The organism is Hydrocarboniphaga effusa AP103, assembly GCF_000271305.1.
In the GTDB taxonomy this organism is placed as follows: Bacteria; Pseudomonadota; Gammaproteobacteria; order Nevskiales; family Nevskiaceae; genus Hydrocarboniphaga; species Hydrocarboniphaga effusa.
On sequence record NZ_AKGD01000003.1, the window covers coordinates 115,344 to 173,014 of the forward strand.

Consider the following 57,671-nt stretch of genomic DNA (forward strand, 5'->3'; position numbering starts at 1 on the left):
AGTCGACCAAAAGGCCGTCTCGGGCGGTCAGCAAGTCCGGAGCGACTCCCTGCGTGGTCGGATTTGGATCCGATGGGTGCGGATTGAGCGTCCTGTCTGGTACGTCATCCATGTTTTCAGGGTAACCCGAAAACGCCGGCCGATGACTGAATCGACGACGGCGCGCGCGGAGCCGGGCCGGATTTGCCGGAAACGCTTGAGCTTTGAAGAAGCGCTGCCTAAGATACGCGGCTCTAAGAATGGCATGGGCCTCGTTGTCGAAGTCCCGGCCGTTCGCGGAGAATGGGCTCTCGACATGAACGCGGAGCCCGGCTTGCCCGCCCGGAAGTAGTCCGGGTCAACTGGAGATAGCAGCATCGCCTTAGAACGTGAAGACCGGCGCAACGAGCAGATCACGGCGCCGCGTGTGCGAGTCATCGGGGACGACGGTTCTCAGGCCGGCATCATGCTGACGCGTGACGCTATCGCCAGGGCCGAAGAATTGGGCATGGACTTGGTGGAAGTCTCTCCTAATGCCGATCCGCCGGTCTGCAAGATCATGGACTACGGCAAGTACATCTATCAGAAGGACAAGGCCCAGCACGCTGCCAAGAAGAAGCAGAAGCAGATCCAGGTCAAGGAAATCAAGTTCCGTCCCACCACGGAAACCGCTGACTACGAGACCAAGATGCGTGCAGCTCAGCGCTTCATCGAGGAGGGCGACAAGGTGAAGGTCACGGTTCGCTATCGCGGTCGTGAAATGGCCCACCAGGAAATCGGCATGCAGTTGATGGATCGCGTCAAGGGCGACCTCGATGCGATCGCGGTGGTAGAGCAGTACCCCAAGATGGAAGGTCGTCAGGCTGTGATGGTCCTGTCGGCCAAGAAGCGCTGAGCAGTTTCCAAAAACTGCTTGGACGCTGCGATGGTGAGCTTCTCTCGCCGTCGCCCATAAGAAGCCCCACCTGCGGTTAGGTGGGCCCGGTCAGCTCGGCAGGCATGCCGATGTGAAGCCGGCAACACAAACTGGAGTTATTCGATGCCCAAGATGAAAACCAACAAGGGCGCGGCGAAGCGCTTTTCCAAGACTGGAAAAGGCGGTTTCAAGCGCAGCCACGCGTTCAAGCGCCACATCCTGACCAAGAAGAATGGCAAGACGGTTCGCCAGCTTCGCGGCGAGGCTCAGGTGCACGCCTCCGACGTCAAAGAAGTGAAGCAGCTGCTTCCCTACGCCTAAAGGAGACGAACGATGGCACGTGTCAAACGCGGCGTGACGGCTCACGCCAAGCACAAGAAGCTCCTCAAGAAGGCCAAGGGTTATTACGGCGCACGCTCACGCGTGTTCCGTGCGGCCAAGCAGCAGGTCATCAAGTCCGGCCAGTACGCCTATCGCGATCGTCGCGTGAAGAAGCGCGAGTTCCGCGCTCTGTGGATTCAGCGCATCGGCGCTGCGACCAAGGAACTGGGCCTGTCGTACAGCCTGTTCATCAATGGCCTGTCGAAGGCCGGCATCGAGCTGGACCGCAAGGTTCTGGCCGATCTCGCCGTCAACGACAAGCCGGGTTTTGCGGCGCTCGTGGCTCAGGCCAAGGCGCAGCTGGCCTGATTCGCCGAAGGCGCGGGCTGTCGGTTTCAAGCCTGGCTTGAGCCTCGACCGCCTGACGTAACGCCGAAGGGGAGCGCCGCAAGGTGGCTCCCCTTCTTCATTTTGTTCGGACGATTCGATGACGCCGTCGCGAAGCGCTTGCACGGCAGTCGGATGATCCAGGGAGTTTCAATGAGTGATTCGCTAGAGCAGCTGCAACAGCAGGCGCTCGCAGATATCGCCGCCACCACCGAATCGCGCGTGCTCGAACAGCTGCGCATCGACTATCTCGGCAAAAAGGGACAGGTGACCGAACTGCTCAAGCAGCTCGGCAAGATGGCGCCCGAGGAGCGCAAGGTCTTCGGCGACCGCGTCAACAAGGCCAAGGACGCGATCTGGCAGGCCGTCGAGGCGCGCTCGGCGCATCTGGCCGAAGTGGCGCTCGAAGCGCAGCTCGCCAGCGAGACGCTCGACGTGACGCTCCCAGGCCGCGGCGAAACCGCCGGCGGCATCCACCCGCTCACGCGCACGATCGCGCGCATCGAGAGCCTGTTCAACGAGCTTGGTTTCGAGACCGTCGAAGGCCCCGAGATCGAGGACGATTTCCACAACTTCGGGGCGCTGAACATTCCCGAAGCGCATCCGGCCCGCGCCATGCAGGACACCTTCTACGTGCGCGACGGCGCCCAGGTGCTGCGCACGCATACGAGCCCGGTGCAGATCCGCACGATGGAGCGCTACGTGCGCGCCGGCATCAAGCCGCCGATCCGCATCATCTGCCCGGGACGCGTCTACCGGAAGGATTCCGATCGCACGCATAGCCCGATGTTCCATCAGGTCGAAGGCCTCTACGTGGCCGAGAACGTGGCGTTCTCCGACCTCAAGTACGACCTCATGACCTTTTTGTCGCGCTTCTTCGAGCGCGACGCCGAAGTGCTGTTCCGCCCGAGCTATTTCCCGTTCGTCGAGCCCGGCGCCGACGTCCACATGAAGCTCGAAGGCCGCTGGCTCGAGCTGCTCGGCTGCGGCATGGTCCACCCGAAGGTGTTCGAAGCCGTCGGCCTCGATCCCGAGCGCTACACCGGTTACGCCTTCGGCATGGGCGTCGAGCGCCTGGCGATGCTGCGCTATGGCGTGACCGACTTGCGCCAATTCTTCGAAAACGATCTGCGCTTCCTCGAAGCCTTCAAATAAGGGATCGCGAGACCATGAAAATTTCCGAAAACTGGCTGCGCGAGTGGGTGAACCCGCAGGCAAGCACGCAGCAGATCGCCGAGCGCCTGGTGATGGGCGGCCTGGAGCTTGAAGTCGAGCCGGCCGTCGCCGAACTCGCGAGCAAGGTCGTCGTCGGCCGCATCGTGTCGATCGCGCCGCATCCGAACGCCGACAAGCTGCGCGTCTGCCAGGTCGATGCGGGCCACGCCGGCATGCCGACCATCGTCTGCGGCGCCGCCAACGCACGTGCGGGCCTGCTCGCGCCGGTCGCATTGCCGGGCGCGAAGCTGCCGGGCGGCATCGAGATCAAGGTCGGTGAACTGCGCGGCGTCGAGTCTCAGGGCATGTTGTGCTCGGCCAAGGAACTCGGCCTGGCCGAAAAGTCCGAAGGCCTCATGGAGCTCGACAACGACGCCCGACCCGGCATGCCGATCGAGCAGTATCTCGACCTCAAGGATCAGATTCTCCACCTCGAACTGACGCCGAACCGCGGCGATTGCCTGTCGGTGCAAGGTCTTGCGCGCGAGATCGCGGCGCTCTACGGCCTGCAGCTGACGCGCCCGCGCATCAAGCCGGCGGTGGTCGTGCGCGAAAGTCGTTTCGCGGTCGAAATCGAAAACCTCGGCGACACCGCCAACTTCGCGGGCCGCGTCATCGAAGGCCTGAACCCCAAGGCGCGCACGCCGGACTGGATGCGCGAGCGCCTGCGTCGCAGCGGCATCCGCGCGATTCATCCGCTCGTCGACATCACCAACTACGTGATGATCGAGCTCGGCCAGCCGATGCACGCCTACGACGCCGACAAGCTCAAGGGCACGGTGAGGGCGCGCCGGGCCAAGGCCGGCGAGCGCGTGACCCTGCTCAACGACGCCGAAATCGAGCTCACGCCGACCGATCTCGTCATCGCCGACGACAACGGGCCGCTGGGCCTGGCGGGCGCGATGGGCGGCGCGGCCTCGGCCGTCTCCGGCACGACGACGCGGGTGTTCTTCGAATCGGCCTGCTTCAACGCGCTCGCGGTCGCCGGTGTCGGCCGCCGGCACAGGCTCAGTTCGGATGCGCTGTATCGCTTCGAGCGCGGCGTCGATCCGGAGCTGCAACGCGCCGCGCTCGAGCGTGCGAGCGAGCTGGCGATCCAGATCTGCGGCGGCGAAGCCGGGCCGATCACGCATTCCGGCCGTACCCAGCCCGAGCTGATCCAGGTCGGGCTGCGCCAGGCGCGCCTGAACCAGTTGCTCGGCCATGACATTCCAGCGCGCGAAGTCGAAGCCCTGCTCGCAAGGCTCGGCATCGGCGTCGTGCAGACCGAAGTCGGCGCCTGGCGCGCCAAGGTGCCGAGCTGGCGCCCGGACCTGCGCATCGAGCCCGACTTGATCGAAGAAGTGGCCCGCCTGTACGGCTACGACCGCATTCCGGCCAAGGCTTACGCGGCCCGCCTGCCGGTTTCGCGTCCGTCCGAAACCCAGCGCAGCGTCACGCGCGTGAAGGACCTGCTGGTTGCCCGCGGCTGGCAGGAGATCGTCACGCTGGCGTTCGCCGAGCAGAAGCTGCAGCAGGCGCTCGCGCCCGAGGTGCAGCCGATCCCGCTCGATAACCCATTGGCCGATACCCACGCCTACATGCGCGGCACGCTCTGGAGCGGGCTCGTAAGCGCCTGGCTGCACAACCGGGCGCGCCAGATTCCGCGCGTGCGCCTGTTCGAATCGGGCGTCGTTTTCAGCGAAGAGAACGGCCAGGTCGTCGAGCGCTCGCGTCTGGCGGGTCTCGCCGCCGGTCCGGTCGCTTCGCGCCAGTGGGGGCAGGCGGCGCGGCCGGTCGATTTCTACGACATCAAGTCCGACGTCGAGGCGCTGCTCGCATCGAGTGCGGGCGAATGCCGTTTCGAAGCGGCGACGCATCCGGCCTTGCATCCGGGTCAGACGGCGAAGGTCCTGCTCGACGGCGCCGCCGCCGGCTGGATCGGCCGCGTGCATCCGCGCGTCGCCAAGACGCTCGATCTGCCCGAGCAGCCGATCGTGTTCGACCTCGACTGGAGCTTGCTCGGCAGGGCGCCGATGCCGCGTCTGCAGGCGCTCAGCGAGTTCCCGTCCTCGCGCCGCGACCTCTCTCTCAAGGTGCCCGTCGCGGTATCCGCGCAGGCGCTTTGCGATGCCGTCCGGGACAGTGCCGGAGCCGAGCTCCAGCGCGTCAATGTCTTTGATGTATATCGGGGAACCGAACTTGGCGTGCACGACAAGAGCGTTTCCCTGGAGTTGATTTTTCAGGACGCGTCACGCACCCTTACCGTAGAAGAGGTCGACTCTTTCGTGGCGGAAATCTCAAAGCAGCTGCAAGAAAAATTGGGCGCCGCGATCAGGGTTTGATGGGGCTTTAATGGGCAATGTCGTGCGTGCAGGGAGTGGATCGTGGCGTTGACCAAAGCAGAGCTCGCTGAGGCGCTCTTCGACGAGTTGGGCCTCAACAAGCGGGAAGCCAAAGAGTTCGTCGATCTCTTCTTCGAAGAGATTCGCGGCCGACTGGAAGAAGGCAAGGAAGTCAAACTGTCCGGTTTCGGGAATTTCGAGTTGCGCAACAAGAACCAGCGTCCAGGACGCAACCCCAAGACCGGTGAGGAGATTCCGATCTCGGCACGCCGCGTCGTCACTTTCCGTCCGGGTCAGAAGCTGCGCCTGAGAGTCGAGCTCGATGCGTCCAGCTGAACTCAAAGCCGAGGCCGAGCTTCCGGAGATTCCACGCAAGCGCTATTTCGCCATCGGCGAGGTCAGCGATCTGTGCGACGTGAAGCCGCACGTGCTGCGCTATTGGGAGCAGGAGTTCCCGCAGCTCAAGCCCGTCAAGCGCCGTGGCAACCGCCGCTACTACCAGCATGACGACGTCATGATGGTTCGGCGCATCCGCAGCCTGCTCTACGAACAGGGCTTCACGATCGGCGGCGCGCGCCTGCGTCTCAAGGAAGTGAGCAAGGCAGCGGCTATCGAAGCGGTGCGCCGTCCGGCGCCCGCAGTCGAAACGAGCACGCGTGCGGCCAACGAGCCGGCGAGTCGCAACAACAAGATCAAGGCCTTGCGCGACGAGCTCGAAGATCTGCTGCGCCTGTTGCCGGAATAGCGGTTCCGGGTTCCTAGCAGCCGCGCTTTCCGTTAACATGCGCGGCCTTATCCGACGGTTCCCACTCGCGTGAGCCGTCAAAACGTTTTCATCGGTCGGGGCGTAGCGCAGCCTGGTAGCGCATCTGCCTGGGGGGCAGGGGGTCGCAGGTTCAAATCCTGTCGCCCCGACCAACTAATCGAGCACTGAGGTCGCAGGTAACTCCGCCGCGTCCTTATGTCATCCCTGATGCGCGCGAAGACTTGCGCATCTGCCGTGGTCGTCGGCGTTTTCAGCCGTCCGGGTAAGTTCGGGGCTCGCTCAGAGCTCAACACCACGGCCGCGTGATTCGCCTGCTCGCCGGTCAGCGGGGCGTACTCAAAGGCGCGGCACTCGACTCGGCTCCGCGGACCAGGCAGCAGCGGTCTGTCTGCAGTGAACCGGATCCTCATCGGTCCGCCGAGACTCGCCGTTGGTGAAGAAAAATACCCGCCAGGCTGGGGTGAACTTGGCGGGTTGAAGACTCTGCTTAGAGTGTGCCCGCACGGTTGAAGCGAGCAGGCTGATGATCGGGCCGGATCGCTGTCAGAAAGCTGAGCCCCAGCTTGCAGAATTGTTCGTTCGGGCGGTTGCCGGCACCGGCTTCTCTTCAGAAATTGGTGAATCAGCGATCCGCTCTATTCGCTGGTTTCTCGCGATGATCCTTTGCTTGCGGATCCCCCGAGCGCGACGCGCCGATCGGGAGGACCGGGAAGAGCCCTGTTGGTCAGCCGACCCTGGTTGGAGAGGACGGCGTGCGTGAACCGGGGTGCTGACGCGCATGTGACCCGTCTGCATCCGTAGGGGGCGCTGGCGGCTTTCCGGCCGGATTCTTCGTGCTTTTTTTCAGGCTTCCAGCGTTCGGCGGTGAGCACGTTGATGATTCTGCCGCCGCTTGCGAGGCGACCGCAGCATCGGCGTCGTCACCCAGCCAGATTCCGAGCCCTCTGGCCGCAGCGAGCAACGGGCTGTTCTTCTCAAGCTTGCGTGGTCCCGTGATGACGGCTTTGAGTGGCACATCGAGCACGGCGCCTTTCGTCCAGCACACCATCCGGTTCGTGTTTCCATTGGCGAGTAGTTCGACAGCGCGCAACCCGAAGATTGCAGCGAGACGACGATCCTCCGCGCACGGAGAGCCACCGCGCTGCAGGTAGCCGAGGCTGGTGCAGCGAGCTTCGATTCCGGAGCGCTTCTCCAACTCCTGCGCAAGCCATGTTCCGACACTTTCATACGGACCGAGTCCCGCAACCTGGGCGCGAACGCCTTCCGCCACGACGATCAAGGCATGGCGTCGTCCGGATGAAAACACGCGGCGGATGTGCGCGATGAGACTTTCGACGTCCATCCGCAGTTCGGGGACCAAGATGGCATCCGCCCCTCCGCAGAGACCGCCGTGCAACGCGATATGACCCGAACTCCGGCCCATCGTCTCGACGACGATCACCCGATGATGGCTCGCGGCCGTGGGTTGCAAGCGGTCGAGCGCGTCGCTGACGACCTGCACGGCGCTCGCAAAACCGACCGCACTTTCCGTTTCCGGCACATCGTTGTCGATCGTTTTGGGAATTCCGATCATGGGCAGGCGCGCGTGGCTGCACAGCTCGTGCAGAATTCTCATCGAACCATCGCCTCCAATGGCGACGAGCGCATCGAGGCCCAACTTTCGCGCACCGTCGGCGAACGCTTCCTTGCGATCAACGAGTTGCTGGCCGCTGCCGGGCTCGCCGTGGCTGATCGAGCCGAGGAAGCTGCCCCCACTGTGCAGCAGCGGAGCACTGAGGCGCTCGGGGCGCAGTTCGCAGTACTGGCGTGGCACGGCCGTCAGGCCCAGCGTGCCATCGGTGATTCCGAGCACGCGCCACCCATATGAATCCACTGCGTGACGAGTGACCGCACCGATGACGGCATTGAGTCCTGCGCAGTCGCCACCGCTCGTGAGAACACCGACGGTTTTCGTTGGATTGATCACATGATATCCATCATTGAGGGTTGATCGTCCGGCTCTGATCTTCCGAGGCCATCTGCCGTCCGGCGATGCAGCGCCTCCACTGCTTGCATGCGTCGGCTCAAGCTGAACCGGGTTTGGTAACGAGCACGTCGCAAGGTGCTGCGTCGATGATGGATTCGGCCACGCTGCCCATGAGGGCTCGATGTACGCCTCTACGGGCATGGGTGCCGACGACGATCACATCGGCGCTCACCGAGTCGACGAAATTGGCGAGCGCGTGAGGCGTCCAGCCAGAAAGCGCTCGCACGCGATCCTCGGGAATGTGGTGGGCCTGCGCGTATGACCGCAACGCTGTGGCATGATCCTGATGCAGATTCTCGTAGAGATCCGGAGCCCAGCTGTCCATCATGCCCTGAGCATCGGCCCGCAAGAACTGGTAATCCACCGAGGAGACGAGATACAGGTCTGCCTTGCACTGGATCGAGAACGCCAATGCCTGCTGCACGATCTGATCGTTGAAGTCTTCGTCATCGCCGGTGACCGGGCTGGCATCGATCGCGACGACCACTCGGCGAGGCAGCACGTGTGTCGGTTTGCCGACCAGCAGGGTCGGTGCTTCGACGTGAGTCAGCAGGTGCCAATCCGATGGTGTCAGCCAGGGTCTTCTGATGAAGGCTTCGTGCCGGACATCCTTGACGATCAGGTCGGGCTTGAACTCGTTCGCATACTCGACCATTTCCTCCCGCGGACTGAGTGTCCATACCGCGTTGGAGCTGACCTCGATTCCTCTTGGCTTCAGTGTCTCGGATTGCGCGATCAGCCATTGCTGCTGGATTTGCAGCCAGCCCTCTTTCGCCTTCGTCGAATCGTGAAGACTCGATCTCGATGCGTACTCCAGCAAGTGGTTGCAGCCAATGGTCACGATATGCAGCTTGCTATCGGTGGCTTGTGCCAATGCGACCGCACGATCGTAAGCCGGCGTTCGCAGCATCGAGGGATCGGCGAACAGCAAGATGTTCCGATAGGGGCCCATGGCGTGTTTCCTTGAGTGACGCCGGCAAAGAGTCTCGTGTCGGCCGCGGAGCGTCATGACCCGCGTCAACGATCGCGTTGGCGCCAGGTCCGGCTCCGCGTCGGCGAATTGATGCGCGTCAATACCGGCGGGAGCTTCAAGGTGGACCATGTAACGGTCAGCTGGAGACACCGATGAAGAAGCCGCACTTGCTTTCCTTGGAAGATTTCAATTCACTGGCGCAGGCGCGCGACGAGCTTCTTTTGCAGGCGCATCTGTTCAAGGCGGAGGCCGGAGACCGATGGCAGCAGGCAGAGCAGAGCTGGGCGACCTTGCGTGAAGAGCTCCGCGTAGCGCGGGAGTCGATCGACCGCTCGAGCCTCGAAGTGGCCTACGCAACGCAGTTGCTGTACGAGAGCTTGAGAGATGGCTACGCCGATCTGCGAAAGGTTCTGAAGCAGAATGTGAAGAGGTAGGCGCAGCCCAAGGATGAAAGCACCGGGCTTTCGCTTGACGTGCTGCTTGACCCTGTTCGCGGGCACCGCGACGGCGATTCCATCAAAGGGCGCGAGCAACGAAGAAGTCGTCACTTACAGCGACGGTGCATCGAACGTTTCGATCACATGCCCAACTCCTGGTGGTGCAGGTCTTCTGCGCCTGCGATTCTGGGTGATGATTGCTGCGTATCGATCCGGGACCGATGTCGTTGCAGCTACATGCTGGGGCGACCGCCCTCGCGGCGCGTTGACGAACGTCAAGGCGTCGCACATTGCGCTGTACGAAAGTGGAATTCCCGTGGGGCGCAATGCGGAGAACCGAGATGGCAATGAAGATGAAGGCGGCGATATTCGTCGAGCCCAATCGCATCGTGCTGGGCGAAAAGCCCATTCCGGATGTCGGTCCGCTCGATGCGCTGATCCGTATCACCACCACGACGATATGCGGCACCGATGTCCACATTCTCAAAGGTGAGTATCCGGTGAAGTCCGGGCTGACCGTGGGTCATGAGCCGGTCGGCATCATCGAGAAGCTCGGCTCGGCGGTTCGCGGCTATCGGGAAGGCCAGCGGGTGATCGCCGGCGCCATTACGCCGAGCGGGCACAGCATGGCCTGCCTGTGCGGTCGGCATTCGCAGGACGGCGCCGATACGCCGCACGGATTCAAGGCGATGGGAGGCTGGCGGTTCGGAAATACGCTCGATGGAGCGCAGGCCGAGTTTCTGCTGGTTCCCGATGCGATGGCGAATCTCGCCGCCGTGCCCCAGGGGCTCACGGATGAGCAGGTTCTGATGTGTCCCGACATTCTGTCCACCGGCTTCGCCGGTGCCGAAAGCGGCGGTATCCGCATTGGCGATACGGTGGCGGTATTCGCACAGGGGCCGATCGGCCTCTGCGCCACCGGTGGGGCGAGACTCATGGGCGCCACCACCATCATCGGCGTGGACCGTGTGCCGGCGCGCCTCGAAGTGGCGCGCCGCATGGGAGCCGATTACGTCATCGATGCCCGAAGCCAGGATCCTGTGCAGGAAATCCTCCGCCTCACGGAGGGCCGCGGCGTCGATGTGGCTATCGAAGCGCTCGGGAGTCAGAGCACTTTCGAAGCCGCTCTGCGCTCGTTGCGCCCGGGCGGGACCTTGTCATCGCTGGGCGTCTATTCCGAAGATCTTCGCATTCCGGTCGACGCGTTCGCGGCGGGACTGGGGGATCATCGAATCTGCACGACGCTTTGCCCTGGAGGCAAGGAGCGCATGCACAGGCTCATGTCCGTGATTCGATCGGGCAGGCTCGATACAAGACCGCTGGTCACGCACCGCTTCACGCTCGATCGCATCGAGGAAGCCTACGACTTGTTCTCGCACCAGCGCGACGGTGTGCTCAAGGTCGCGATTACGCCCTGAGGCGCGAGGTGGTTCGGGCGGGTATCGGGACGCCGATGCCCGCCACGGCCAGGGATGCATTTGCCGATCGATCGCTAGGCCTTGCGCGGTCTGGTGTGCCGCGATGCCCTGGTCTTCGGCAGCCGGTCGATGACGCCGGCGGCGAGCCCCCCGAGCAGGGCCAGCGCCGAATCTTTCTGGGAATCCCAGGGATCGCCCTGCGTGCCCAGATACGCCTGACCGAGTTCGCCCCCGAACGTCTCGGCCGCAAGCCATTCCATCAGCTCGTAGCTCAGGGAGATGGACGCGATCATCGTCAGGGGTGCCCAGCGTGATGCGGGTGACCTGGCGACCAGCTGAGGCGTCAGCATCTCGCGAAGTGGCCGGTGACAAAGCAGGCCGAAAAGAAAGTGCACCAGACGATCGTAGTGGTTGCGCTGCAAGCCGATCGTCTCGCCGAGCGAGCGGCCCAGCAGTGCCTCCGACCAGGCGGCATAGGGAACTTCCGCATACGTGTAGTGCGAGCCGATCTCGTGGGCGATCCCGAACACCGTCAACAGGGCGTACGAAGCGGTGCTCAAGGGCATTCGTCGGTGCCTGCGCAGGAGCCACCATGCCGACAGCAGTGGAAGAACGTTTTCGAGCGCCCAGTCTTGCGGGAACCAGGGCTTCCATGCGCAGACCAGCCAGGCTCCCATGAACGCGGCGACCATCAGCGCAGGCGCCGACGCGAGCGACGGGCTCCTGCCCGGTGCGGGAGGCGAGGCCGTCATCGCAGGCTCAGCGTCGCCGCGTGCGGGTAGGAAACCGGCGTCGCCGATGGGAGGGTATGCGACGCAGGCGATGCGGCGAAGGAGCACCGTGTGCCGGCTCGATGCGTTCCCACTGCCTCACGGATCAGGCTTCGGCCAGGCGACTATCGACGCCTGCGGCGATCATGCTGTCATGGATCCGCGAAATGGCGCGGTTCTGTATTTGTCTCATGCGCTCCATCGAGATGTCGTACTGCTCGGACAGTTCGCGCAGCCCTGCTTTGTCGTTCTGGATCCAGCGTCGCCGGACGATGTCCTTCGAGCGTTCGTCGAGTTGGGACCAGGCGGCATACAGTGCTTTCTTCTGCAGCTCGCTCCACTGTGCCGCCGCCGCCGCAGTGGCTACCACGTCGTCGTCACCGGGCAGATCGAGCCTGTCATGCATTTCATTCATTGCATGGTCCAGGGACAGATCGGCGCTGCCCAGTCGAAGCTCCATGGTGTAGACGTCGGCGCAATCGACATGAAGTTCGTCGGCGATGGCGCTGGCCTCCAGGTCTCGCAGGGATCCGGCTTCTGCCCGCCGGCTTCGCAAGCCGAAGAACAGTCTGCGTTGTGCCTTGGTGGTCGCGATTTTGACGATGCGCCAGTTTCGTACGATGAAGTCGTGGATCTCGCTGCGGATGTGATAAGTAGCGAAGGTCATGAGGCGCACGTCCATGCCTGGATCGAAACGCGACATCGCGCGCAGCAGGCCGAGGTTGCCCTGTTGAATCAGATCGGCAAGAGGCAATCCATAGCCCGCATAGCCACGGGCGATGTGCACCACGTAGCGCAGATTGGCGTGTACGAGCTCGTCTCTGGCGGCTGCGTCGTGTCCGTCTCGCACGCGCGACGCGAGTTCGAGTTCCCGGCATTTTTCCAGGCGCGGAACCCGGTTGACCGATCGAACATAGGAGTCGAGGTTGTCGGCGCGTAATGGCGGGATCGAACGCCGTCTCGAACTTTGAAGATTCAGGGTCATGGCGCGTCGTCACCTGGTCGGCGATATCAGCGTACGCCGACGAAGTTGTCGAAATGATGTTCGGCGTTGCGGACGTTCCGCTTGACAGCCGCGAAGCTCGAAGGGCTCACCGAGATCGAATCGATGCCGGCTCGGACCAGCAAGCCGGCGAAATCGGGCTGGCTGCTGGGGGCTTCGCCACACAGCCCGACCGGGATTTTCAGCTCGTGAGCGCGACGGATGACATCCTTGATCAAGCTGATGACGGCCGGACTGCGTTCCGAAAACAGCGGCGCGAGCTCGTCCGAGTCGCGGTCCACCCCCAGCGTGAGCTGGGTCAGGTCGTTGCTGCCGATCGAGAAGCCATCGAAGCGCTTGGCGAACTCTTCCGCGAGGATCACATTGGAAGGTATCTCGCACATGACATAGACCTTGAGCCCGCCCTGGCCGCGCTGCAGCCCGTTGAGAGCCATGACCGTCAGTACCTGATCCGCTTCTTCTGGCGTGCGGCAGAAGGGCACCATGACGATGACGTTGGAGAATCCGAGCTTCTCGCGCAGTTGCTTGATCGCACGGCATTCGAGAGCGAAGCCGTCGCGGTACCGCGGCGAGTAATAGCGTGAGGCACCGCGCAGGCCGATCATCGGATTCTCCTCGTGCGGCTCGAAGTCGCGACCTCCGAGCAGATCGGCGTATTCGTTGGTCTTGAAATCCGAGAATCGCAGGATCATCGGCTTGGGGTAGCAGCTCGCGGCGATACGCCCCAGGGCTGCCGACAGACGCTCGACGAAGTACTCGGTCCTGTCGGCGTAGCCACGTGTGAGCTGTTCGATCTGTCGCCGCTGCTCTTTGTCGGTGACGCGATCCAGATGGACCAAGGCCATCGGGTGGACTTTGATGGTGTTGCTGATGACGAATTCCATGCGTGCCAGGCCGATGCCATCGGCGGGCAGGCGCCAGGAGCGAAGCGCCGAAGCGGGATTGGCGATATTGAGCATCACCTTGGTTCGGGTGATCGGAATCTCGTCGAGCGCGAGATGATCGATCTGGATTTTCGACTGCCCTTCGTAGATGTGGCCGATATCGCCTTCGGCGCAACTGACGGTGACATCCTGGCCGTCATGAAGCAGGCGCGTGGCTTCGCCGGTACCGATGAGCGCGGGCACTCCCAGCTCGCGACTCACGATGGCCGCATGCGAGGTTCGCCCGCCATGATCGGTGACGATCGCGGCCGCCTTGCGCATGAGGGGAACCCAGTCCGGATCGGTGTTCTCCGCGACCAGGATCGAGCCGGAAGGAAAATCCTCCACTGCGCGGGGGTCGGTGACGAGACGAACCCTTCCGGCTGCGGCGGCCTCGCCGACGGCGAGCCCCGACAGCAAGAGGCGGCCCGGCAGGACCACGCGGTGCGTTTCGAGTGCGAATCCCTGCTTGCGTTGAGACTGAGCGGTCTCGGGGCGTGCTTGCACGATGTAGAGCTGCGCCGTGTCGCCATCCTTGGCCCACTCCATGTCCATGGCAACGCCGTAGTGCTTCTCGATGATGCAGGCCCAGCGCGCGAGTTGAAGGATTTCACTGTCGCTGAGCACGCTGCTTTCGCGCTCTGCCACCGATGTCGTCACCGTACGCGTGGTCGCACCGGTCTCGGCGGAATAGATCATCTTCAAGGCCTTGCCGCCGATCTTGCGCTCGATGATCGGAACCAGTGCCGGTTCCGTGAGCAGGGGCTTGAAGATCACGTATTCGTCCGGGTCGACGCGTCCTTGCACGATGGTTTCGCCCAGGCCCCATGACGCATTGATGATCACCACGCGATCACAGCCGGTTTCGGTGTCGACGGAGAACATGACGCCCGAGCCGCCGCTATCCGCGCGTACCATCAGCTGGACTCCGACGGACAGCGCGACCGACTGGTGATCGAAGCCGCGGGCCTGTCGATAGCTGATCGCCCGGTCGGTATAAAGCGATGCGAAGCAGTTGCGGCAGGCGTTCAGGAGTGCGGTTTCGCCGACGACGTTGAGATAGGTCTCCTGCTGGCCGGCAAAACTTGCGTCGGGCAGATCTTCTGCGGTTGCACTCGAGCGCACCGCCACCGCGACGCGAGTGCCGTTGTGCTGCTGGCAAAGCCGCTGATACGCACTGCGGATGGTCGCCGCCAGATCGTCCGACCAGATTGATCTCGAAAATGCGGTGCGGATGCGCTCGCCGGCTTGTGCGAGCGTGAGCGCTCCGGACGAGAGTGCAGACAAAGCCTCGCTGATCTCCGGAGCCAGCCGATTGGTCTCGACGAATCGTCTATAGGCATGGGCGGTGAGCGCGAAGCCGCCTGGTACGCGCACCCCCTGATCCGCGAGCTTGCGGATCATTTCACCGAGCGAGGCATTTTTTCCGCCCACCAAAGGCACGTCTTCGCGGCCCACCGATTCGAGAGGAACAACTTCAGGCAGAGACTGGCTCATGTTGATTACCTGTGCGCTTCAGTGAATAAAATTGCGAATGGATTTTTTAAACCGTGCGCTAGAGATAGTGCGTGAGCGAAGCTGCTGCCATGACCCGCGTCAATGGCGATATCGCGCAGCCGCGGGGTGAGGTCGATGCAGTCGAAAGCGAGAGGTCGGAAGCGGAGTGCGGGGCTGCTCGCCTATCGCAGGCGAGCCGGCCTCGTCGAAGTCTTCCTGGTTCATCCCGGCGGGCCGTTCTGGCGGGGGAAGGACGAGGGAGCGTGGAGCATTCCGAAAGGGGAGTGCTCCGACGACGAAACGGGAATGGATGCCGCAGCGCGCGAGTTCCGCGAGGAAACAGGCTTTGATGTTGGCGCCGGCCCTTTCATCCCCTTGGGAACGGTGCGCCAGCCCGGAGGAAAGCTCGTCGAGGCCTGGGCGGTGGAGTTCGATCTCGACGAGAGGGAACTGGTCAGCAACAGCTTAATGATCGAGTGGCCTCCAGGATCGGGAATGCAGCGCAGATTCCCGGAGGTGGATCGCGGTGCCTGGTTCAGCCTCAAGGACGCGAATGCGAAGCTGCTCAAGGGACAGCTCCGTTTGCTCGATCACTTCGGGAAAGCAGTGCCCGCCTGAGGAACGACAGGACGCGCTATCGCGAAGCTTCGATGCGCGTCGGGCCGATGAAGCCGATCAGGACAAAGAAGCGCGCGTTGAATCGGTCCGGTCGCTAACGGCGCGGGACATCGCTGCCGGCCGTGACTGTCTGCTTCGTCAGCAAGGATCTGGAACACAGCAGCCCAGGGATCATGGGCAGCCAGAAGCTCAGCCCTCTGAAGAGCAGCGTGGCCGATAGTGCGGCGGCTGCGGAGACGCCGGTCCATTGCAGGGTTGCGAATGAGGCTGCTTCGAAGGCGCCGATTCCCCCAGGCATGAAGCTGAGGCTGCGAACGATGGAGGAGATCATGAAGCTGGCGAAGACTTGAGCGGGCGATGCTTCCACGCCGAGCGATCGGAGCAGCGCCCACAAGGTCAATGCATCGAGTGCGACGATCGACAACTGCAGGACCGTCGCCCTCAGCAGCACCGACGGCTTCCGGAGTAGCCCCGGGTCTGCTTCTCTCAAGCTCTTGAGGCTTCTATTGAGCCAATCGAGCCTGTGCAGGGCCGGCGGCAACCGGACGGCTCTGCCGACGAGCAGCCATGTCGACGCGATCAATCCGATGCTGGCGATGGTGAACAATCCCGAGAGCATCAGGACCGGCGTGACGATCTGGCCGGTCCCCAGCGCGATCAGCATTGCGGCAGCCAGAGCAAGCAGATACGCGGTGAAGTACGACACGATGCTGACTCCGACGCCGCCCATGACGATGGAGGCTGACAGTCCTCGGTTTTTGAGTACGGAGGCCATCATCGTGGTTCCGCCGATGCCCATCAGCGGAATCGTTTGATCGACGAATAGCTTCGCCAGGCTCACCTGGAGCGCAAGGCCCAGTGAGAGCCGATGTCCGGCATGGCGGGCCAGATCGCGCCAGATCTGTCCTTGCGAGCAATAGGTGGCCGCCTGTAGCAGCACCGTTAGCGTCAGCCACTCGGGCCGGACCTCTTGCATGAGCCGTATGAACGCCTTCTCCTCGGATTGATGGAGCGCGACGCCGATCAACGCCGCCAGAATGCCGAGGCCCAGTAACCACGAGAGGAGCGCCAGCTTCTGATGTCGGCCCGTCTGCAGGGGCTGTTCGGCTGCTTGCGGGGTGCCTTCCGTGGTCTGCGCTTGATCAGCGCGATCTTTGCGCTGTTCCATCTCGAAATACTCCGCATTGCTGGAGCAGGGGAATGACGCTGAAGCTCTGCCGGTACCTGGAGTATCCCGGCGAGTGCCGGCTTCGGGTCAGCGGGAGCGACGTGCTGGCGCCGATGAGTCGTCGCTTCGCCACAGAGCGGCGACAGCGAGTGCCACTATCAGCACATAGAGGATCAATCCAAACGTATACAGCGGGTATCCCAGGAAAACTTCCGCTGTGCGACGGATGCGCAGGCTTTCGATGCTTCCGACGTCAGCCCGCGCCAAGTCCAGTATCCGGAAAGTGCGACTCCGGACAACGCGAAAAGCAAAATGAGCTGAAGCACCGTGTTCATTGATTTCTCTCCGTCGGCATGACGAAAAGACTCATGAACTTCGAAGGTGGCTGCAATGACCTGGGTCATCGCCGCGCGCGTGATCGCTACGCCGGCAATGCGAAGCATCTGGCGCATCGGGTGCCAGTCCGCGAGGCGATTGAGCGGCCTCCGCGACAGACTGAAGCGGCCTCTCTCCGGAGGCGAAGGTTCACCAGCGGGTGTCCCGTAGTCCGAGCCGGTAAGCGAGCCGGTTGACGACGAGGTCGGCGACGAAGCTCATCGATACCACCATGAGAACATCGGCAAAGCTCAGCCGTATCCAGAAAGAAAGCGCAAGCAAGCCGCCGATCACGAAGTCCAGCTGATCTGCAGGCACCCATCGGCTACCCGGCTTCTTTCCGAGGCGCCGCTTCACAAAGCTTTTGAGACAGTCTCCCCCCCAAGGCGCCGGCACCGGAGCAGACGCCCAATGTCAGCCATGCGTCGTAATCGAGGAGGCTCGCCTTCCAATTCAGCCAGTGCTGCGTTGCAGTGGTCGCCACGGCTGCGATCAATCCGAAGACGAAACCGATCACGGTCTTGTGATCTCCCAATGCCCGGCGGTGGATCGGCGGGTTCCACCATGGCCAGAACCTCACGAGCGGAGGCGCCATGTTGGCGAAATAGACGGGAGCCATCAGATAGGCCAGTTCGACCAGGCGTTGCATGCGCCGAAGGATCGCGGATCCGCACGCGGACTGCGCTGACCTGCGTCATTCGGCCGCTGGTTTCCGTCTTGTTTTCTCCATGGCCGATCCTGCTCTGCAGGAGCAGGGAATGGGCCGCCCGTCCGCCTGCAGAGGGTCTCGGCCCGGGTTCGAGGAACGGGGAGGCGGGCCCGAAAAAAGTTCTCGCATATCCCGAGATGCGTCTATATAATCGCCGCCCCGGCCGCTGCAGACGCGGACGGGGGATCGGAGTTTCATCAGTTCCATCAAGGATGTAGGCAGCATTTCCTTGAAGTGGTGGCCTCAGGTCCTATATACTGATCGTCTGTCTGGTGCGGGGTGGAGCACTCATAAGCCGAACTTTGTAGTTGGCGGTAACTGGGTTGAAACGGTGTAAATTGACCTAAGTAGCCGTCCCAGAAGGCAGAAAAATTCGAACGCGCTGGTTTCGGCCAGCGCGTTTTTTGTTGTTTAACGCCGATTAACCACGATCGTGTGAGACACTGAAAGTCTACTCATCATGACCGTCGGTGTGCCTTGGCTGAAGCCCTGCGCCGCGATCTCCTGGACGCCCTGGCTGCCGATCTGACGGCAGAGAGAAAGCTGCTTCCGTGTGGCGTACTTCGGAGGCTGATCGAGGGCGCTCCCTTGCCGAGAGTGGCGCCGGAGCAGCGGGAGCGCGCGCTACTGTTGGCGGCCGTATATCGAGGGTTGGTCAACAGCTTCTCGTCCGATTTTCCGGAGCAGGTTTTGCGCGAGCCACCACCCATGCGGTGGAGGCGGGACCGCCACTCGGCCCCTCAGATCCCGGCGTTTCGCCTGGAACTGGCAACCTTCAAAGTGGAAGGGCCAGTCCGTGTGCCCCTTGCGACTTACAAGTTCCTCTCGGCGCTACCTGCTGACTTTGTCGCGCGCCTTGTCAGCTGGGCACCTCCGGTGGTGGGGAGGATCGAGGTGGAGGATGCGCCTGTGAGCGTCCTGGAGAATGTCTTGTCCGGGTTCCTGGCCGCCCAGGTGCTTCCGCATCGGCAGGTGACCGTCAGGACGCTTATTGCCAAGAGCGAGTCCCGATTCGGCGTCGCAGACTTGGCTCAGTTCGCCCAGGGTGCGCTGGCCCCTCTGTTTGAAGCGCACCGTGATCGCATCGTCTGCGCGGCTCCGAATTACGAGGTGGCTCAGACCCTGACCGGTTTGGGGCGGGCCATGGTCGCGAGGATTCGCCAGAAGGGGAGCGCGTGAACCCCCGGTTCGAACAGCTGAGCGCGCTGCTGTCGGATCGATTGGGCGTCGGCCAGCAGGAAGTCCTCGATGTGCTGTTCATGTTGCGGGCGCACCAAAATCTTGCGGCGATCGTCTACTGCTGCCGCCGTCTGGTAGAGCTTCTGGAGGCTGTGCCCGAGTTTGATGAGGCTGAACCGGCGTTTCCTGACCAAGCACAACGACTTCGGCTGATACGTCAGATTGCGTTGCTCGATGAAAAGGATGTCGATCCGCACTTCCTGAATGCGCATATCGATCGCAACCGCGCTCGGAAAACCCCACTGCGTCCCCACACGGGGGACAGCGGGCTGTGCGATCTCCTACTGATTCAACCTAAAGAACGCGCGTCCGAGGAGCAGAAACGCGCCTTCGAGTGGTTGCAGGCCTGGTTCGCTTGGCAGATGTTCCAGCACCAGCGCCGGGTGCACGCTCCAAAGAAGTACGAGCGGTACCTAAACGGCGAGGTGCTCGACCTGAAAGACGGTTTGGCCACGCGGGTGTACGGCGCCCTGCGGGTCCTGCGTGAGCTGGCGGATATTCGACACGCCAGCAGGGCTGTCGAAACCGCCAGCCAACTGCAGGGGCTGACTGCGAAGGCGTCGACCCAACTCAGCCAGATTCTGAAGCTTGCCCATACGGAGTCCGGCCTTCCGTCAGTTCGAAAAGCCTTGAGCGATTCTGGAATGGGCGAAACCGATCTCGATGCCCGTATCGAGGGGGCGCGAAAGGTGAGTGCGGAGATCGGCCGGCTGCTCCAGCTGATCTGGATGCGGAGCTCGGCGGTGGAGCGCGACCAGACCGCACTGCGCAAAGACATTGCCAGGCAGGTCCGTAAAGTCGAGGTTGACCTGTATGGCCACGTGACCATCATCGGCCATGAACTGGATGTGGGTTCGGTTCACGCGGGGTTTGCGATCGAAATCGTCGAGCACGAACCGCTGCGGCCCGAAGATGAGGTGAAAGACCAGGGCAAAGGTGCCCCCGTGGATAAGGGGAAAGATCGGGGCAAAGGCGCCCTCGTGGATGAGGAGGAAGACCAGAGCAAAGACGACCTTGGGAATGAAGGCAAAGCTAAGCGGTCGAAGAAGCTGATCGTCGATCCTGGTGATGGGGAAGGGGTCGAGCCCTCCACCGTGCTTTTCCTGGCCAAGGGCGAGCCGATGGCGGGCTGGTACGCGGCTAAATCCGCCCTGCATCACATCGAGCGCGCCAACGCGCTCCTGCCCTGGCCAGATTGGCGTCTATCGGTCGCAGCAATAGAAGCGGTTGTGGGCTGCGTGGTCTTGAAGCCGGCAGACAGCTCGATCGAACAGCGGGCGCGCCTGTCCATTGGACTCAGCCTGCTGACGGGCCGGTCTCTCGACTTCGTGTCTGGCTTGGCCATCGGTCGGTCCTCTCCATCAGCGGGGGAACTGAAACAATCTGTGGTCATCAGCAAGCCCGACTATATGGTCCATGTCCTTGCAGGTCTGCCGGAACTGGCGGACTGTCCTGACTTGCCGGAATTTTGTGCGCCAGCCGTCAAGACCTTGCGTTTGCCGTTGCCGGTCGCTTGGCGTCCCTTGGTCGACGTACTTGATGAAAAGCCGCACCGGCGCCACTCAACGATCCTCGAACAAGCGCGATCCCTGATCGCCACACTGCCCAAAAGTCTGGGTATCACCCCGCGGGCCATCGCCGGTGCTCTGAAGCTGGCCTTGCTGGAGCGTGGACGCGACGACCTGGCGTTGGTCAAGGTCTTGATCGACGCGAACGACGCCAATCTCAACAACCTCATTCACTACGCGTCCTATGAGCGCAAACAGGTCGAGCAGTTGTGGCGGGAGATCGTTGCGCCGTGGGCAGGGCCGTTAGGCGAACCGCCTTCAGTCGAGGTCGCTGGCGAGAGGGTCGGTTGTCCGCAAGGGTTCGAAGTCGCCAAGGTCGCCGCGCAGATCGCCAAGCTCAAAGCGCGTTTCAAATCGGCCGTTAGAGAACAGCGTTGGCCGGCGGTCTACAACAATCTTTCCATGTACCTATCGATCTGGCTGGGGTTGGCGACAGCCGGCCGGCGAAGCCGGGAACCCGTCCCCGGAATTATCACGGCCGATGGCTGGGCGCTGGTGCGCGATAAAAGCCGGCCGGATGGCTCGACCGATCGCTATGTCCCGCTGGGCCGGGGTGTTCTGGAGCAGCTCGACGTGCTGCGCTCCCTGGCCTCGGCACTGTCCATCATCGATCCGGGTTTTGCCGGATTGAGCCGAAATCCGGACCACATTCTGAGCCTTCGTATATTCGATACAGTACGAAACAGCGTGCCGTTTCAACCCCGGTTCATGGACTTGTCCAGCACCTTGAAGAAGCTGCCCGGCAATTGGGGTCGCAAGCTGGTGCGTTCTTGTGTGAACGAGTTGTCGGGCCGAATGAAAGACGCCGGTCTGGGCCACTGGGTGCGAGGACGGCATCCGTGGACGTGGACCTCGACCTTTCCGTCGGCGGAGTTTCGCGCGCAGTGGCTGGCGATGCAGGAATCTTTGGAGCGGGATCTGGGCTTCGAAGTCCTTCGGATCGAAGATTTTCCGGATCCCAGGCCGTGGCCGAATCTTTTACCGGCGCCACCCCGACTAAGCTCGGCACCTATACCGCCGCCGGTGCTTAGCGATGAAGCGGTCGTCTCCCTGCTCAGAGAGGGGCCGGAGGACCTGTTCGAGGCCGCGTTCGAGTGGGAGCCGCCGTCGCCAGAGGCGGCACTCGGGCTGGTGCGAGATGTTCTGCGCACGGTGGCAGATCGGCCGGGCGTCGATCTACCCGCGTATGCCGAGCGCATTTGCGAATACATTCGAATTAGAACCAACATCCCGTTGTTCGCCAGCCGTCCTCGCTCGCGATTCCAGCGCAACTGGCTGGTCAGCAGTCACGAATTCGGGTGCTTGGCCTATCTTCAGCAGTCCCTGCTGCCCGCCATTGCCCATGATTTGGCGCATCTGCCGGCGGTGGCCGACGGGGAGCAGGCGCTGCAGATCGACACGGGCCGGCTGATCGTTGCCGCAGCATTGCGCGGCGGTCTTCTTTGCGTTCCGCATCTGGATGCTTTTCTGACATTCATTGCTGGCGATGAACCTGTCCAGGCGGTCGGCGATGTGCGCCTGATTGAATTGAAGGTTCGGGCCGTGCGCACCGGCGACTTGATGCGCCGGACGGTGCTGTTGGATCCCTATCTGTCAGCGCTCATCGCGGTTGAGCGCGTGAGGGTGGCGGATGCCTTGAGGCCTTTGTTGAAGTCTTTGTCCTCGAAGCGACAGGAGCATTGGAACAACGCATTTCGTGCTTACCTGCGATCGCTGGGCCTTCCTGATGAGATGCGACTGCCGGATTTTCTGCTGGGGCTGCGTCAGCAGATGCAGCTTGCTGCATCGCCCGTATTGGCGGCCTATGCGAGCGGTGAGATTCTGACGGAGGACTTGGCGGTCCGTGAGTTTCGTCGGCTTGCCGGCCTTGGTCCGGTAGCGAGCAAAGACGAAGAGGAGACGCAGGCCGAGGCTGACCCGGACTCCGAGTTGGGCGAGCCTCTCCCGTCAGATCTGAAGCAGCGCGACTACGCGCGGACAATCGGTGACCGCACCGACGTTCTGACCAGCGAGTGGCTTGGCTTGCTGAGCAAAGACATCGAGGCCAGCCAGTCTTTATCGCAGAAGCTGCTGTGCCGGTTTGCTTACTTCATGGTTGAGGAATACGAGCGAGAGCACGGTCCCAACCTCAGCAAGCGCGCCAGAAAGATGAACGCACGAATCCTGCGCGTGGTCTGGCATGGCTTAGTGGGCTTTGCCGACACGCGGGAATCGTGGACCCAGATTGATGAGGCGATCCTGCAAACGCTGTGGGATCTGACGTCGCCGCATTTCCCTGCCCGGACGCATCACGGGGCTTGGACTCGCTTCCGAACTTTCCTGACGAACCGTCAGGATGCCTTGGAGAAAGACGGCTTCATCATTTCGAAAATCGCTGATTCGGCCCGGCGGGTCGTCAGTGCAAAGATCCTGTCGGCGGTGGAGATTCGCCGAATCGAGGAGCGACTGAAATCGGTGAGCTCCAGGATCGGTACGGCAAAAAATCGCGTGTCGGCCAGCCGCCACTTCAGGTTGACGGAAGCAACCGGCGCGCGCAGGGCCGAAACCGAGAAGCTGCGCTGGGCCGACTTGGATGGAGACATGATCCGAATCCGGGAATACGAAGGAAGGACGCTCAAGACGGCCTCGTCAGAACGTGTCGTCCCAGTGGCCCTGGCGGGGGACGCGCTCCTCGAATTGCTTGAGGCCGCGCGTGCCATTGGCGCCGCGAAGCCACTGGATGCCGGGCCGGACCATGATGCAAGCGGCGACAACTTTTTCGATCGCGTAGCCAAGTCAATGAAGTCGGCCACTGGGGATCCCGACATCGGGCCTCATCACTTGCGGCACACCAAGGCCAGCGTGCTGCTGCTATTGATGCTTGCCAACATCGTCGATTTCGATCTCCTGAAAGACTTGCCGTGGGTGGCGGAGCTGATGCCGACGCCTGCGCAGCGGGAAATATTGTTGGCGTCGGCGGGACAGTGCGGGCAGGGGCTCAAAGCGATCTGCGCACTGCTCGGGCACCTGCACGAGACCACCACGCTGCGCCATTACATCCATACCCTTTGCGTGGCGTTGTACGCCTATCAGGTCGGTCTGCCAGAAATTTCTTTGAAGGCGTTTGCACTTCGTAGCAGTAGTCGTGCGACCTGGTATCGACTCGCCAAACAATGCGAAGAAGAGGGTGTCGATGCTGCAACGACTCAGCGTCGCTTGCGCGACCGTATCGAGCTGGATCAGCAGAAAGAGTGTGCGCGGGGAGATTCCAGCTCAGCAACGAGGCTGCTTGTGTTTCGTGACGAAACGCCGCTGCAGTTGATCGAAACTGCATCTGAGCATGAGCCAAAAACATTGGCCGACGCAGAAGGCTTGAAGCTGTACTTCGAACACGCCCATCAGTACTTGATGGGTGAGCGGGGCGATGCGCCTGATGGCGTCGATGCGCTTCGGGGATCCCTTCAAAAGATCGCTGAAATTCCGTCGGGGAAGCGGGGTTCCAATCTGATGCGTCATCCGATGGAGCTTCGCACTCCGGAGGGCTCGCCGATGCCGGACATGATTGGGACGGGCGCTCGGTTGGAGCGTGCGACTGACTTGCTGTGCTGGCTGTTGAATCTCAAAAAGCAGCAGGATGCTGACTACCGTTGGTTGCTCGACAAATGGCTGTATGCGAGCGAGGCACTAGAAGGGTCGATGCGCCTGGATGGTTCTGACGAGGTACGCATCCAATCCTTACCGGCGGATGAGCGCATTCACCTCGAGATTCGAAATCACCGGTTGCGGATTCGATTCCCGGGCGACCCGCTCGAAACTGGGAGAAAGAGCGTTTTCAAGGGGCAGGCATCTAGCGTGATTCGGTGGGTGATGACCTGGATGGCGGCCAGTGAGAATGCGCCGAAGTGATCTACGCCTGCATGGGGGGCACAGTGACGTAAGCCCTGCATCTATATGCACACCCACCCTAAGCCTTCCAGCCGCCGATGTCGTCCCACGCAAATTCGACGAACCGTCCCCAGTTCGATGCGTCTGCTGTGCCTAGCTCCTCGCTGAGGACGCGTAGCGCACGGCGCATCTGCTGACGCCCGCCGATTTCGAAGAAGAATCGCCCAATTGTCCGAAGCTGCGAGTAGTGGGGGTATTCGCGTGCAGCCGGAAAGTCGTGAGACTTCCCCCACTTCCTGCATTCGCGTACCAGATAGATGAGTGCATCCAGCTCTTTGTTCTGCTGCGCAAGCTGGGGGGCGGTTTTCGCGATGGGTAGGTCGGTGTCGCAGATGCTGCAGCGTCCATCTACGCAAACCTCGTTGTAGTGCATGTCGCAGTTCGGGCAGTACTCTTGTTTTATGCTTTTCATTTCGGACCCTATCGGCGGCGAAAAAACAAAAAAGGCCCTACCCGTTGCCGGGTAGAGCCTCCTTGGTTGACGCCATATCGTAACTCAGCGCACGGCGAATGGGAGAGGGGTATCGGATGTCGGCCACCCATCCGGTGATGAATAATGAAAGTCACTTTCCTTGAGCCCGATCCGTGAAAATTACCCGCATTCAAGAGATCAAGGGGTATCGCATTTTTCGCGATTTCACATGGCCTACCGAGGGCCTATTGGACTTCGCACGCTACAACGTTATCTATGGGTGGAATGGCGCTGGAAAAACCTCGCTCTCGAATCTCTTTCACCACCTGCAGACGGCAACTCCACTCGATCCGGGGATTGCCAAGGTGCTAGTTGGTGACACTTCCATCTCATCTAACGAATTCAAGGACGCGACGCTCCCACAGGTTCGGACATTTAATCGGGACACGGTCATCAGGAACGTGTTCGAGTCAGCCACCCAGCAGTTCCCGCCCGTTTTTTTTCTCGGAGAGGACAGCGTCGAGAAGCAGAAGCAGATCGAAGTGCTGAAAGCGGAGTTGGCCGTGGCAGAAGAGGAAGAAGGTCGATGGAGTCGAAAGCTGGTAAGAGCTAACGCCGCGCTGGAAGCCTTTTGCGCCGAAGAAGCCAAGAGCATTAAGAATCTGCTGACAGTGGCGGGGGGCGGGCCTTACAACAACTACAACGCCGGAGATTTCAGGCAATCCATGCGCACGCTTGCGGGCGTGGCGCCTCCGCCGGAACCCTTGTCTGCCGACGCACGTAATCGGCTGTTAGAGATCAAGGACAGCAAGCGGATGGACAAGTTGTCGTATCCGCCGATCAGCTTTCCGGACGTCAAGTCACTCACGGAGCGGTCAGCCGCCATGCTCCAGCGCTCTGTCGTATCGACCGTCGTCAACGCCCTGGCCGAGAACCCTGATCTAGCGGCCTGGGTATCCACGGGGCTCAAACTGCACGCTGGTTCGCCGCCATTCACGACATGTCAGTTCTGCTCTAACCCCCTACAGCAGCAACGGCTTGCAGAACTCGAAGCTCATTTTAACGACGAGTTTGAGCAATTTCATAGTGAACTGGACGGGCTCATCTCCGAGATACATGCCGCTAAGTCCTTTGGACGCGAGTTCAACCCGCCGGCCAAAGAGACTTTGTACGGCCATCTGAGATCTCAATACGAAGAAGCGGTCAAATCCTTGAGGTCAAAGGCAGTAACAGTTTCGATATCGTTGGATATGTTGATTCGTGGTCTTGAAGCAAAAAAGAAAGCTCCCTTTAAGCCATTGAGCCTTGACGAATACACGACCGCTCTCGGGACACCTGAAAAGCCAGCTCCGACTCTTGTCACCTTCTTCAAGATGCTGATGAGTGGTATCGCTGCGATTGAGGCGGCTACAGGAGTTACGGCTTTCGGGCGGCTCAAGGCTTTGATTGACCAACACAACCAACATACCGATTCATTCGACAAGGCGTTGCCTGCGGCACGACAGAGCCTAGCCGAGCATGAGCGGATTAATGTCTTGGCGCAGTGGAACAAGATATCTGTAGAGATCGACGAAGCACGGGCAAAAGCGAGCGAACAGAGAGCCCTGGTGGTACGGGTAAAGGCGAACATCGCCGAGATCGAGATGCAGATACGCCAGCACTTGCGGCCAGCGGAGGAGCTCAATAGGGAGGTTGCGAGTTACTTGGGCAGAGATGAACTTCGCTTTGACGTAGATAAGACGGGATATCGGATATCAAGAGGAGGTCAGCCCGCTCTTCATCTCAGCGATGGCGAACGTACCGCGATCGCGTTTCTATATTTCCTCAAGTCGCTGGAGGACGCTGACTTCGATCTCAAGACCGGGATCGTCGTGATCGATGATCCCGTCTCCAGCCTTGACGCGAATTCACTGTTCAATGCGTTCGCCTTCATGAAGCAACGGACAGCGGATGTTGGGCAACTGTTCGTGTTGACTCACAACTTTGCTTTCTTCCGGCAGGTTCGTAACTGGTTTAACCACATGCCCGGACAACAAAAAAAGAACAAGCCGGATCAGCAGCCCGCGCGGTTCTACATGCTGTCCTCATCGTTTGTCGAAGGTCAACGGCGCTCCACAATTGGCGCCCTCGATCCCTTTCTGCATCAGTACGAGTCGGAATACCACTACCTATTCAAGCGGATCTACGAAGAGTCTACGAAAGACGCTCAAGTCAGTATCGAGGCTTATTACGTTCTGCCTAACATCGCCCGACGTCTTCTCGAGAGCTTCTTGGCATTTCGACTACCGGATCGGGCTGGAGAGCTGTTCAAGAAATTCGAGGGAATCGATTTCGACACAGCCAAGAAGACGCGCATCCTGCGCTTTCTGCATACCTATTCGCACTTCGATTCCATTGCAGAGCCTGATCACGACGTTTCTGTGCTCAGCGAATCGCCCGCTATCTTGAAAGATGTAATTGCGTTGATTCGGCACTGCGATGAAGCGCATTGCAAAAGCATGATCGATCTGGCCGCGGCAGCTTGATTCTCATCTGCTTCAGATCAAGATGCGAAGGGATTGCTTGTTCAGCATGGTGAAGGGGAGGGTAGATGGAGTTGCCGAGCAAAGACACTGCAGAGACGATTCAAAGTCTCGTCACTTCATTGGGGATTTTTGTTGCTGGTGTATGGGCATTCTGGCGCTGGTCTCTCTCAGAGTTTTTGCGCAGGCGGGGAGAGATTCCGTCGTTTGACGGAACTATTTCGGCTGAAAGCGTCGCTGTGAATGAACAGCAAGAGGTAATTACCGTCATATGCCACTGGCGAAATGTGGGAACGGTTCCTCTTGATGTCAACACAAAGGAGACGCGAATAACCGCGTATCTGATCCCCAAGCAAACGCCCTTGGCCCGATAGGCCCTCGCTTAAACAACTTGCAAGAGCTTTACATCAGGAAACCATGGGAGCATTGGCCAAGTACCGTTCTTGAGCCGGGCACCACTAGTGAGATTCGAGCACATTTCCTGGTGGAGGCGCGCTGCCCCTACATCTTTTCATGCAGGCTCGAAGCGACGTCGAAGCCTGGGGCAAAATTGAAGTAGGTATGGGCTCGTGAACTAGTCTGGACGACGTCCCCCCGCAGTTGAGTAGCGGATCGGTTTGGAATCCAATCCCTGTCATCAAGGAGATTGGACGTGAAGAAGCGGTTCAGCGAAGAGCAGATCATTGGGTTTTTGAAGGAAGCAGATGTAATGACCCACTGAAATTCTGCTCAGGCGATACTTTGAAAGGAGTAAGACATGAGCGTTGTGATGGAAGACGAAATCAAGCGGTGGACAGCCAAGCGCAAGGGTGCGCTGGTGCTGGAGATCATCCAGGGGAACAAGACAGTGGCGGAGGCGTCTCGGCAGTTCGACCTGCCACCGTCGGAGCTCGAAGATTGGGTTGATCAGGCCAAGGCCGGGATGGAAAACGCGCTAAGGGCCAAGCCCGAAGACGTTCGCGAGCAGTACGAGCGCAAGCTCAAGGACCTGCAGGAAGCCTACGGCGAGGCGATGCTGGAGCTGCGGGCTCGAAAAAAATTGCAGTCCCTGCTGGGCGAGGACGAGAAGTGATCGAAGCGATCCGCCAGGGACTCAAAGCCGATGGCTTCGAGGTGTCGATCAGCCAGCTGTGCCGCTGGTTCGGGTTCTCACGACGGACGATCTACTACCGATCGCAAAAGGCGGCGCCGAAGGTGCAGGCGCGCTTCGCCGAGCCGATCAAAGCCTTGATCGAAGAAGAGCCGTCGTTCGGCTATCGCACGGTGGCCGCACTGCTGGGTTTCAACAAGAACACGGTGCAGCGGCTGTTTCAGATCAAAGGCTGGCAAGTGAAGAAACGGCCAGTCGGACACCGACCGCGGATCGAAGCCCTGCCGTCGAAGGCACAGGCGCCGAATCAGCGCTGGGCAACGGACTTGTGTCGGGTTTGGGCAGGCCGGGATGGCTGGGCCAGCTTGGCGGTGGTCATCGATTGCCACACGCGCGAACTGCTGGGCTGGCACTTGTCCCGCACGGGCCGTGCGACGACGGCCAGTGCTGCCCTGGAGCAAGCGTTGATCGCTCGGTTCGGTACGCTGGGGCGCGTTCCGATGCCGTTTCTGCTGCGATCAGACAACGGTTTGGTTTTCACGAGCCGGAAGTACACGGCACTGGTTCGCAGCTACGGCCTGCAGCAGGAATTCATCACGCCGCACTGCCCGCAGCAGAACGGCATGGTGGAGCGGGTGATCCGATCGCTCAAGGAACAGTGCGTGCATCGGCATCGCTTCGAAACCCTGCAGCATGCCAGCCGCGTGATCAGCGACTGGATTGTCTTTTACAACCATCGGCGCCCACATCAAGCGCTGAAGATGAAAACACCCGCTGAGGCATTTGCCTTAGCGGCCTGACCTGTGCAGATTTCGGTGGGTCATTACAAGCGCGACGATCTGCGTCTCGCTGAATTTTGAAGTCCGCATAAAACCTCCTGGCTAGGAAAAATGCCAGAAAGTTCTACCTTTCGTTTGTCCGGTGAGCGGGGCAGCTTACGCAATGAAGTCTCCGGCATCAAAAACCTTCATCTCGTGGAGCTTGGATGAGATGTCTTCAATAAATTTGTCAGTCGGGCATCGCTCGATTGCGGTCGAGAGGAGAGAGTTAACCTCCGAGTGTGTCTCTTCGAATAAATCCAGAGTGTTTCTGCACTCGTTTTGAATAAACTTCAGGTCCAGGAGTCCTGCGTCGGCTTCAATCGCCTTGACGACGTCGTCATATCGATATTCCTGCCACTCGCCCGCAGTCTCATTGCTGAAGGTCTGCATGAATCCCCATTCCTGGCTAAAGCGCGCGCGGTGGCGGTTCATTCAATCCTTTGTAGTAGACGCGCGACTGGTACCCAATCCACGAACCACTCCACGCTTTTCCTGCACGTTCCGCCGCACGCTCCAGGGCTTCAAGCGATACCGAGGAATCCGTGGTGCTCAGCTTTTCTGCGCGGTCCGCGAGCTTTTTCGCAGCGTTAAATAGGTCAGTGGATAAACTCATATAGTCTCTCGCGATTCGTAGTGTAGAAGCTGTGCTTGGCGGCACGCTGCTATATGCATGACACCTTCGGCCGCAACCTGGCTCAAGTGATTTAAAGTTTTCGCGGACTGACGCTAACTGGAGAGGCAAGCATCGCCTGCCAAAGCGGACGTTTTATCTTGTACCCCGGCAGGCAAGAGCAGCGTAATGCTCGCTCGACACCAATAAGACTCACAGTTTCGTCGCAGCGATCGTGGTGAATGCGCATGCGCCCATCGTGAAGGGCAAAATAGAGGGCTTCAACGGCATCCGAGCCTAGGGCTATTAGCGCATGTGGATGTCTAAAAAGATCAAATGAGCAACCTATTACTGTGGAGCGGCATCGTTCTTCTGCGACAAGCTGACCCTTTTGCTCATCGATGATCGGTGAAAGCCCTCGTGCTGCGGCGAGCGCAATTGTTGCTGCTTCGCCGTCATCGAGAGTAGAGACCAGCTTCAGGTATTCAACGGACTCGTCATCGGTCAAGCTGGCAAGGGTTGCTGCTCCGGTAGTTATCAGCTCCTGAACAAATTGATACTCGCCAGTCGATCTACTTCGGTCGTTGTCGAGCTCTAATTCGACAACATTTGGAACGATGATCTTGTTCGGCAAAGCAGATAGCAAGCGCCTTCCATGGCGGCTCGCGTGCAGATTTATTAGGACACTGGTATCCAATACCAGGGGAAACGGGCTGTCAGAGAGGCAGCATGAGTAAGTCATTTGATTCACTTTCCTCAAGCTCAATCTGATCGATTAACGCCCGTAATTCGATGCGCCGAACTTTCAAAAGCTCGGAAAGCTGCCCCTCTGAGAAGAGTCCGCGTTTCCAAGCCGAGTGCGCCATCAAACTCATTCGATGCGATACGACGCGGTCGGCATCTCCTTTGGCAGCATCGACCTTTACTGCCGCATCGCCAAGAACCTCCCGTGCTTGCGCATCTTTTATTCCGCCATTGGATTCAAACCAAGCCCAAATTCCCTTTTTTACAAGCTTCAGCTCTTCAAGCCTGCGTACGCAAGCTTCGCGAGAGATGTGATGCTGATGGGCAAGAATGATCACGTGCCGCCTCGTGAGCTTCTCCGATCCTGCAGTTAGTCGACGAAAGCTCTCCTCGAAGTCCTTGCGCGGAGTCAAAAATGCGCGCCCGAAACTATTGGCGTACCGCTCTTCTCGAGAAAGAAATTTTTCGCTTTCTTCGAGGACCTCCGGAACTTGCCTCGTGCCCATGAAGTGCCCGAGTTCATGCGCGGCTGACTGAATGCGGCGTTCAAGTGGATGGTTTGCATTTAGGAGAATGCACGCGCCCACGCTTTGCTCATAAGTAAATAAGCCCGCCACTTTTGACCCTGAAGACAGGCGTCTTTGGTATAGGCGGATGCCTAGATCCAGTTCGATTAAAGTGAAGATGTCGGTGATGGGGCCAGAGCCTTGCCCCAACCATCCCCGAAGATCTTCCGCATGCTGTTCGGCAAGATCAGTAACGTCACCGGTGCTGATTCCACGTTCGGGGGGGTACTTTGCTTTTCTTTCGATTCCTAGGGCGTTTTCCAGTTCAACTTCGGCTCTGACAAGCTCATTGAGCAATCTCACCGCTTCAGTGATGTAGTCATCCTCGGTCTCTCTCAGTCTTCGAAACCGAGGCACGAGATCCGTGTGTATGGCCCCGCGTCGCAAGAGAGCATTGACAGAAGTTCCGTAGTGATGGGCAAGCGCTTGAAGTTCTAGAAGGCGTATCGGGCGCCCCCCTTTCTCAATCGCGACAAGAGTGGGGCGTGATACATCAATAATCTGTGCTGCGTCCTCTTGCCGAACGTTTGCACTTTCTCGGGCTAGTCTTAAGCGGCGTCCCATCTCCTGTGCACTGATCTCATTTAAATCAGCCATAGAGCTCTCCTCCAGTCCAGCGAACCAGGAAGCTGGCCGGACCTTGTGAATTGACGAACTCTCGCCACTCTTTCGAATGCTGCGTGAGCAGTCGTTTGAGGTTGAGCAGGGTCTCTTCCTCCGGGATGGAAAGTACTCGCGCTAGTTCGTAGCTGTGACCGCGAAGCTGTGCATCGGGCACTTCTGCCAAATTTGCTAGTTGGTGCAGGTGCCGGGCTCCAACGCTTCCATATTCGAGCATGGTGCGACTCGTCTGTTGAGCGGACCCTTTGTGCTTCGACGCGCTCAGATCACTGAAAATGTAAGTGTCGTCGGTCTCTTTCACACCTGCTGCATGTAAGCTCATTCGTCTCAATAAGCACGCGGCGCATAGCCCGCATTGGCGCAATTTTCCTTCTGATCGCGTATTCCAGCGTTGTTGCCAGCAGGAGCGCGTGTCGCTCAAAGACTGAGCGCTTTGGCCGGGTTGCGAAATAAACTCAAAAATCGTTTGTCCTTTAGTGTGCCAAAGACGAGGCTGCTCATAGGAAAGCTCATATTGCAAAGCTAGGCGTATGAAGCGCTCCATCTTTCGGAAGAAAGTCGGATGATTTCGGTAATCTGCGTATATGTTGTGCAGTGGTAAAAGGGCAGGGCCTAAGGCGCCTTGGCCACTCTCGGGGACAACGATTCTTTTGACGTTGGATATCTGCGCGGCGATGGCGGTGACTGAGGCGAACTTAAATCCTCTGCTTCGTACACTGCTCTCTGGAGACGACGGTACCTTGACCGAGAAAGGAATCAAATCAAAAGGGGCTTCGCTCGATTTTATTCGCCCTTTGTTCTTGGTGACTCGCACGCGGATAGCAGCATCACCGACGCTATGTATGCCAGACACAGAACGAGAATCCAGGCCATCGCTATAGGCGATGACGAACTGTTTACTGTTGCCGAAATCCAACGAGCGCTGTCGTGCGAAGCTTTCGTCTTTCGCTACACTTGGCGTAAATGCGAAATCCCAATCGTCGCCGGTGAGGTGACGGAGCGTATCGATAAGGCTGAGCGTGACTTCTGAACGCTGCCAAAGCGCGGGCTCTCGGACGGGAATAGTGAGCTTGAATGATCGAGCCCACTGCCCAATCCTCCTGGCGCATCGGCGATCTGCATACTCAGCCGCCGCACAAATGACGAGTAGGTCATGGTGCGCGGACTTCCAGCCGCTGTAGTGATAGGTGTCGAGCACCTTGGGATCGAAGGTGATCTCGCTTCCAATTCTCGCGATCTCTCTGTTGCCGCGAGCTTTAGAGCGATCGGCTTCCTCTGCAACATGCAGCGTTAACCCGTATTGAGCTTGTCTGTCGCTATTGATCTTCACAGCGGAGGTCCTTCATCAAGTCCGTCTTTTTTGGATGCAGCCAATTTGAAGGCGTTGGTATTCCCGGATCGGACCGCTCGGCAAAGCTCTTCCAGATCAATGGATCTCAGGGTTGCCTTTGACTGAGTAATCGTTCGAGTTAGCTGGCTGCGATTCATTTGATCCGATTCATAAGATCGAATGCACTCTTCTACGATTCGATTTCCCACTTCGCTGATATGCCCACTGATGGCGGCGGTTATCGCTTCGTCGTAAGCGGCAGCGGGTGCTTGGCTGTCCAAACGAAAAACAAGCTCTCGCTGCAGAGAGTCTGCAAAGGGGGATTTGCTGTAGCGGCTGAAGATGCCCTCAACAGAGGCAATCGCATCGAAATCCTGCTGCGCCTGACTCACATGGGTATCGACGGCGTTGAGGAGGGCTCGGTTGCTTCCAAAGAGCACGTCACGAACGATCGCATTGCATGCCATGGCTCGCACGGTATCGCGCGCTACCAAATGGTTCTGCACCGCTTCGGTATACCGTTTCCATCTGTTAGCCAGCTGCAAATTTTTAAACGGGCCGTCAGTCATTGCGCTCCCCTGTTTCATATACTATTTCATAATCTGACAAAGTCAACAATTAGTTATAAATTTCTGACATTTTCTCATGTAGACGTTGGGCGGGGCCGGCCGATTCGGCTAACGATGGACCTATCCTTACCGCTTCACTTGCGGAGTTCGGCTGATAGATCGCCGTCTCTGGAGTTCATGAGTACCGGATTGGAGGAATTTCGAGGTTCTATCAGGTGTCCGATGCTATTCAGTGTCGGGGTGTGAACCTGAAAGCGAGGCAAGGCTTCCTGCATCGCGTAATGGCGTAAACATCGCCGCTCAATGAAGGCACCGCTGCCTGATTACGTGCCGCCGAATAGTGGTGCGTGCGCACTTGCGCACTGAGTGTCAGGCGGACTGCGGCACAGCCTTTCGGCAGGCGTTAGTTCTGCTCAGTGTTTCGAAGGGTGTTGCCCGTATGCAGATCCAGTAACGTCATCGGCTCGACCAAAAGCGCATCGGCGATGCGGGCGATCATGTCGAGCTGCACCGCGGCGACACCACGCTCGATCTCGCTGAGGTGAGATTGAGTCGTCGCAACCAGATGGGCAAGCGCCTCCTGTGAGAGGTCGCGGCGAACCCGCTCCACGCGAACATTTTTCCCAAATACACGCCGTAACGCGACGGCTTTCCGGTCTGAAGTCATGCCGGAAAGGGTCGAGCCGCCGCGCCATATCGTCTAACTGCTTTGGGATATTAAATATATGCTGTGGCATATAAAATAAAGCCGGGCCGATTGGTAGGGGGTGAAAATGCCTAGGTTGAATGTGCAGCAAGGAATGCGGGGTTTGGGGTTGGTGCCGGTGGTTGCCGGCGTGGTGCTGGCGATGGCGGGCTGTGCCTCGTCGCCGTCGCAGAAGGCGCCGGACGGGGTGCAAGACCTCTACGCGCGGCTGGCGAAGCGGAACGAGACCTACGTGGTCGAGGGGATCTGCCGTTTGGGCGGGAGTAGCGTCTCTAAAGGTGAGTCCCAATATGGCAGTTGCCCGTACGGCTACGAGCGGGCAGGCCGCTTGTACTTCAGCCTGGCGACGCTGGAGCCCGTCGAGACGCATATCAGCTGCAAGGTTTACAACATCAACGAGAAGAACAAATCGAGCACCTGCGACGAGTTCGTGTACGCCGATCTCTACTCGTCGAGCGCTGCGCAGAAGACCGCTGCCTTCGTTGGGGCCGCTCTCAAGTTCGGCACTCAGATGTCGATGCCGCAGTCGCTCGATGCCGACTTGTTCAAGCGGTATGTCGAGTCATCGCTGCCGACGCAGCAGCGCCTAAAAATTTTGCGGGATGACGAAACCTATCGCGCAGGTTTTCGGGCGAGGCTCGCCGAGGAGTCTCGACAGGAGGAACTGGCGAGGGCCAATGCCAAGGCTGAGGACGCTCGCAAGCGGGCGCAGTTCCGCCAAAGCGTCGCGGAGGCGAATTCAACCGCTGATCGGTCCTTCGCTGCGCTGAGCGCGACGCAAAAGAACGTGGGCAGCACGGTGTGCTCTCGTGACAACCGCATCGGCTACGTCGAGCAGGCGACTGGAGCGAAGATCAAAGTGCTCTTGCGGGGACGTGCTGTTGCGCAGCGCGATGCGGTGTTCGGGCGTAATCCGCTCGGTCCCTTCGAGGTCGACAAGACCGGTCTTTCGTTCGAACAGGTCCATGGACCTAACAGCAGCAACATCGAGCTGCCGGTCGTCGATCCCAACTTCCTGTTCAAGCCTCACCAGACGGTGCGAATCGCGCCGGTTGCCGCGTCCCATATCTGGGATGAAGGCCGGTTTTGGGCGCCCTGCGACTGGCGGGTGTCGTAATGCGCCTGAAGAGTGACGATGCGGTTCTGCTGCTCGCCTTGCGATCGCGGGCCAGCTCGGCTGTGGTCTGGGGTGGCGACCGCGGATTTTGCGTCCACGTGACCCCGCTTCTTCTGATTGGTCGCATCTGATGCTCAAGCCCTCCTTTCATACTTTTGGGCTCTTCGCGACCCTGAACCTTGGAGTTGCGATCATCAGCTTTTCGATTGGCGATTTTCTGGTCTACATGGGGCTGGCGGCCATCGTGGTATCGACCGTGCTGGTTCTCGGCATGTATGGCTTGGATCAACCAGCGACCGAAACCTACGTCCAACGCATCGGTGGGGCGTTGATCGTGGTTGGAATCTCAATGGGGATCTTAGGCTTCAAGAGTGTGGGCACCTGTTGGGGCTGCGTGCTGGGCGGCCTATTCCTGAACTACTGGGGATGGCGATTTCGATACCTGCGCCAGAACTACGCTTGGTATGTCGGCACGCATCCAGGCGTGATTCGAGGTGGACGTCTGCACTGCTACTCATGCGGCGGTGGGCGTGTGCACACCGAACGAATGATGCGGCGGCAGTTCCTCCGCCGTCATTTCTGCGCCCAATGTGGCGACACGCTGTACTTCAGTCGCGAGTGACACGCTGACGGCTGGCAGGTATTGGCATCGAGACTAATCTCTTAGCAGATTCGAGAAAGGCCATGATTGAAGGGCATCTGTCTATCGCGGAAGGACAAAAGACATTTGCATAGTAGTGTCCATCCTGCGGATTGCGACGCTTCTACCTCGATGGTGATGACTCTGGTCCACGTGGACCAAAAATTCGATAGTCGTTGAGGGGGCGCCACTGCTTTCAAAGGCTGCTTTGCGGCAAGAAAGCGGGCTCTCCCTGCAGACGGGCAAGCAGGTTTTCGCGGATCTCACACCGCCATTTGGAGGGCGCAATGGCTATTCGACTCGCAATCGCGTTCGCAGGGTTGCTTGGCTGGGCGGTAATCCTGATCGTGCCGTTCCTCGTTTCGGATCGCGCGGCAAAGCGTTGCCGAGAAGAAGAAGCCCGTAAGCGGGAAATTCGGGAACGGCTTTGATTGCGGAGATCTGTATCTTCCTAAGGGACAGACGGACAATTGTAAGCAGTGCTCGTCTGTCTGCGGACGACATATCCGGTTCGGATTTTATTTTTCGGGTCCACGTGGAACATCAATCCCTGATCGGTCTGCCCTTCGCAAGGTGGCCGTAAACATCTTCGATGAATCGTGTATCGGAAAGCGAGCGGCACACCGGTGCCGGCGGAATTCCAGGAGCCGGCATGGCGAGAGGCATACATTGTTCGCACCCGTCCTTGGCATGCGAGTGATCTGGATGTGGGCGGGGCGGGGAAGCCTTCGCTGGCCGACGTAGATCGCTTCATAGAAGAGCGGCGCGCGTTTCGACTAAAGCACTGCGGCGCCTATCTCTACCCTCGGTTTCAGTTCGATGTGTTGGGCAGGCCGCTGCCAGTTCTCAGTGAACTTATCGATGCAATCGCCACTGCGGAATTGACGTCATGGCGCCTTGCATACCTTCTCGACACTCCAAACGATTTTTTTGGGGCGGTGCCAGGACGAGAGGAGGGGCTAAGAAGAGCTCCGCCTGTGGATTTCTTTATAAGCGCGCCCGCACGGGTTTTGAAGGTTGTAAGGCGTGAAATAGGACTGACCGACGACATCTGAAGCAAGCTTGGCTGGCGAGCCCTGTCGGATTGACGGTACTAAAGTGAAAGCCTTCGTTTAACTAGGCGCTACCACCTGGATGCTGAGCAGCACGCGTCGCCTATGATGGAGCCCTGAGTCGGATATTTGTTCGGACGCGGCGCTGGCCCAATAGAATGGGTGTGCTGACCCGCCAGGGCTATGGATTAAACAGAGGGGCGGTGCCGTCGAGCAAAGTAATCCTCCGCTCGCAGCAGCAGTTACGAATCAATTCAAGGGGGGCGTTGTCGGCGGCTGAGGCATCTCGCTGGGAACGAGGTGTCCCACCATTCAAACCAATCGGGCTGATGAGGGCAACAGGGCACAGATAGATGTGAACGAGATCAAGGCCGAATTCGGCTTGCCCAAAACAGCCGAGTTTCGCGGTTTCATAGTGCATCTTCCGGATTCGGACGAGTTCGTGGTCTCCATTGAGGTCGAGCCGTCCGCAACGCGCCGTGTTTTCGCTGCCACTCCAGAAGCCGCCAAGATCTACGACAGCGAGTCAGCCGCTGCGGATGATGCAGCGCGTTGCAAGCAAGACACCCAGGTGGCGATGTTGTTCGGAGAGGATGGCCAGCTGTTCGTCGTCTATCCGGAGTGATCTCTGGGGCGCACAGGCAGTTTGAGCGTCTCGTAGGCGGGTGGGCGAATGGGGCGGCCTGCCTTGAGCGTAAGGCTCGATGGTAGAGTTACACGGCTCGCAAAAAGAGCATTGCAATTTTCTTGAGATTGACCGCCCTGGTCGAGTTGCGTCCGGAGATTGCGATGAAAGTAGTGAAGGAGATCCATTCCCTCAATCACCAAGTGCTGGCGGTCCGATGTGACCGTTGCAACTGTCTGGTTCCCCAAGATGCTCCGCCGAGCGAGTCGCCCGCGAGAATCGACATCGATTTCGGGCGCCATGCCGCGATGTTCGCTGCTGATCTTTGCCCTCGGTGTGCAAAAGACTTTCTGAGCTTCTTGGCGGAGTGGCGCGAGGTTCTGCGTACCGTTGCAAAGTTCGATGAGAGCAAAGGGTATCGCTACTTTGAGTTTCAGATGCTCGACGTAAGCCTGAGCCCGATACGTGTCCAGTCGCTGCTCGACGAAGCAGACCTGCGCTAATCGATGCGCCGGTGCTTATCGTCTTCTGAGGAAGCTTTGAGCACCGCTTTCTGATTTATCCGGCATATTTTCCAACAGCAGGAGATGCGTATTGGAGTCATCGATAGGTGGAGTACGTGCTTGACGTCTTTTGCTATCGATCAACGCTATCAGTGAGTCTGGTGTCGCGGAGCCCTTGTCGGCCGTCGCACGCTACTCAATCCGGAGTAGCCGTGGCGTTAGGAGGTGTCAATTAACTGTGCAATCTGAATAAAGCAGCTCGCGATTGTCGACTCGGCTATGCTCCGCGCTTCTTAACGGCTCGAGCTCACTATGAATATTGCTGCGGCGTTCAAAGCAGAAGTGCTGCGTGTATCGAAGAAAGCGATTCGAACGGAAGTCGATGCCTTGCGAACGCAGCTCACCCAGCAACGTAAGCAGATCGCCCAGCTCAAGAAGGAAATAGCGGAACAGCGCAAGCTGATACGTGAGGCCGGTCGCTCGAAGCGAGAGAGCTCTAGAACGGAAGCGAGCGTGCGCAGCCGGCCCCCGCGATTCAGCGCTGCATTGGTTAAGCAGCGTCGTACCAAGCTAGGCCTTTCTCAGGCGGATTTCGCCAAGCTGCTCGGCGTGAGCTCGCTTACGGTTTACAACATCGAAAAGGGCGGTAAGCCCAGGCAAAAGACGCTCGCCGCGTTCGGCGCAACCGCTGCCCTGGGTAAGCGCGCGGCGCAGGTCAGGCTGCAATCTCTGAATGCGTAGGCTCTAGCTGTAATACGTATTCAGGTGCCTGTAGCGGCTGGAACTCGATTTCCAACTGGCTCGAAGCAGCTAGGATCTTTCACTTTGTCGCCGGTGTCGTGACCGAAACGGTCGTTGATGGATTTGAAATGATCGAGATCGCAAATGGCGATGGACACCGGAAACTTATGCCGCTCCATCCCAGCCTGTATCGGCACCCACACTGCAGATAACTGACGACGATTGGCCAGGCCCGTTAACGGATCGGTGGTGGCGTAGGTCTCCAGCATCACTTGCTGCTCAGCAACAAGACGGAAGTAGTGCATAAGCAGGAAAGCGAGATTGCACAGCGTTAGGCCTATGTTGATCGTTCGGATCACATGCAGTTGCGTTGCTGTGAGCGGAATCCGCCCTCCGACAGACGCAATCTGCGCATCCAGAAGAACGAAGGACAGCACCAACAGCACAAGGACGAACCGCTTTACTGATAAGCCCAGCCGACCAGCCATCGTGAGCACCGGCACGGCTACTAGCAGCTTCAAATGAAAGGCAGCTTCCGCGCCATAACGCAGGCCCATAAAACTGTAATACAGCATGATAATCGCGCTGATCATGACCAGACCCGCGAAGAACAACCAGTAAGTTCTTCGGACGGAGCAGAGTGGAATGATGGGCAGGCAGGCGACGGACAGAACAACCGACCACAGCCACCAAGGATCATTCACCCAATACTGAAGCGCCGCGTTGAGCAGGCAGGTGGCGCAGAAAAGCCCGGTTCCCCGCTGAATGGTCCGCCGATAGGTCTTCTGGACCGCTTCGGAGTCGAAGGTCAGGTAGTCGAGCGATGTCTTTTTAGCTTCAAGCGATATCTTGCGCATCAGTCTCCCCACTTTGGAGCCCGAGCTGGCGGTCCCCTCCGGCCATGCTTGGGCTGCCAAAGAATAGGCTCTGCCACCACTTTTAGGTACGGTAAAAGACAATCAGTTCAACCGCTGGCTATTCGTCTTTAGCCAAGATCAAAACCGGATGGGGGCAGGTTTGGGTCGAACTGGATTAGTGCTGATCGGCGAACGCGCGTGCTCCGCTACGCTTTTTAAAGCTGCTTTGCATGGAAGAAGCAATTGCGCTCAACATCGCGCAGGAAATGGGCGCTCCTGGTCGTGGATGCTGATACGCGATCTTCGGTTTCGGATGTTGTGGTGTGCGGACGATTCTTGGACCATCTGAAGAGGTCGTTTATGTATTCATACGAGATCGGCTTCGTGCTGTGCCGACGTCCCCCCGCGTTCAGTAGCAGGCGGTTTTGGAATCCGAGGTTAATGTAACGGCCTTTGCGGCCAACTGCTTTGCATAGCTGGCGGGCGTCAGTCCGCCGAGCGCTTTCTTCGGTCGCTCCTCGTTGTACTCACGGACCCAGGCGTTGATCACCGCCTGCGCGTGCGCGAGGCTGACGAACCAGTGCTCGTTGAGGCATTCATCGCGCAGGCGTCCGTTGAAAGATTCGACGTAGGCGTTCTGATTGGGCTTGCCCGGTTCGATCTGTCGCAGCGTGACGCCGTTTCGATGTGCCCAGGTCAGCATGGCCTTGCCGATCAGTTCGCGGCCGTTGTCCGAGCGGATCACCGACGGCTTGCCGCGACGCGCGCAAACTTCGTCGAGCATCCGCGTGAGCTGGTGGCCGCCGATGCTGTGCTGAGCCATCACGGCAACCGCTTCGTGCGTCGCGTCGTCGACGATGACCAGACACTTGAGCGCGCGACCCGATGCGATCCGGTCGAAGATGAAATCGATCGACCAGATCTCGTTCGCCGCGCTGGGACGGATCAGCGGCTGACGGTTCGCTGGCGGTACCTTCTTTCGGCGACGCCGGCGCACATGCAGTTTCTCCAGTGCGTACAGCCGATCCACGCGCTTGTGGTTCACCTGCAGGCCATCCTGCCGCAGCTTCAGGTAGATCATCTCCGCGCCGTAACGCCGATATTTCTGCGCCAGCGCCACGATCTTCCGCCGAAGATCGACGTTGCGGTCCGGCGCTGGCACGTAGCGCAGCGAACTGGCACTCATGCCGATCGCCGTCAGCGCACGTCGCTCTGTCAGTCCCAGCGATTTCATCTCCCACACCGCCTCGCGTCGAGCCGGTGCGGTCATCACTTTTTTCGCAGAACCTCACGGATCACCTCCGTTTCCAGAAGGCTCTCCGCCAGCATCTTCTTCAGTCGCGCGTTCTCGACTTCCAGCGCCTTCAGCCGTTTGGCATCCGACACGTCCATGCCGCCGAACTTGCTCCGCCACAGGTAGTAGCTGGCGTCCGAGAACCCGTGCCGCCGGCACAGCTCCTTGATCGGCACGCCGGCATCCGCTTCCTTCAGAAATCCGATGATCTGCTCTTCGCTGAACCGCTTCTTCACGTCCAATCTCCTTGATGTCAGGGATTGGATTCCAAACCGGGCCGCTACTCAACTACGGGGGGACGTCGGTGCAGATATACATCAAGCAGGGAAAGCGAGTCGGCTTGATCATTCGCCAACTCGGCTACCCGAATAAGAACTCGCTCAAAGGTTGGTATCGAGAGTACCGAGCAGCGTCTTGATCTGCGCGCTGGCTTCGTAAATCGGGCGAAGTAGACGCAGGCGCAGAAGGGACGGGCGGCTAATCATTACTCTAAGAATGGTCCGCTGCCTCGCGCATACGATTCGGGCGCTCGGCTATCCATCGAGGCCATGCTTTCTGCGTGGGTTCAAGCTGGGGGGGCGCGGCAGGCCTAGTACTCTGGATAGAGTTTGCCCGCACGGGTCGGAGAAGGCGTGCGAATGATCGGGGCGTGAATCAACAGGATCTTCGGCTGATCTTTAGGCGGCACGGCGGATGACCTTGCCGCGACGGGGCGCCGGTGCGGCGAGGGTCTCGAGACGCGTATCCGCGATCGGGGTTTGCATCATCATCTGTTGATCCTCTTCGTAGTCGTGGCGAACGGTCCACGGGGCGCTGCGCCCCTGTCGCGGCAGCAGATGATTGGAGCGCTCGATGTAGCCGGCACTGAGCGCATCCAGCACGCTTTCTTCCAGGCAGCTGTTCTCGTCATCGCGCGGAATCACAACGGCCTGCTGGTGCTGCTGCATGTGCTTGAACAGCCGGCACAGATACAGACTCGACATGTCGGCCTTCATCGTCCACGACAAATTCACGTAGCCGAGGATCCACGCGAAGTTCGGCAGATCCTGGAGCAGCACGCCCTTGTAGATCATCTTCTTCGAGACATCGTAGGGCTTGCCGTCGATGCTCAGCTGCATGCCGCCGAACATCTGCAATTCGAGCCCGGTGGCCGTCACCACGATGTCGGCGTCGAGTTGCCGACCCGAGCGTAGTTCGAGTCCCTTGGCGGTGAAGCGCACGATGCCGTCGGTGACGACGTCGGCCTTGCCGGAACGAATCGCCTTGAACAGATCCGCATCGGGCACCGCGCACAAGCGCTGATCCCAGGGATCGTAGCTCGGGTTGAAATCTTCCATGCGGAAGCGATCGCCGATGTGACGCCGGGCTTGCCCGACAAAGAACCACCGCATCGCCTTGGGATAGCGCTGGCAGAGCTTGTAGGTGCTTCTCCAGACGAACAGATTGCGGCGACGCGCAATTGCATAGCAGCGCTCGGCGGGCAGCACTTTGCCGAGCACCTCGGTCATGCGATCCCAACCCGGCAACGAGAAGATATAGGTCGGTGACCGCTGCAACATGGTGACTTGCGCCGCGCTTTTCGCGATCGCGGGAACCACCGTCACCGCAGTGGCGCCGCTGCCGATCACGACTACCTTCTTACCGGCGCAGTCCAGGTCCTTCGGCCAGTGCTGCGGATGCACGATCTGGCCCTGGAAGGCCTGCTCGTTCGCAAAACGAGGGCGATAGCCCTGGTCGTAGCGATAGTAGCCCTGGCCACTGACGATGAATCGCGCGGTCCACTGCCGGGTTTCGCCGCTCAGCTCGTGCGTCGCCGTAATCGTCCACAGCTGGCGCTGGGTATCCCACTCGGCTGCGGTGCAGTGCATGCCGAATTCGATGTGCTCGTCGACGCCGTAGTGACGGGCAGTGTCTTCCACGTAGTTCCGAATGCTGTCGCCGTCGGCCAGCGTGCGGCAGTTGGACCACGGTCGAAACTGAAACCCGTATGTGAACATGTCGGAGTCGGAGCGCACGCCCGGATAGCGAAACAAATCCCAGGTGCCCCCGGCCCGCTGTCGCCGTTCCAGGATCACGAATCGGTGATCTGGCGACTCCACGCTCAAGCGACTCGCCATGCCAATGCCGGACACACCGGCGCCGATGATCACGACGTCAAAAGGCTTTGCCACGTGCTCTCCTCACCTGTTTTAAATGGTTCTTATGAGCCGTCAGGATGCGGTGAAACGCGCGTGTGCTCTTGTCTTCTGGAGACAATAACTTTGTAATTGGAGACATGACGACCTTCGTGCGAGCAGCCGGCATGCGTGGCACCGCCGAATTGCTGCGCGAGCTCGGATTGAGCATGGAGGCGCTGCTGGACGAGGTCGGCATCCCGCGCGCTGCGCTGGCCGATGAAGAGCTGCGAATTTCCTTGCCCGCGATCTGCGTGCTGCTTGAACGCGCCAGCGAACGCAGCGGCTGTGGAGACCTCGGGCTGCGCATCGCCGAGCGCCAGGACATCGGTATCCTCGGACCGCTGGCCATCGCGATGCAGAACGCCTCCACCATCGGCGATGCGATGGCAGTCCTGAGTCGCTATCTGCATTCCCATAGCACCGGCATTCGCATGAGCATCCACGCAGACTCGCCGAAAAAGGGCGACACCAGCCTGCGCCTGAACCTGATTACGCCGAGCTGGATGCCGCGCCGCCAGGTCACCGACCAATGCATGGCCGACCTCTACCATTTCCTCGTGTGGTTGCCGAAAGTCCAACCGCTGAGACTCGACGTGGCGCTCCCGCATCAGCCCATCGCACCGGCAAAGCGCTATCAGCAGGTCTTCGCACGACCGGTGTCCTTCGGTGAGCCACATGCGCAGATTTCGGTCCCCAGCGCGGTTCTCGACAACGAGCTCGTGGGCGGCGAATCGAGCCTGCATCAGCTCAGCCTCGACTATCTGCGGCTGGTCTTTCGCCCCGGAAACCACTCGGTCAGCGAGCAGGTGGCGGACATCCTGCAGCGCGCGCTGTCCAGTACACGCGGTCGACGCGAGGTCGTCGCCAAGCTGCTCGGCCTGCATCCCAGAACGCTGCAACGACGCCTGGAGGCTGAAGATCAGCAGTTCTCCAGGATCCTCGATGCGGTGCGTCGCGAACAGGCCAGTCGCTGGCTGATCGAATCGACGATTCCGCTGGCGCACATCGCTGACATTCTCGGCATGGCCGATCAATCCGTGCTGTATCGATGCTGCGAACGCTGGTTCGGGCGCTCGCCTTCCCAGATCCGGCGGCTCGGACTTCCCGGCTGAGACCACCGGCTCCGCGTCAACTGCGGATCACGACAGCGACATGCCGGCGTCGCGGACCGCACGCAGCAGGGAAGTTCGATTGCCCACCCCGAATTTTTCGAACAAGTGGTGCAAGTACCATTTCACCGTGCCTTGCGAGATGAAACAGCGCTCCGCCAGTTGCGTGTTGCTCAGACCTTCATTGAGCAACGCGATGATTTGTCGCTCGCGCTTGTTGAGTGAAACGGTGGTGCGCGACTCGCGTCCTTTCTCGCCGGTCTGCCGGGTTCGCGCGGAAAGCTTGCGGGCAAGGAAATCGGCCGGGCGACTGCGCGCCGGGTTAGGCAAGGCGAGGAAGCGATCGAGCAAGGCGTGAATGGCGCTGCCTTCATCGACGAATAGACGCGTGTAGCCCTCGACGTGCCCGATCTCGAGCGCTTCACTGAGCGCCGCCATCGCCAGCTTGGGGCGTCCGCTCTGCTCGTCGATGATCGCCTGCAAGGTGAGCGCTTCGCAGAGTCGGGCGGATCGTCCGCGCTGCCGGGACGCCGACAGCGCGAGCGCATTCAAATCGCGAGAGGCAGCCCCATTGCCGTCACCGATCTCGAGCCGCACGCAGAACAGCAGATGCCCGAGGTTGGCTTGGGTCGGCGCCGGCAGGGCCTCGGCGATGGCGCGTGCTTGCGCAGGTGCGCCGCTGCGCAGCAGCAGCAGGCCGCGTTCCGTGCGCAAAGCCAGCGTCAGGCGCGGATAGTGCTGATGCAGACTGATCTGTTCACCTTCGGCCAGGATGTCGAGGGCAGTGCCGATATCGAGCGCGTCCGCGCGTTCGCGCGCAGCAGCCGTGTAGCCCAGCACCAGTGCATCGACGACGCCTTGATCGGCCAAGGCGGGCAAGGCCTCCGACAGAATTTCTCGTAGCCTCGAGACTTCATTGCGCTCGTACCGCAGGAAGGCTTCGATCGAGCGTAGGATCGCGCGCACCGGCCGGAACGTGGGTTGCGAAGCACACTCCTGCAAGCCGCGCTCGACACGCGCCAGCGCGGATCGATAACGACCGGCCTGCAGATCGGTCACGGCGCCGACCACGTGGACCCAGGCCATCGCATAGGTCGATTGCGATTCACCGAACAATTCGGTCGCGTCCCGCAAGGCAAGATGTGCCAGATCGAATCGATCCGTGCACCGCTCGCTGAAGGCCTGCACGGTCTTCGCTACGCCCATCAGGTAGCTGCGGCAGTCGCGGTTCCGATCGATCCATTCGCTCGACAGGGCATTCGCACTCGCAAAATCGTCCTCCAAGGCATGGAGCACGCTGCGGTGTAGCGCGGTCGACAAATTCTCGCCGTCGATACGGTTCAAGCGGGCGCGCGCCGCGGCCGCCTCACGGCGAAAGATCAAAGCCCAGCTCGTGAGATCGTCGATCGCCGCGTCGATTAGTCCGTTGCGGCGTTCCCACCGATCCGAAAGCTTGATCACCGACAGATGTTGGGCATCACGAAAGATCAGTGCAGGGCCGATTTGCACGAGCCGCTCGCGCACGACCGGCGGGGTCGGCCCGAATCCGGATTCGAGCAGCACCTGGGCCGACTCGATGCTCCATCCATGTCGCCAGTACCAATCGCTCGCGGCCTCGACCGCGAGATCTCGGGCGCGTTGGCGATCGGTCGTCAGCATTGTGGCCGCAGCGCTGCGGATCAGCGGATGCAATCCGACCACCGAGCGCTCGCCGTGCTCGAAGTCCTGTATCAATCGCAGTTGTCGGAAATGCCGCAGCGCACTGTCGACCGCCTGGGCGCCGGGTTCGAGAGAGGCCAGCAAGGCAATCGGAGCCCGCCCCAAACAGCACAGCATCCACAGAACGTCGCGCTCGCTTGCGCTGAGCACGGAAATGATCCGCTGATGGATGTAGCAGCGAATCGCGCTGATGCTCGGCACCGCATCGAGCCGGGTGACCTTGGGATCGATCGGAGTCGCTAGTGCGATCTGCGTCAGCACCGGCCAGCCCAGGGTCATTCGAAAAATCCAATCCAGCGAGTTCGCGGACGCATCGTGACCACACACGCGGACGAAGGCATCCGACTCGGCGCGCGTGAAGGCCAGTTGTGGCGCCCCGATCCAGCTCAGGCGACCATCGGCCGCATGTGGATTCAGACCGAGCCGCTCCGACTCCACGGAGGTCGTAATGCAAATCCGTTTGTGCAACGACGCCAGCTGCAGCAGCGCCCGAAAGTAGGCTTGCGATTCCGGGTCGGCATCGGCCAGGCAATGCGCATTGTCCACGACCAGCGAGGAGGGGCCCTGCGTCTCGCCGAAATACGAGGAGATCACGCCGAACAGCTGGCGGCGACCGACCAGCGTTCCGAGCTGTCGCTCGGAGAGCACGCGCGGATCACTGCCAATCCCGCGCCACAGCTGCTGAATGAAAGCCGCAGGTTCGCAGGTGTCGCGTGTCAGGCTGATCCAGCCGACCTGGGCTTGCAGGGATCGCTGGCGCTCGAGCCAGAGCTCGGCGAGCACCGTCTTTCCGAAGCCCGCAGGACCCTCGACGACGAACAACGGCAGCCCGCGGTCGACTCTCAGCAGTCGATCGCGACGCAGCAGGAAGGGGCGGGTGGTGTCGGGCAGTTCACCCAGCAGTTTCCGGGGCGATGAGGTGTCCATGTCGTGGGCCAGTGGCAGTGCCTGCAGGACATCGATCAGCGAACGCCGCTTCAATCCTCATTGAGCGGTCGATTCGGCCCGGCGTTGCCGTTCGGGGCACAGCGCCGGCGCGGATGTCGAAGTGCAGGCAGGATGCAGCGCCCGCCTCGACTCAACTTGTTAATTTGCGCCAACCTCTTGTCAAAACACGCCAGCGACCGGGATACCCCGGGTCGTGCCCCCTCGGAAGGCCGTGTCTGCCGGGGGCGGAATCAGCGCTTACTGGGGATGAAGGACATCGCGCGCTCGGCCAGCGCGGTGATCGTCAGGCTCGGATTCACCCCGAGATTGGCAGCGATCATCGAGCCGTCCACGACATAGAGATTCTGATAATTGAACACGCGGTTCTGCGCATCGATGACGCCATCGCGGGAGGAGCGGCCCATCGCGCAGCCGCCCATGCAATGCGCCGTCATCGGCACATTGAAGAAGATTTCAAAGAAGGAGCTGCCGCCGATTCCGCCGGTCGCCTTGGCGGCCACTTCGGCGAAACGATTGGCTTCCGGAATGAACGTCGGAATGCGATCGCCTTCGCTGACCAGCGTGCGCGAGAACGGCCAGTACCAGCGGCGCCGCAGCTTCATGTTGATGTGGCCATCGATGGTCTGCATACACAGCAGGATGACGGTCTGCATGGCAAAGCCGAATGGCAGCAAGAAACGCAGAGCTTTGAGTGGGTGTCGCAGCAACAGCGAGACCATCGCAACCACCCAGGACAAGGGCCGCGACCAGCCAGGCTTGCCGTGGGTCAGCACGGTAAACAAGCTCCCCATCATGTCGGAGCCGGCCGGGTAGCGAACCGCTTCGACATGCGTGTGTTCGTCGATGTAAATGCCCGAGCCGATCGCGATGCCCTTGGACAGATCGTGCTTGGATCCGGGATAGCGGATCGTCAGGATTGACTCGGCGTTGGTCCGCACCTTGCGGCCGAGCTGGTCCGAAATCTTCGGCAGCGAGCCGTCTTCGCGCAGCCGCAGCAACAGCTCCTGGGTGCCCAGCGACGAGGCCGAAAACACCACGTTGCGCGCGGTGAGACGACGCGCGTCGGCCGCGCGGCCGTAGGTGGGGCGAACGTGCACCGCATAGCCCTCGCTGCCGTCGTTCGACAAACCCAAGGGGTGCACGTCGGTCACGCGCGTTTCGGCGAACACCTGCGCACCGAGCCGCTCGGCTAGGTACAGGTAGTTCTGATCGAGCGTGTTCTTCGCCCCGTGTCGGCAGCCGACCATGCAACCGCCACAGCCCATGCAGGCGCGCCGTTCCGGCCCCTCGCCGCCGAAGTAGGGATCCGGGTGCACGCTGCCTGGCTCGCTGCCGGGAGGGCCGAAGAAGACGCCGACATCGGTCGGATAGAAGGTATCGCCGACCCCGACCACATCCGCCATTTGGCGCAGCCGCAAATCGCCCGGACCGAGCATGGGATTGCGCGTGACCCCAAGCATGCGTTTGGCGGTGTCGTAGTGCGTCGGCATGACGTCGGTCCAACGATCGAGGTCGGCCCACGAGCCTTCCGACCACACGCGATCGGGCGGCACCAGAAGCGTCTGGGCGTAGGTAATCGAGCCGCCGCCTACCGCATTGCCATGCAGGATCATGACGTGCTTGAACAAGCGCAGGCTCAAGAAGCCGCGCAGGCCCGCGAAGGGCGCCCACAGGAAGCGCCGCAGGTTCCAGTTGGTCTTCGGCAGCGTCTCGGACGACCACCGGCTGCCCATCTCCATGACCGCGACGCGATAGCCTTTTTCGCTCAGGCGCAGCGCCGACACGCTCCCGCCGAAGCCGGACCCAATGACCACGAAGTCGAAGTCGAAATCCGCGCCCATCTCGGAATCAGCAGGCGGCAACACGGTCGTCATACCCGTTATCCAACGCAGTGATGGCCTGCCAGTGCGCGAAACAGCGCGGGTGGGCTGTCGCTCGTCGTCAACACGAATCGCGAGCGGCCACTCATCGCATCCTCCGATGCGTTCTTCTCTCTCGGGCCTGGCGGCTGGAAGATGACAAAATCCTCGCGCGCAGGCCACGTTGCCGCACCTATCGATAGTTCGGAATTCAGCACGGCTCCAAAGAGCATCGCAACCGGCTCGGGGTAGTCGCAACCCACACCCCGACACGGACCAGGGCGTTCGATCACCGATCCTACGACGCGAATCGAGTGCGCAGGATTTTCTTGTCGAGTTTGCCGACGCTGGTCTTATCCAAAGCATCGACGATTTGAAATTTCGACGGAATGGCGTAGCGCGAAATCAGCCCCTGCACCACGAAGTTCATCAGAAAATCTCGCAGCTCCGATTCGTTGAGCACACCGGCGGTACGCGGAACGATGAGGGCCACCGGGCGCTCGCCCCACTGCGTATCGGGCACGCCGATCACCGCCACCTCGGAGACGCTGTCATGGCGCGACAGCAGGTCCTCGACTTCGAGCGACGACACCCACTCACCGCCGGTCTTGATGACGTCCTTGATGCGATCCGTGATCTTCAAATAACCGCCGGTCAAAGCTCCGATATCGGCCGTGTGCAGATAGCCCCCTTGCCACAGCGCCTCTGAAGCCGATTCATTGCCGGCGTAGCCTTGCGTTAGCCACGGTGCGCGCACCACGATTTCGCCACCGCTGGTCACATCTTTGAAGCTGTCATCAACGGTACGCAGAGCCACCAACGGAACCGGCGCACCGGCGCGGCAACGCAGCGACAGCTCTTCGGCTTCACGCAATCCATCGTGCCGCGGCCGAATCTGCGCGAGCGTCAGGATCGGGCAGGTTTCCGACATCCCGTACCCGGCGAAGATATCGATGCCCTGCGACACGGCCTTTCCCGCCAAAGCCTCAGACAAGGCCGAGCCGCCGATCACCACCTTCCAGCCGCGAAGATCGACGGAACCGGCCGCAGCGGCGTTGAGCACCATCTGCAGCACGGTCGGCACACAGTGCGAGAAGGTCACGCGCTCTTTCTGAATCGACCTCACCAACGCATCCGGGATGTAACGCCCGGGATAAACCTGCTTCACGCCCATCTGCAAAGCGACGTAAGGCATGCCCCAGGCATGGACGTGAAACATCGGCGTCAGCGGCATGTAGACGTCGCCGGTGTGGAAACGCTGACCGCTCGCCGGACTGGAGATTGCCGCCATCGTGACCAGCGTATGCAAGACCAGTTGCCGATGTGTGAAGAACACGCCCTTCGGCAGGCCAGTGGTGCCGGTGGTGTAGAACGTGGTGGCGACGGTGTTTTCGTCGAAGTCTTCGAACGTGAAGTTTGGGTCGCTGTTCGCCATCAGCACTTCGTAATCGCCTGCCGTATCCGACGGCGCCTGCACGCCATCGTCACTGATCCAGACGATGCGATGCACGCTGTCCAGGCGCCCCCGAATCTCATTCAAGATCGGCGCGAAGTCCGAGTTGACGAGCAGCACCTTCGGACGTGCGTGATTGAGCGTGTAGAGGATCTGATCCGGTGACAAGCGAACATTCACCGTTTGCAGCACGGCGCCCATCATCGGAACGCCATAGAAGCTCTCGAGGTAGCGGTGGCTGTCCCAATCCATCATCGCGACGGTGTCGCCGAACTGGACGCCGAGTTCTTGCAATAGGCTCGCCAGCCGACCCACACGCTCGCGCAATCCACGGTAGGTGTAGCGGACCTGATCGCGATACACGATCACCTGATCCGGCGAATGCACGAGCGGCGCATTCCATAGCTGACGAATCGTCAGAGGAAAGGCGTAGGCGTTTGCGGCTGGCGCGCGGGTGCTCATTAGTCTGGGTGGTCTCGTCGTTGATCTATAGAGTGGCGTCTGCAGGAGCGGGTGATGACGCGCCGCAGCGCGTCTTCAGGCTATAGATGATTGATGGGCGCATCACCAACCGAAAGTTGGGAAGTGATCACGAAGTCTTCGACGCCTTAATGCACTGATCATTTGATAGGTACATTCCCGCACGTTCCCTGCGAAGATAATGTGCCGGATCCTGGCGCGTTCACGAGTGCAGATGCGCTCCCACCGTGGCGCCGGATTCGATCTTATCGTTGGAGAATCGTGTGTTGGAAGCTGAGGCGCAGCAGCTCGTATGTTCGAGCGCGGCATCGTGGATTCAAAGTCGGTTGGGAACGAGCCCCGCGGCCATTCTGGGCGCGCGATTGGCTACCCCAAAGACCGGATCAATGCGATTCGATTGCACCTGCAACGCGCCCATGCGGTCCGATCAACTGCTGGCCTTACTTGAAGCCGTCGGCAGTTACTTCGCGAATATCGAGAGCGGCTTCGAGTATCCCATGCGCATGCTCGAGGTGAAGCTTACGGTTCCCTTGGCCATCGAATCCCTGCGCGGCTCATTCAAAATCGAAGCGAAGAGCTTGTCGAGCGGAACGCAGGACGTTTACGTCGAAATGCAGCTCAAGGACCGCTTGGGCTATGTTTACGCCTCGGCGGTGGCGCGACTTATAAAGCCCGGCACCTATCGGCCGCGATCCTTGCGCCGACACTAGCGCAGCGTCGCGGCGCCGAATTCAGGCGCGTGCGCGATACACGCCCGGACTACAGCCTTCCCGGCTGCGAAATGCCCGCGTGAAATTGGACGTATCGTTGAAGCCGAGTGAATACGCGATCTCGGTGACGCTCATGTCGGTCGTCGCCAGACGCTCGCAGGCGAGTTCGTGATTCACACGGCCGGCGATTTCTCGAAAGCTAGTCCCCTCACGCTCCAGATAGCGATTGAGGCTCCGTGCTGACATGTTGAGCATGCCGGCGATTTCGGGCAGCGTCGGCAAGCCATCGCCGACTTCGCGCAGCGTCATCGCGATCCATTCGCCAAACTGACGCACACCTACGACCTGATCAACGAGGGCACGACAACGCTCGTCGGCGACCTTGAACGAATTGGGATCGAACATCATCAGCGGATGGGCCGTCAGGCTGGCGGCGAAGCGCAGGCGCGTGCCGAATCCCCATTCGGAACCAAAGCTCGTGCGAACATCTTTGAGCTCCGAATATCGCGCGACATGCGGTGGCGGCAGCATCGAAATCTGCAGTCGGCACGGCGGTCGCGCACCCGCAAACATTTCGTGCAGATTGCGCAGCGCCGCCGAGCCGATCAGCTCGAGGTGAAACAGCAGGCATTCGTGGCCCATCGCCGTGGTCGGCGTGAAATGCAACTCCGCGTGTTCCGGCGTCAAGGTGTCCCGCAACTGGAATGTCGGCATCACGAGTCGGAAGTAGCGCGATACAAATCGAATCGCCTGGCCGACATTCGCACAACTCAGCATCCCGAATCCGACGATGCTGTGCGCACTGACCGACAACAGCTTGCCGAGTTCAAGACCCAAATCGGTACGCCCACTTTCCTTCAGCGCAGCACTGACCAATCGCTCGACGGTCGAGAACGGCAACAAAGCATCGGGTTCCTGCAGTTTTTCCGGCGAAAGCCCAACGCTCGATGCAATGCTCAGTATGTCGACGCCTTGCGGCCGCAACACTTCATCGAGTCGCAAGTAATAGCGCGCCGGTACGCGAACGTCTTTTGATTTGGCCATCGGCTTCTCCTCCGTGACTGGCGCATTATGACCATAGGTTGGCTGAATTTGACAAGAGCGAAATAGGGCATGTCGGTAGTATGTGCACGCTGCTAAGCCTTACTAGAGAGAGAGGAGAATTCAAATGGATGGCATTGCTCGCATGCCGACCAACAACACGTGGGTTGACGGTAAACGCTACTGGTGGTTACTGAGCCCCGCATTGCCGCTGATTGCATTGGGGTCAGTCTTTGCTTCGCTCTACGGCGCTCCGGCCTGGACGCTGTGGATTTTGCCGGTCGTTTTCTACTGTGGCGTTCCGTTGTTCGATTGGCTGATTTCGGAAGACCGCGTCAACGCGCCGGAATCGGCGGTGGCCGGACTCGATCAGGATCGCTACTACCGTCGGATCGTTTATCTCTACATTCCGACGCAGTACGTGATCACGATTCTGGGTGCCTGGTACGCCGTTCAAGGCACGCTGGACATCTGGGGGCTCGCCGGCCTGACCATCACGGTGGGCATGATCAACGGCGTGGGCATCAACACCGCACACGAGCTGGGTCACAAGACCAATTCGCTCGAGCGTTGGTTGGCGCGCATCACGCTGGCGCCGGTGGCCTACGGCCATTTCTTCATTGAGCACAACAAGGGTCATCACAAGAACGTTGCAACGCCGGAAGATCCCGCGAGTTCGCGAATGGGCGAGTCGTTCTGGACGTTTTTGCCGCGATCGGTGATCGGCAGTGCCCGCTCGGCCTGGCACATCGAGGCCGAACGTCTCAAGCGTATCGACCGTCCGGCCTGGTCGATGAAGAACGAAAACCTGCAGTCTTGGGCGATGACGGTAGTAATGTTCGCCGCGCTCACCGCGTGGCTCGGTTGGGGCGCTCTGTTGTTCCTCGTCGTGCAAGCCATCTACGGCTTCTGCCTGCTCGAAGTCGTGAATTATCTCGAGCATTACAGCCTGGCACGAAAGAAGGACGCCAATGGACGCTACGAGCGGTGCCAGCCGCGTCACTCGTGGAACAGCAACCACGTCGTCACCAATCTGCTGTTGTATCAGCTGCAGCGTCATTCGGATCACCACGCCAACCCGACGCGCCGCTATCAAGCGCTGCGTCACTTCGAAGATAGCCCGCAGCTGCCATCAGGTTACGCCGGCATGATCCTCGTGGCCTACTTTCCGCCGCTGTGGTTCAAGCTCATGAATCCTCGCGTCGTCGCGCATCACGGCGGTGATTTGCTCAAGGCAAATCTGCATCCGCGAGCCCGCGAACGCTTGCTCAAGCGCTACATGCCGAACTACGTGCCGGAACGCGAAATGGGGACCGTCAAGAAGGCTGAAAAGCCGACCGCTGAACAAGCCAAGCCGGTGAGCGCGACGGATCGCTACGAGTGCCCGAATTGCCAGTACATCTACGTGGAATCCGTCGGTTGCCCGGCTGAGGGCTATCCAGCAGGCACCACTTGGGCTTCGCTGCCAGCGGACTGGCCTTGCCCTCAGTGTGCGGTGCGCGAGAAGCCCGACTTCAAGCCGGTTCCGGCACAGCAGTAACTCGCGGCACACCGCAGCAGTACCTAGAAAAGTAGAAAAAGCAGCCCACGCCGACAGCCTGTCGGCGTAGGGAGCGTGCGGCTCGCGTTCGCAGCGCGAAGTCCAACAAGTAAGCCGGCGCAAGCACCGGCGTTTCATGCGAGGGAGGAAACTATGGTGATGCAGACGGCGCCTCGCGCGCTCAAGCGGTTCGCGTCAATCGTGGCGTTCGGCATGCTCGGGGGGCTGAGTAGTGTCGATGCCGCATCGTTCAACGTTCCGGTGTTGGGCGAGAACATCAACGTCAATACAAACTCGACCGTGATCGTCGGTGCGGCGATTCGTTCGGAACCCCGCGCTGATAGCGCCATCGGCAAGAACAATCTCAACCCGGAAGTCTGCGGGCGCACCAACGAGAACGTCAGCTACTACCAGGCCTGCCAAGGTCTGTTCACCGAACAATACTTCGCAGCGCAGCATCTGGCGGAAGCGCCAGGATCGTTCAGCACCAACTTCGATCACGGCAACCTCAACTACGATCAGTGGGACTTCACCCAGGCTGCCGTTCGCTTCAATGGCGACCTCACCGCCACCTGGAAGGACTGGTCGTTCTTCGGAAAGATCATCGCGATCTACGATCCGGTGAACTACGACTTTCAGGAGACGTATCCGAACCTGATCACCAAGGACAACTACCAGCAGGTCGGCTATCGCACCCTGCCCGGCAGTATTGCGCTGCCGGTGCTCGGCGCACGTACGGACTCGGTGCCCTGCCCGGCGAACCGCAATCCGCTCGGCCTGCCGTGCGGCATCGTCTACGGCCCCGGCGGCCGCGTGAAGCAGAAGCGCACCGACTCGAAAACGCTCGAAGAAATCGGTCTGGGCGTACAGCTGCTCGACTTCAACATCTCCGGCAACATTGAGCTTCCCTACGATCAGGATTTGCAGATTCGTGTCGGTCGCCAACAAGTGATCTGGGGTGAATCGACGGTCGAGTTCTTCGACTCGATCAACGTGCTAAATCCGCCGAACCTCAACAACTTCTTCCGCATCGGAGGCAACGGTCTCGACGATTTCTATCAGCCCGTCAATGCGATTTCGTTCGGCATCACGCCGGTCGATGGCATTAACTTCTCGGGTTGGTATGCTCTCGAATTCCGTCCGGTCGAATTACCGGCCGAGGGCGGCTTCTACTCGCCGGTGAACCTGGGCACCGAGAACGAAGGCCCGGACTACATCACTGTCGGCTTCGGTAATCTGACACCTGATCCGGATAACGTCGGTCGTCTGATCGACAATCCGCTGACGCTGATCACCAACACCGGCACGCGCGCTCAACGGCTGCGTGACGACAACCCGAAGAACATCGATAACAACTTCGGCTTGAAGTTCGCATACGCCGCCGACTGGCTCAACAACGGCACCAATTTCGGCTTCTACTTCGCGAACTACACCTCGCGCATTCCGATCGTCAGCATCTACTCGACGGAAGAGTCCTGTGCCAAGCACGCGACCAACACGGTCGAGTTCCTGGCGATGTGCCCGGACATCCCGTTCCTGCATTTGCCGGCGAACGATCCGGCAGGCGCGACGGACAGCGCACTGTCGCTCGATGGCATCAAGGCGCAGCTCGAATATCCGCGCAATATCAAGATGTATGGCATCAGCTTCAACACGAGTTTTGGCGATGTCTCGGTGCAGGGCGAAGCCGCCTTCCGTCCGAACGAGCCCTTGCAAGTCGATGTCGTGGATTTGGTATTCGCTGGTCTTGGTCCGTCGATGACGAACTGCCACATTGCCCCGGGCTGCTCGGGTAGCACTGTGGGTTCCGGCACGCAGGCCGATGGCACCACCGGCATCTACGGACCCAGCGATTATCAAACGGCGGACGGCGCTGGCGCCTACAACGACACCTTCGATCTGATCGTCGGAAATCTTCCGGGCTCGGGCCGCTCGTTCCCGAACTTCATCATTCCGTATCGCGGCGGCGTGATCGGCACCAATCCGGCGAACTCCTACATTCGCGGCTGGGAACGCTTCCAGACGCTGTCGCTGGACTTCGGCGCGACCTACGTCGAAGGCAACACCGACTTCACGCCACGATTGCTCGGCGCCGACCAAGTCATCTGGCTACCGGAAGTGGGCTTCCGCGGCATTCTCGATCTGCCGCCGCTCGATCAGCTGGCGCTAGCCGTTCCAGGTACGACGACGAGCCCCACCGCCGGTGCGGACGGCTCAGGTGCGGACGGCTCGCGTCAGGCGTGCTCGACCAATGTGGCCTGCCAGTACGGACCGGATGGTCTGCGCTTCAACCCGCATCAAGCCAACCTCGATCTGTATCCGACCAAGTGGTCGGGCGGCATCGGCTTGGTGCTGCTGATGCGTTGGGAGAGCGTGGCGCCGGGCATCAGTATCAACCCGACTTTCATTTTCAAGCATGACGTCTTCGGTCATTCCCCGGGCTATCTCTCGAACTACGTCGAGGGTCGCACCTTGTGGGACACCAACATCGAAATCCGCTATCGCGAAAAGACGTCGTTGAACATTGGTTACCAAATGTGGGCCGGTGGTGGTGCTGCCAACCTGTTCCGCGACCGCGACACGATCAAGGTGTTTGCGAAGTATTCGTTCTAACTAGAGTCAGCACAGAGGAGCTCAATCATGAAGTCCAATCGTCTGTTGTTCGAAGTTTTGCTAGGGGCGAGCGCGCTCGCCCTCACTTTCAACGCTCACGCAAAAGCGCCAGCCGATCAAGTGGCCAAGCTGGGTAAGGAATTGACGCCCGTCGGTGCCGAGGCCGGCCCGAGTGCCGATGGTCTGGTTCCGAAATGGACGCCTGTCAAGCAGCAGGGAAAGCTGTCGGGTGAATTCGCTTCCGATCCGACGATCGAAGCCGAAAAACCGCAGTTCACCATCACCGCAGCGGAGCTCGCCAAGTACGGCGACAAGCTCAGCGAAGGTCACAAGTACCTGCTCAAGACGTTCAAGACCTACAAGATGCAGGTGTATCCGAGCCATCGTAACGTCGCTTGGCCGGACTTCATCTACAAGTCCACGGCCGAGAACGCCGCGAACTGTACGCTCGAAGGCACCGACAACCCCGACAACTGCAAACAGGGCTTCCCGTATCCGATTCCGCAGAACGGCGCTGAAGTCATCTGGAATCACCGACTGAAGTGGCGCGGAGACTCCGTGCGTCGCCAGAACGACCAGATGATCGTCGAGGCCGACGGACGCTTCCAGCTCGCACAGCTCGTCGAAGACGTGAAGTTCCTTTATG

Annotated in this window: 50 protein-coding genes and 1 tRNA gene (2 of these 51 cut by a window edge); 27 read left to right on the forward strand and 24 right to left on the reverse strand. The window is 60.1% G+C overall.

From position 1 onward, the window contains the following. Nucleotides 1–34: the beginning of a trehalose-phosphatase gene (otsB, locus tag WQQ_RS17035; protein WP_040454768.1), read on the reverse strand. Its footprint begins 692 nt before the window's first position; only the first 34 of its 726 coding nucleotides appear in the window; its start codon is at nt 32–34; its stop codon lies beyond the left edge, outside the window. Nucleotides 35–355: 321 nt separating this feature from the next. Here otsB and infC point away from each other — a divergent pair, with 321 nt between their 5' ends. The 8 genes from infC (at nt 356) to WQQ_RS17080 (ending at nt 6,060) form a co-directional block, all read left to right on the forward strand. Continuing rightward, nucleotides 356–874, forward strand: coding sequence for a translation initiation factor IF-3 (gene infC / locus WQQ_RS17045; RefSeq protein ID WP_083844624.1), 519 nt, complete (start codon nt 356–358; stop codon nt 872–874). 144 nt (nt 875–1,018) lie between these two features. Continuing rightward, nucleotides 1,019–1,216 carry a 50S ribosomal protein L35 gene (gene rpmI, locus WQQ_RS17050; protein WP_007186484.1) on the forward strand — a complete coding sequence of 66 codons (198 nt, stop codon included), beginning with the start codon at nt 1,019–1,021 and terminating at the stop codon, nt 1,214–1,216. 12 nt (nt 1,217–1,228) lie between these two features. Further along, nucleotides 1,229–1,585, forward strand: coding sequence for a 50S ribosomal protein L20 (rplT, locus tag WQQ_RS17055; RefSeq protein WP_007186485.1), 357 nt, complete (start codon nt 1,229–1,231; stop codon nt 1,583–1,585). A gap of 171 nt (nt 1,586–1,756) precedes the next feature. Then, entirely contained in the window at nt 1,757–2,758 is a 1,002-nt protein-coding gene (gene pheS / locus WQQ_RS17060; protein ID WP_007186486.1) for a phenylalanine--tRNA ligase subunit alpha, read from the forward strand. A gap of 14 nt (nt 2,759–2,772) precedes the next feature. Next, nucleotides 2,773–5,142 (forward strand): phenylalanine--tRNA ligase subunit beta, encoded by a 2,370-nt coding sequence (gene pheT / locus WQQ_RS17065; protein WP_007186487.1) that lies wholly within the window; start codon nt 2,773–2,775, stop codon nt 5,140–5,142. Nucleotides 5,143–5,184: 42 nt separating this feature from the next. Next, nucleotides 5,185–5,478 carry an integration host factor subunit alpha gene (locus tag WQQ_RS17070; protein WP_007186488.1) on the forward strand — a complete coding sequence of 98 codons (294 nt, stop codon included), beginning with the start codon at nt 5,185–5,187 and terminating at the stop codon, nt 5,476–5,478. Further along, nucleotides 5,465–5,887 carry a MerR family transcriptional regulator gene (locus tag WQQ_RS25280; protein WP_007186489.1) on the forward strand — a complete coding sequence of 141 codons (423 nt, stop codon included), beginning with the start codon at nt 5,465–5,467 and terminating at the stop codon, nt 5,885–5,887. Before WQQ_RS17070 ends, WQQ_RS25280 begins: the two co-directional genes overlap by 14 nt. 96 nt (nt 5,888–5,983) lie before the next feature. Continuing rightward, nucleotides 5,984–6,060 (forward strand) — tRNA-Pro (locus tag WQQ_RS17080). Nucleotides 6,061–6,632: 572 nt separating this feature from the next. On the opposite strand, the gene WQQ_RS17085 is transcribed toward WQQ_RS17080, so the two are convergent. Together WQQ_RS17085 and WQQ_RS17090 are read right to left on the reverse strand one after the other, a co-directional pair. Then, entirely contained in the window at nt 6,633–7,874 is a 1,242-nt protein-coding gene (locus tag WQQ_RS17085; protein ID WP_007186490.1) for an ATP-dependent 6-phosphofructokinase, read from the reverse strand. A 97-nt stretch (nt 7,875–7,971) separates the two neighbouring features. Further along, nucleotides 7,972–8,886: a universal stress protein gene (locus WQQ_RS17090; RefSeq protein ID WP_007186491.1), complete on the reverse strand. Its 915-nt coding sequence runs from the start codon at nt 8,884–8,886 to the stop codon at nt 7,972–7,974. A gap of 173 nt (nt 8,887–9,059) precedes the next feature. Here WQQ_RS17090 and WQQ_RS17095 point away from each other — a divergent pair, with 173 nt between their 5' ends. Both WQQ_RS17095 and WQQ_RS17100 read left to right on the forward strand, forming a co-directional pair. Further along, nucleotides 9,060–9,341 carry a hypothetical protein gene (locus WQQ_RS17095; protein ID WP_007186492.1) on the forward strand — a complete coding sequence of 94 codons (282 nt, stop codon included), beginning with the start codon at nt 9,060–9,062 and terminating at the stop codon, nt 9,339–9,341. A 344-nt stretch (nt 9,342–9,685) separates the two neighbouring features. Continuing rightward, on the forward strand, nt 9,686–10,762 hold the full coding sequence (locus WQQ_RS17100; protein ID WP_007186493.1) for an NAD(P)-dependent alcohol dehydrogenase: 1,077 nt from the start codon (nt 9,686–9,688) through the stop codon (nt 10,760–10,762). Nucleotides 10,763–10,836: 74 nt separating this feature from the next. On the opposite strand, the gene WQQ_RS17105 is transcribed toward WQQ_RS17100, so the two are convergent. From WQQ_RS17105 to ppsA, 3 genes are all read right to left on the reverse strand, one after another. Then, nucleotides 10,837–11,514 (reverse strand): DUF2238 domain-containing protein, encoded by a 678-nt coding sequence (locus WQQ_RS17105; RefSeq protein WP_007186494.1) that lies wholly within the window; start codon nt 11,512–11,514, stop codon nt 10,837–10,839. Nucleotides 11,515–11,638: 124 nt separating this feature from the next. Further along, complete coding sequence (locus WQQ_RS17110; protein WP_007186495.1) at nt 11,639–12,517, reverse strand: RNA polymerase factor sigma-32; 879 nt, start codon at nt 12,515–12,517, stop codon at nt 11,639–11,641. A gap of 26 nt (nt 12,518–12,543) precedes the next feature. Further along, the gene (ppsA, locus tag WQQ_RS17115) at nt 12,544–14,955 is read right to left on the reverse strand and encodes a phosphoenolpyruvate synthase (protein ID WP_007186496.1); all 2,412 of its coding nucleotides are present in this window, start codon (nt 14,953–14,955) and stop codon (nt 12,544–12,546) included. 135 nt (nt 14,956–15,090) lie between these two features. Between ppsA and WQQ_RS17120 the strand changes: the two genes are divergently transcribed. Beyond that, complete coding sequence (locus WQQ_RS17120) at nt 15,091–15,573, forward strand: NUDIX hydrolase (protein ID WP_040454770.1); 483 nt, start codon at nt 15,091–15,093, stop codon at nt 15,571–15,573. 94 nt (nt 15,574–15,667) lie between these two features. Here the strand turns inward: WQQ_RS17120 and WQQ_RS17125 are convergent, their stop codons facing one another. From WQQ_RS17125 to WQQ_RS24675, 4 genes are all read right to left on the reverse strand, one after another. After that, the gene (locus WQQ_RS17125) at nt 15,668–16,741 is read right to left on the reverse strand and encodes a lysylphosphatidylglycerol synthase transmembrane domain-containing protein (protein ID WP_007186498.1); all 1,074 of its coding nucleotides are present in this window, start codon (nt 16,739–16,741) and stop codon (nt 15,668–15,670) included. A gap of 173 nt (nt 16,742–16,914) precedes the next feature. After that, nucleotides 16,915–17,193, reverse strand: coding sequence for a hypothetical protein (locus WQQ_RS17130; protein WP_040454771.1), 279 nt, complete (start codon nt 17,191–17,193; stop codon nt 16,915–16,917). Between the two features lie 73 nt (nt 17,194–17,266). Further along, nucleotides 17,267–17,434, reverse strand: coding sequence for a CDP-archaeol synthase (locus WQQ_RS24670; RefSeq protein ID WP_007186499.1), 168 nt, complete (start codon nt 17,432–17,434; stop codon nt 17,267–17,269). Between the two features lie 7 nt (nt 17,435–17,441). Beyond that, on the reverse strand, nt 17,442–17,765 hold the full coding sequence (locus tag WQQ_RS24675) for a cytidylyltransferase family protein (RefSeq protein WP_007186500.1): 324 nt from the start codon (nt 17,763–17,765) through the stop codon (nt 17,442–17,444). Between the two features lie 537 nt (nt 17,766–18,302). On the opposite strand from WQQ_RS24675, the gene WQQ_RS17140 reads away from it, so the two are divergent. Together WQQ_RS17140 and WQQ_RS17145 are read left to right on the forward strand one after the other, a co-directional pair. Then, entirely contained in the window at nt 18,303–19,004 is a 702-nt protein-coding gene (locus tag WQQ_RS17140; RefSeq protein WP_040454772.1) for a hypothetical protein, read from the forward strand. Continuing rightward, nucleotides 19,001–24,517 carry a site-specific integrase gene (locus WQQ_RS17145; RefSeq protein WP_007186501.1) on the forward strand — a complete coding sequence of 1,839 codons (5,517 nt, stop codon included), beginning with the start codon at nt 19,001–19,003 and terminating at the stop codon, nt 24,515–24,517. Before WQQ_RS17140 ends, WQQ_RS17145 begins: the two co-directional genes overlap by 4 nt. Before the next feature lie 58 nt (nt 24,518–24,575). Here WQQ_RS17145 and WQQ_RS17150 read toward each other — a convergent pair whose 3' ends face one another. Further along, nucleotides 24,576–24,929 (reverse strand): hypothetical protein, encoded by a 354-nt coding sequence (locus tag WQQ_RS17150; RefSeq protein WP_157534753.1) that lies wholly within the window; start codon nt 24,927–24,929, stop codon nt 24,576–24,578. Between the two features lie 212 nt (nt 24,930–25,141). Here WQQ_RS17150 and WQQ_RS17155 point away from each other — a divergent pair, with 212 nt between their 5' ends. The 3 genes from WQQ_RS17155 to WQQ_RS17165 all read left to right on the forward strand — a co-directional run bounded on the left by WQQ_RS17155 (nt 25,142) and on the right by WQQ_RS17165 (nt 29,380). Then, a complete protein-coding gene (locus tag WQQ_RS17155; RefSeq protein WP_007186502.1) occupies nt 25,142–27,493 on the forward strand; it encodes an AAA family ATPase in 2,352 nt (783 codons plus the stop codon). A gap of 754 nt (nt 27,494–28,247) precedes the next feature. Beyond that, nucleotides 28,248–28,562: a transposase gene (locus WQQ_RS17160; RefSeq protein WP_040454775.1), complete on the forward strand. Its 315-nt coding sequence runs from the start codon at nt 28,248–28,250 to the stop codon at nt 28,560–28,562. Beyond that, the gene (locus WQQ_RS17165) at nt 28,559–29,380 is read left to right on the forward strand and encodes an IS3 family transposase (RefSeq protein ID WP_007186504.1); all 822 of its coding nucleotides are present in this window, start codon (nt 28,559–28,561) and stop codon (nt 29,378–29,380) included. The genes WQQ_RS17160 and WQQ_RS17165 overlap by 4 nt, the downstream gene beginning before the upstream one ends. 135 nt (nt 29,381–29,515) lie before the next feature. Here the strand turns inward: WQQ_RS17165 and WQQ_RS17170 are convergent, their stop codons facing one another. The 6 genes from WQQ_RS17170 to WQQ_RS17190 form a co-directional block, all read right to left on the reverse strand. Beyond that, nucleotides 29,516–29,833: a hypothetical protein gene (locus WQQ_RS17170; protein ID WP_040454776.1), complete on the reverse strand. Its 318-nt coding sequence runs from the start codon at nt 29,831–29,833 to the stop codon at nt 29,516–29,518. A 272-nt stretch (nt 29,834–30,105) separates the two neighbouring features. Then, nucleotides 30,106–30,753: a PIN domain-containing protein gene (locus WQQ_RS23850; RefSeq protein ID WP_494546127.1), complete on the reverse strand. Its 648-nt coding sequence runs from the start codon at nt 30,751–30,753 to the stop codon at nt 30,106–30,108. Continuing rightward, a complete protein-coding gene (locus tag WQQ_RS17175; protein WP_007186505.1) occupies nt 30,728–31,918 on the reverse strand; it encodes an XRE family transcriptional regulator in 1,191 nt (396 codons plus the stop codon). Before WQQ_RS17175 ends, WQQ_RS23850 begins: the two co-directional genes overlap by 26 nt. Next, nucleotides 31,911–33,272, reverse strand: coding sequence for a 7-cyano-7-deazaguanine synthase (locus tag WQQ_RS23855; protein ID WP_007186506.1), 1,362 nt, complete (start codon nt 33,270–33,272; stop codon nt 31,911–31,913). The genes WQQ_RS17175 and WQQ_RS23855 overlap by 8 nt, the downstream gene beginning before the upstream one ends. Further along, nucleotides 33,269–33,841 carry a hypothetical protein gene (locus WQQ_RS17185; RefSeq protein WP_157534754.1) on the reverse strand — a complete coding sequence of 191 codons (573 nt, stop codon included), beginning with the start codon at nt 33,839–33,841 and terminating at the stop codon, nt 33,269–33,271. The genes WQQ_RS23855 and WQQ_RS17185 overlap by 4 nt, the downstream gene beginning before the upstream one ends. A gap of 403 nt (nt 33,842–34,244) precedes the next feature. Then, nucleotides 34,245–34,508 (reverse strand): helix-turn-helix domain-containing protein, encoded by a 264-nt coding sequence (locus WQQ_RS17190; protein WP_040454780.1) that lies wholly within the window; start codon nt 34,506–34,508, stop codon nt 34,245–34,247. 115 nt (nt 34,509–34,623) lie between these two features. Between WQQ_RS17190 and WQQ_RS17195 the strand changes: the two genes are divergently transcribed. From WQQ_RS17195 to WQQ_RS17215, 6 genes are all read left to right on the forward strand, one after another. After that, on the forward strand, nt 34,624–35,664 hold the full coding sequence (locus tag WQQ_RS17195) for a hypothetical protein (protein ID WP_192812992.1): 1,041 nt from the start codon (nt 34,624–34,626) through the stop codon (nt 35,662–35,664). Between the two features lie 130 nt (nt 35,665–35,794). Beyond that, the gene (locus tag WQQ_RS17200; protein ID WP_040454782.1) at nt 35,795–36,286 is read left to right on the forward strand and encodes a hypothetical protein; all 492 of its coding nucleotides are present in this window, start codon (nt 35,795–35,797) and stop codon (nt 36,284–36,286) included. A gap of 305 nt (nt 36,287–36,591) precedes the next feature. Next, nucleotides 36,592–36,735 (forward strand): hypothetical protein, encoded by a 144-nt coding sequence (locus WQQ_RS24420; RefSeq protein WP_157534756.1) that lies wholly within the window; start codon nt 36,592–36,594, stop codon nt 36,733–36,735. 976 nt (nt 36,736–37,711) lie between these two features. Then, nucleotides 37,712–37,981, forward strand: coding sequence for a hypothetical protein (locus WQQ_RS17205; protein WP_007186509.1), 270 nt, complete (start codon nt 37,712–37,714; stop codon nt 37,979–37,981). A gap of 128 nt (nt 37,982–38,109) precedes the next feature. Next, complete coding sequence (locus WQQ_RS17210) at nt 38,110–38,484, forward strand: hypothetical protein (RefSeq protein ID WP_040454783.1); 375 nt, start codon at nt 38,110–38,112, stop codon at nt 38,482–38,484. A 312-nt stretch (nt 38,485–38,796) separates the two neighbouring features. After that, complete coding sequence (locus tag WQQ_RS17215; protein ID WP_007186511.1) at nt 38,797–39,225, forward strand: helix-turn-helix domain-containing protein; 429 nt, start codon at nt 38,797–38,799, stop codon at nt 39,223–39,225. Nucleotides 39,226–39,245: 20 nt separating this feature from the next. Here the strand turns inward: WQQ_RS17215 and WQQ_RS17220 are convergent, their stop codons facing one another. From WQQ_RS17220 to WQQ_RS17235, 3 genes are all read right to left on the reverse strand, one after another. Then, nucleotides 39,246–40,082, reverse strand: a complete 837-nt coding sequence (locus WQQ_RS17220) for a GGDEF domain-containing protein (protein WP_007186512.1) — start codon at nt 40,080–40,082, stop codon at nt 39,246–39,248. Between the two features lie 409 nt (nt 40,083–40,491). Further along, a protein-coding gene (locus tag WQQ_RS17225; RefSeq protein WP_157534484.1) for an IS3 family transposase occupies nt 40,492–41,612 on the reverse strand; the annotation gives its coding sequence in 2 pieces (ribosomal slippage) (nt 40,492–41,354 and nt 41,354–41,612; 1,122 coding nt in all). 441 nt (nt 41,613–42,053) lie between these two features. Continuing rightward, nucleotides 42,054–43,547, reverse strand: coding sequence for a flavin-containing monooxygenase (locus tag WQQ_RS17235; RefSeq protein ID WP_007186513.1), 1,494 nt, complete (start codon nt 43,545–43,547; stop codon nt 42,054–42,056). A 104-nt stretch (nt 43,548–43,651) separates the two neighbouring features. On the opposite strand from WQQ_RS17235, the gene WQQ_RS17240 reads away from it, so the two are divergent. Beyond that, a complete protein-coding gene (locus tag WQQ_RS17240; protein WP_007186514.1) occupies nt 43,652–44,665 on the forward strand; it encodes an AraC family transcriptional regulator in 1,014 nt (337 codons plus the stop codon). A gap of 27 nt (nt 44,666–44,692) precedes the next feature. Here the strand turns inward: WQQ_RS17240 and WQQ_RS17245 are convergent, their stop codons facing one another. The 3 genes from WQQ_RS17245 to WQQ_RS17255 form a co-directional block, all read right to left on the reverse strand. Next, entirely contained in the window at nt 44,693–47,308 is a 2,616-nt protein-coding gene (locus WQQ_RS17245) for a LuxR C-terminal-related transcriptional regulator (protein WP_192812993.1), read from the reverse strand. Between the two features lie 251 nt (nt 47,309–47,559). Beyond that, a complete protein-coding gene (gene choxAB, locus WQQ_RS17250; RefSeq protein ID WP_007186516.1) occupies nt 47,560–49,203 on the reverse strand; it encodes a cholesterol oxidase in 1,644 nt (547 codons plus the stop codon). Nucleotides 49,204–49,486: 283 nt separating this feature from the next. Beyond that, nucleotides 49,487–51,103 (reverse strand): fatty acid--CoA ligase, encoded by a 1,617-nt coding sequence (locus tag WQQ_RS17255; RefSeq protein ID WP_040454786.1) that lies wholly within the window; start codon nt 51,101–51,103, stop codon nt 49,487–49,489. A 404-nt stretch (nt 51,104–51,507) separates the two neighbouring features. Here WQQ_RS17255 and WQQ_RS17260 point away from each other — a divergent pair, with 404 nt between their 5' ends. Beyond that, nucleotides 51,508–51,831, forward strand: a complete 324-nt coding sequence (locus tag WQQ_RS17260; protein ID WP_157534757.1) for a hypothetical protein — start codon at nt 51,508–51,510, stop codon at nt 51,829–51,831. Nucleotides 51,832–51,852: 21 nt separating this feature from the next. On the opposite strand, the gene WQQ_RS17265 is transcribed toward WQQ_RS17260, so the two are convergent. After that, entirely contained in the window at nt 51,853–52,875 is a 1,023-nt protein-coding gene (locus WQQ_RS17265; protein WP_007186519.1) for an AraC family transcriptional regulator, read from the reverse strand. 124 nt (nt 52,876–52,999) lie between these two features. On the opposite strand from WQQ_RS17265, the gene WQQ_RS17270 reads away from it, so the two are divergent. From WQQ_RS17270 to WQQ_RS17280, 3 genes are all read left to right on the forward strand, one after another. Further along, on the forward strand, nt 53,000–54,412 hold the full coding sequence (locus WQQ_RS17270) for a fatty acid desaturase (protein WP_007186520.1): 1,413 nt from the start codon (nt 53,000–53,002) through the stop codon (nt 54,410–54,412). Between the two features lie 159 nt (nt 54,413–54,571). Next, the gene (locus WQQ_RS17275; protein WP_157534758.1) at nt 54,572–57,025 is read left to right on the forward strand and encodes a DUF1302 domain-containing protein; all 2,454 of its coding nucleotides are present in this window, start codon (nt 54,572–54,574) and stop codon (nt 57,023–57,025) included. Between the two features lie 27 nt (nt 57,026–57,052). After that, nucleotides 57,053–57,671, forward strand: the 5' end (the start) of a protein-coding gene (locus tag WQQ_RS17280) for a DUF1329 domain-containing protein (RefSeq protein WP_007186522.1). 737 nt of this gene lie beyond the right edge of the window; the window shows 619 of its 1,356 coding nt (coding positions 1–619); the start codon lies at nt 57,053–57,055; its stop codon lies beyond the right edge, outside the window.

Bases quoted from the DNA above. Each gene is read 5' to 3' on its own strand.
- rpmI (WP_007186484.1), top strand. From the start codon at position 1,019: ATGCCCAAGATGAAAACCAACAAGGGCGCGGCGAAGCGCTTTTCCAAG.
- rplT (WP_007186485.1), top strand. From the start codon at position 1,229: ATGGCACGTGTCAAACGCGGCGTGACGGCTCACGCCAAGCACAAGAAG.
- pheS (WP_007186486.1), top strand. From the start codon at position 1,757: ATGAGTGATTCGCTAGAGCAGCTGCAACAGCAGGCGCTCGCAGATATC.
- pheT (WP_007186487.1), top strand. From the start codon at position 2,773: ATGAAAATTTCCGAAAACTGGCTGCGCGAGTGGGTGAACCCGCAGGCA.
- WQQ_RS25280 (WP_007186489.1), top strand. From the start codon at position 5,465: ATGCGTCCAGCTGAACTCAAAGCCGAGGCCGAGCTTCCGGAGATTCCA.
- WQQ_RS17090 (WP_007186491.1), bottom strand. From the start codon at position 8,886: ATGGGCCCCTATCGGAACATCTTGCTGTTCGCCGATCCCTCGATGCTG.
- WQQ_RS17095 (WP_007186492.1), top strand. From the start codon at position 9,060: ATGAAGAAGCCGCACTTGCTTTCCTTGGAAGATTTCAATTCACTGGCG.
- WQQ_RS17100 (WP_007186493.1), top strand. From the start codon at position 9,686: ATGGCAATGAAGATGAAGGCGGCGATATTCGTCGAGCCCAATCGCATC.
- WQQ_RS17105 (WP_007186494.1), bottom strand. From the start codon at position 11,514: ATGACGGCCTCGCCTCCCGCACCGGGCAGGAGCCCGTCGCTCGCGTCG.
- WQQ_RS17110 (WP_007186495.1), bottom strand. From the start codon at position 12,517: ATGACCCTGAATCTTCAAAGTTCGAGACGGCGTTCGATCCCGCCATTA.
- ppsA (WP_007186496.1), bottom strand. From the start codon at position 14,955: ATGAGCCAGTCTCTGCCTGAAGTTGTTCCTCTCGAATCGGTGGGCCGC.
- WQQ_RS17120 (WP_040454770.1), top strand. From the start codon at position 15,091: ATGCAGTCGAAAGCGAGAGGTCGGAAGCGGAGTGCGGGGCTGCTCGCC.
- WQQ_RS17125 (WP_007186498.1), bottom strand. From the start codon at position 16,741: ATGGAACAGCGCAAAGATCGCGCTGATCAAGCGCAGACCACGGAAGGC.
- WQQ_RS17130 (WP_040454771.1), bottom strand. From the start codon at position 17,193: ATGCGCCAGATGCTTCGCATTGCCGGCGTAGCGATCACGCGCGCGGCG.
- WQQ_RS24675 (WP_007186500.1), bottom strand. From the start codon at position 17,765: ATGCAACGCCTGGTCGAACTGGCCTATCTGATGGCTCCCGTCTATTTC.
- WQQ_RS17150 (WP_157534753.1), bottom strand. From the start codon at position 24,929: ATGCACTACAACGAGGTTTGCGTAGATGGACGCTGCAGCATCTGCGAC.
- WQQ_RS17160 (WP_040454775.1), top strand. From the start codon at position 28,248: ATGAGCGTTGTGATGGAAGACGAAATCAAGCGGTGGACAGCCAAGCGC.
- WQQ_RS17170 (WP_040454776.1), bottom strand. From the start codon at position 29,833: ATGAACCGCCACCGCGCGCGCTTTAGCCAGGAATGGGGATTCATGCAG.
- WQQ_RS23850 (WP_494546127.1), bottom strand. From the start codon at position 30,753: ATGACTTACTCATGCTGCCTCTCTGACAGCCCGTTTCCCCTGGTATTG.
- WQQ_RS17175 (WP_007186505.1), bottom strand. From the start codon at position 31,918: ATGGCTGATTTAAATGAGATCAGTGCACAGGAGATGGGACGCCGCTTA.
- WQQ_RS17185 (WP_157534754.1), bottom strand. From the start codon at position 33,841: ATGACTGACGGCCCGTTTAAAAATTTGCAGCTGGCTAACAGATGGAAA.
- WQQ_RS17190 (WP_040454780.1), bottom strand. From the start codon at position 34,508: ATGACTTCAGACCGGAAAGCCGTCGCGTTACGGCGTGTATTTGGGAAA.
- WQQ_RS17200 (WP_040454782.1), top strand. From the start codon at position 35,795: ATGCTCAAGCCCTCCTTTCATACTTTTGGGCTCTTCGCGACCCTGAAC.
- WQQ_RS24420 (WP_157534756.1), top strand. From the start codon at position 36,592: ATGGCTATTCGACTCGCAATCGCGTTCGCAGGGTTGCTTGGCTGGGCG.
- WQQ_RS17215 (WP_007186511.1), top strand. From the start codon at position 38,797: ATGAATATTGCTGCGGCGTTCAAAGCAGAAGTGCTGCGTGTATCGAAG.
- WQQ_RS17220 (WP_007186512.1), bottom strand. From the start codon at position 40,082: ATGCGCAAGATATCGCTTGAAGCTAAAAAGACATCGCTCGACTACCTG.
- WQQ_RS17240 (WP_007186514.1), top strand. From the start codon at position 43,652: ATGACGACCTTCGTGCGAGCAGCCGGCATGCGTGGCACCGCCGAATTG.
- WQQ_RS17245 (WP_192812993.1), bottom strand. From the start codon at position 47,308: ATGGACACCTCATCGCCCCGGAAACTGCTGGGTGAACTGCCCGACACC.
- choxAB (WP_007186516.1), bottom strand. From the start codon at position 49,203: ATGACGACCGTGTTGCCGCCTGCTGATTCCGAGATGGGCGCGGATTTC.
- WQQ_RS17255 (WP_040454786.1), bottom strand. From the start codon at position 51,103: ATGAGCACCCGCGCGCCAGCCGCAAACGCCTACGCCTTTCCTCTGACG.
- WQQ_RS17260 (WP_157534757.1), top strand. From the start codon at position 51,508: ATGCGATTCGATTGCACCTGCAACGCGCCCATGCGGTCCGATCAACTG.
- WQQ_RS17265 (WP_007186519.1), bottom strand. From the start codon at position 52,875: ATGGCCAAATCAAAAGACGTTCGCGTACCGGCGCGCTATTACTTGCGA.
- WQQ_RS17270 (WP_007186520.1), top strand. From the start codon at position 53,000: ATGGATGGCATTGCTCGCATGCCGACCAACAACACGTGGGTTGACGGT.
- WQQ_RS17275 (WP_157534758.1), top strand. From the start codon at position 54,572: ATGCAGACGGCGCCTCGCGCGCTCAAGCGGTTCGCGTCAATCGTGGCG.